Genomic DNA, 55,829 nt, shown 5'->3' on the forward strand with positions numbered 1-55,829 from the left:
GGCGAGCCCTATCACATCGCCGGTTCCGATGCGTCCGGTATCGTCTGGGCGGTAGGTGACCGGGTGAAGAACTGGAAGGTCGGGGATGAGGTCGTCATCCACTGTAACCAGGACGATGGCGACGACGAGGAATGCAATGGCGGCGATCCGATGTTCTCGCCCAGCCAGCGTATCTGGGGCTATGAGACTCCCGACGGATCTTTCGCGCAGTTCACCCGTGTGCAGGCCCAGCAGCTGATGCCGCGCCCCAAGCACCTGAGCTGGGAAGAAGCCGCCTGCTACACGCTGACGCTGGCCACCGCTTACCGGATGCTGTTCGGCCATCACCCGCACGACCTGAAGCCGGGCCAGAACGTTCTGGTCTGGGGGGCTTCGGGCGGCCTGGGGTCGTATGCGATCCAATTGATCAACACCGCCGGCGCAAACGCGATCGGTGTGATCTCGGACGAGGACAAGCGCGATTTCGTGATGGGTCTGGGCGCCAAGGGCGTGCTGAACCGCAAAGATTTCAACTGCTGGGGCCAGCTGCCGAAAGTGGGCAGCCCCGAATACGGGACATGGTTCAAAGAGGCGCGCAAATTCGGCAAGGCGATCTGGGAGATCACCGGCAAGGGCAACAATGTCGACATGGTGTTCGAACACCCCGGCGAGGCCACCTTCCCGGTGTCGAGCTTTGTGTGCAAAAAGGGCGGCATGGTCGTGATCTGCGCGGGGACCACCGGGTTCAATCTGACCTTTGACGTACGTTACGTCTGGATGCACCAGAAACGCCTGCAGGGCTCGCATTTTGCCCATCTCAAGCAGGCGGCAGCCGCCAACAAGCTGATGCTCGAGCGTCGCCTTGATCCCTGCATGTCCGAGGTCTTTACCTGGGCCGATCTGCCCGAGGCGCATATGAAGATGATGCGCAACGAGCACAAACCGGGCAACATGTCGGTTCTGGTTCAGGCCCCCAAGACCGGGCTGCGCACGTTGGAAGAGGTCCTCGAAGCCGGTCGTTAACCGGATACGAGGGCAATCGCCGCTACAAAAGTCAGCGAATCACTTGGGTGATTCGCTGACTTTTTCTGTTCCAAAGGTGCTCGGATGTACTTCAACAGCTTAGAAAAATTACCCTCGCTATTTCTGGGGAGTGGAAAGCAGCGAATTTCCTAACAAAATAGGTACATGCTATAGTTGAAATTAACACTTCGTTAACGGTTGAGGGGAGAGTGTTATGGCAAGAAACGATTGGATCCTTGATGTGTTGGCGGATCTCAAGACGTTCGCATCGGCAAACGGGTTGGAAACCCTTGCCGAGCAGCTGGGGGATACCCAACTGATCGCGGCCGTCGAGATCGCCAAGCTCGAGGACGAGCCTAAGATACGGGTAGATGTACAGGAAAGCCGATTTGAGCCCCATTTTGGAGGAGTTGGACGCCACTGACGGGCTCGATGGGCTGCAGGCCGTATCGGCCGGTCTGCGCGACGCGCTGAGCATAGATCACATCGTCTATCACTGGGTGGACAGCGCGGGGGACCAATATGGCTGCGGAACCTATCCAGAGGATTGGATTCAGCGCTATATCGACAAACAATATCTGCGCGTGGACCCGGTCATTGTCGGCTGTTTCCAGCGGTTTCATCCGGTTGACTGGAAAGCGGTGGACTGGTCGGGAAAGGCCGCGCGGGAATTTTTGACCGATGCGCTCGATAACGGCGTCGGCAATCAAGGCTACTCGATCCCCGTGCGTGGGCCGAGCGGGCAATTTGCGCTGTTTACAGCCAATCACAACTGCAGTGACGAGGAATGGTCGGAGTTCAAGGAAATCTACGGCCACGATCTGATCCTGATCGCGCATTATTTCAATCGCAAAGCACTGGATTTCGAAGAAAATCGCGCCCCGCAACCGGTGCGCGCCCTGTCGCCGCGTGAAGTGGACGCGCTGACATTTCTGGCGCTGGGCTACAGCCGTGCGCAGGTTGCGCACTCGTTGTCGATCTCCGAGCACACGCTACGGGTCTATATCGAGAGCGCGCGCTTCAAGCTTGGCGCGCTCAACACAACCCATGCGATAGCAAAGGCACTGAGCCAGGGCTTGATCGTCATGTGATGCACCCTCGGTCGCGGGTTTTCGCGCCGCACGCCTCGGTGACCAGATATTAACCATTCTTACGTACTCCCTTTGTTCCAGATTTCGGACGGCAAGGGGAAGTCAAATGCTACGTTATCTTTACGCAGATCAATTGCACCAGCATCGCGACCTGGCGCGATCGATGTTTCAGGATCGGGCAGATCAGTTCAAAACAAGGCTCGGCTGGGACGTGACGGTTGATGAGAATGGGGAAGAGCGCGACCAGTATGATGTGCTTAATCCGCTGTATGTGATCTGGGAAAACGCGGATGGCGGCCATGGGGGGTCGATGCGTTTTCTGCCTACGACAGGCCCGGTCATGGTAAACGACATTTTTGGCCACCTGACCGGTGGTGCACCGATCTGCAGCCCATTGATCTGGGAATGCACGCGTTTCTGCCTGTCGCGTGACGCCGACAGCCGGGTGGCGGCCGCCCTGATGCTGGGGGGCGGAGAGATCATGACCGGCTTCGGTATCAGGCATTTCGCAGGTGTCTTTGATGCCCGCATGGTGCGCATTTACAAAGCCATCGGATCCTCGCCTGAAATCCTTGGATCTGAGGGCGAGGGGCGTGACCGGATTTCGGTGGGATTGTGGGAATTCACCGAAGAGGCGCGCAACAAGGTGGCAACGCGCGCCGACATCCCGCTGGATCTGTCCCGGCTTTGGTTCACCCGCGCGTTTGGATCGGCGGGACAACACCGGTTCGCACAAACCGCCTGACATCGCGGCAAAGCCGCACGCCGCGTCTGGTGATCCGCCAGGCGCGGCGATAGGGTCGCGGCATGAGCAGTCCCGCAGTTACATTCTCCGATGATCAGGCCGCTGCTTTCGACAGCGTGACAGATATGCTGCGCCATGCGGGCATTGACCTTGACGACGAAACGCTCCGTCTGTCTTCGGGCACTGAAAGCTCGGGCGTCATGGCTGTGGTCGGCAAGGCAGGATCGGGAAAAACCCTGCTGCTTGCCGAGCTTTACAAGGCGCTGGAAGGGGCCGGCGTGCACGTCGTGTCCGGCGATTTCGAAAGCCGCAAAGCACGTGAGCGCCGCACATTGGCGATCCTTGCACCAACCAACAAGGCGGCCAGCGTGCTGCGTTTGCGTGGTGTGCCCGCGACAACCATCCACCGCATTCTCTATACTCCGGTCTATGACCCGGAATATGAGCGCATCGCCGAATGGCTGGCAGGCAGCGGCGAGCGGCCTGAAGTCGAAGGCCTGAGCGACGAGGCGCTGAACCGCGCCGCTGCCTTTTACGAGCGCAACAAATCCATTCCTGGTGCTCTGGCTGCCGCTGGGCTGCGCGGTTCGGATTTCATCACAGGTTGGAAGCGACGGGATGAACCGCTGGATATCGGTTTTGTCGATGAATCCTCGATGCTGGATGATCGACAGTTCGAGGATCTCAAAGAGATCTTCCCGACCCTGCTGCTGTTTGGCGATCCGGCGCAGCTGGCACCGGTGAACCAATCCGGCTCAATGGTCTTTGACGGATTGTCGGAGCCGCGCAAACTGAACCTCGAACGAGTACATCGGCAAAAGGCCGACAATCCGATCCTCGATTTGGCCCATGCGCTGGCTGATCCGGCCCTGGGCTTCCAGGACTTCGAGGACATGATCCAGGACACGGCGCAGAGCGATGATCGGGTTGTCTGGGGCGCACGGGTCGAGGTGGACCTGATGGCGCGTAGCCCGGTTCTGGTCTGGCGCAACGCCACACGCATCCGCCTGATCAACGCGTTCCGCGCGGTCCACGGCGCACCGGAAGAGGCGCTGCTGGAAGGTGAGCCACTGATCTGCGACGGGATCGAATTGCCGCTCAAGCATCGCAAGAAACGGCTGGACCTCGAAGCCCGCGGGCTGATCAAGGGCGCGCAGGTCATTTATCTGGGACCGGGGCGGAAACCGGGGTTCTCAAAACTGCATGTGATCGGGGCCGAAGAGCCGCAGGTCAGCGCCGCTTCGATCGTGAAGATCGAAAAACCCGACGAGGAAGAACCGTTCATCCCTTTCGCTGCGCGCATGGGCGCGACCTTTCTGCATGGCGCGGCGGTCACGATCCACAAGGCGCAGGGCTCGCAATGGAACACCGTGCAGGTCTTTGGGCCTGACCTTTACGCGGCGGCTCGGATGGGTCGTGTCGAGGCGGGCCAACCCTTGTGGAAACGTCTGGCCTACGTGGCGATTACCCGGGCACAGGACCGGCTGATCTGGGTAGTGCGAAACCGGTTGTCAAAACCCACCTATCCGCTGCGCGTGGATGATCTGCGGCAGGCACCGGCAGCGGCGCTGAAACTGGAAGGTCAGGACAGCTGAGTCCGCCGGTCAGCGGTTGCGCAACACGGTAAAAGCGGCAGAGGCGCCCCAACCGGCGAAGATCGCAATCGCCAGCGACATCAGACCATAGATTGCCGGTTGCTGCCGCGACAGGTTGTACAGGAACCGCTCCAGCCCGACCTTTCGAACATCGATATCGGTCACGATCTGAGACACGACCCGGCCACCTCGGGTCAAGTAGATACGTGTCTTGTAATCGCCTTCGATCAGATTGGCGGGCATCTCGATTGAGGTGCGAAACAGCGTCTGCTGATCCACGGCGACCGTATCCTCGCGCAGCGAATACAGGCCTTCGGCCTTGCGGATGCGAATGACGGCCTGGGCAAACTCCTGGGCATCCTGAACCTTCATATCCGCCCCGACCGAGCGGATCGCTTGCGGGATCGACACCTTGTAGCGCAGGTCCTCGGTATTGGTCAGCACTTCGTTGAACGGGGCGCTGGTGGCAACCGCGTAAAAGCTAGGCGCGGAATCCACCAGAACGCTATCCACATTGACCCAGATGCCGAACTTCTTTTCCTTCCGGCGCACAATGACCGGCTTTGACGGGCCTGAGACGGTGATCACAACCTCCAGCGGTTCCGCGTCCGGAATCGGCGTTTCGCGTTTGACCGCACCAAAAACCAGAATGTCGTCCCCGTCGAAGGTCGAGGTAATGGCCACCCGGTCCTGACTCAGGCCCAGCACGATTTCTTCTTCGATGGCCTGCGCGGGCAGCGCGGCAAACAACATCAGGACAAGCAGAGCGCGCATCATGATCAATGCCCCCCGTCCGTACCCAGCGAGAACAGCTCAGCCGGTTGCAGCAGAAGATCCAGCGCCAGCTTGCCACAGACCACCAGAACCATCATCGCCAGCAAAATCCGCAATTGTTCGGCCTTGAGCTTGGTGCCGATCTGGGTGCCGATCTGCGCCCCGATCACACCGCCAACCAGCAGCAGAACCGCCAGTACCACATCAACGGTGAAATTGGTGGTCGCGTGCAGCATGGTGGTAAATGCGGTGACGAAGATGATCTGGAACAGCGAGGTGCCGACAACCACCTTGGTGGGCATGCCCAGGATATAGATCATCGCGGGCACCATGATGAAGCCGCCGCCGACACCCATGATGGCCGACAGGATGCCGACGAAAACGCCGACAATCAGGGGTGGGATGGCCGAGATATACAGGCCCGAGGTGCGAAACCGCATTTTCAGGGGCAACGCGTGGACCCATCCTCGCTGACGGCGCTTTGCTGGCGCCGTACCACCTGCCTGGCGGGCTTTGCGGATCGCGTTCAGGCTTTCGATGAACATCAGCCCGCCGACCACGCCCAGAAAGACCACGTAGCAAAGCTTGACCAGCAGATCGACCTGCCCAAGGCTTTTGAGGTAGTTGAACACCACCACACCCAGCGCCGCGCCGGTCAGACCGCCGGCCAATAACACCCCGCCCATCTTGAAATCGACGGTTCGCCGCCTGAAATGGGCCAGCACACCGGAAAAGGACGAGGCGACGATCTGGTTGGCCTCGGTCGCAACCGCGACGGCGGGGGGGATGCCGATGAAAAACAGCAGCGGTGTCATCAGAAAGCCGCCGCCGACCCCGAACATGCCGGACAGAACCCCGACGAGGCCCCCCAGACCCAGCAGCAGGAACGCGTTGACCGAAACTTCAGCGATGGGAAGGTAAATCTGCATGTTTACTGTTATTTCACGCGGCGTCACAAAATCAACCGCTTATGCTGCCTTGCAGCACAAGTTGCGGATCACAATTTGAGTCAGTTTTGAAGCGGCGGGGCAGAAAAAGCGCCCTTAACAAGGTAAATTACGGCCCCGATCGGTGCTGCGCAAAAACCTGATAATGATTGTGGGCTTATAGATCGGTCGAAACTGGCCTTGTATCGGACCAAATGCCAGGACCCATCTGGCAAACAGGCCGAGGCCTGTTTGCCAGCAATGTTCAACGGTTCAGAAGTTCAGAACCGGGCAGCTGTCGTCGCTGGTATAATCGTGAACGTCGATTTCACCTGCGATGATCTTGGCCTTTGCGTCCTCGACCGAGGATTGCATGTCACCGCTGACCAATTCGGCGTTGTTGTCATCCATGGCATAGCCCACACCGTCGGCGGAGAGGTCCAGAACCAGAACGCCCGGCTCCATCTCTTCACCCGCGGTCATGACGTTATAAACCGCCACGTCGACGCGCTTCAGCATCGAGGTCAGAACCTTGCCCGGGTGCAGGTGGTTCTGGTTGCTGTCCACGCCGATCGACAGGATGCCCTCGTCAGCGGCGGTCTGCAGAACGCCCACGCCGGTGCCACCGGCTGCGGCATAAACCACGTCTGCGCCCTGGCTGATCTGCGCTTTGGTCAGTTCCGAACCCTTCACCGGGTCGTTCCAGGCCGATGGTGTGGTGCCGGTCATATTCGCGATCACGGTGGCATCGGGGTTGGCCGCCTTGACGCCCTGCGCATAACCGCAAGCGAATTTGCGGATCAGAGGCACATCCATGCCGCCGATGAACCCGACAGTGCCCGATTGCGACGCCTGTGCCGCCATCATGCCGACCAGATATGACCCTTCATGCTCGGTGAAGCCGATGATCAGCACGTTCGGATGTTTCTCCGGATCTACCCATCCGTCAATTGTGACGAAGTTCGTGTCAGGATAATCGCCCGCGACTTCCTCCAGCACCGAGGCGATGGCGAATCCGGTGGTAACGACAGGGTTGAAACCCGCCTCGGCGAAACGCCGAACCGCTTGTTCACGCTGTGCTTCGGTCTGGATCTCGATGTCTTTATACGAGCCGCCGGTATCCTTCGCCCAGCGTTCTGCGCCGTTGTGAGCCGCCTCGTTGAACGATTTGTCGAATTTGCCACCCAGATCATAGATCAGCGCCGGTTCGGCAGTGGCGAGGCCTGCAGTCAGGGCAACCGCAGCAGCGGCACCCATCAGGGATTTCATGAGGGTCATTGGATACTCCCGTTGTTTTTTGGTTGAGGGCACGGGTTGTTCCCGATGCCCCGGTGATTGATCAACTGTATATGACGCTGGCAATTAAGGCCGTGCCCGGTGCCGGGGGTCAACCGCTTTTTGCAACTGCGGGCAGCCGCGCGCGCGCTTTCCTTCACGGCAAGGCACGTTCCATCGCGATCGCATCGAGTTTCAGCCCGCCGTCGCGCAGGTAATAGGCACGCCGCACGCCGCACCGGGCATAGCCGCAGCGCTGATAGAGGGACAGCGCCGGTGTGTTGTCCTCAGCCACGTCCAGAAAGGCGCGCCGGGCGCCATTTGCAGCCGCCTCTTTCTGCCAAAGCTCCATGCAGCGCTGGGCAAGGCCTTGCCGCTGGAAGGCCGGATCGGTGGCGATAGCCAGCAATTCGGCCTGATCCGCGATCAGTGTGTAGACCGCGAAACACCGCGCATCGCCTGCCGTGTGGGTGAAGCGGTTCGTCAGCAGTGCTTCGAACTCTGCCGCCGACCATGGTCGCGATGCGGTAAAGGCGGCGGCATGGGTTTGGGCCATCTGCGCTGGTGTCATGCGTCCAGAATGACCGGCGGGGGGTCGCTGGCCGGGGCGGCATCTGCTGGGCGGGCATAGACCGGGGCAGGGGGCTGTGTCGCGCCAAGCCGGCGTTCGGCGGTGATCCGGGCAATGGCCTGAACGAGGTCCAGCGGGTCAATATCGGCATGAACGAGCCCGTCGACCTCGGATCGGGCGACCATGGTGATGCCCACCTCTGTTCGCAGGTAAAGCTGATCGCGCGGGGCAGGGACCGCGACCCGTTGACCGGGCGGTGCAGATAACGCGCGGGCATCAAAACCGTCCACGCCCACTGCCGGAATGCCAAGGCCCAGCGCCAGACCGCGCGCGGCTGACACTGTGATGCGGATGCCGGTGAAATTGCCCGGCCCGGTGCCAACGCCGATGGCATCCAGATCGCGCCAGGTGACCCCGGTCTGGCTCAGAGCCTCTTCGAGCAACGGCATCACCCGTTCGGCCTGCCCTTTGCTCATTGCCTCATGGCGCAGGGTCAACACCTGCCCATCACGCAGCAAGGCGGCGGCGCACCAAGGGCCGGACGTGTCGAAGCCAAGGATCAGGGTCATCGGTCACGCGCGCTGTTCAGGGTATTCCGGCCAGAGCCTGTGGCGCGGTCCAACCCATCGGCAAGGTGCAGCCAACGCAGCCCTTTGTCGGCATGACAATGCAGGCGTGGAGGGAAATCATCTGCCTGATCCAGCAGGCCGATGGGCACATAGATCTGATCGGGCAGATAATCGAATGTCGCCGCCAGAGGCGACCCGCAGCGGGTACAGTTCCAGCGCCGCACGCCCGGATGATGCGAGGCTCCGTCACCCAGCGCGGGCTCGCTCGTCAGATCGTTGCGACCGAAGGCGGCAAAGGCCCCCACCGGCGCGCCGGTCCAGCGGCGGCAATCGGCGCAATGGCAATAGGCCACCGTCAGGGGGGCGGCGGCGGCGGACAGACGTATCGCGCCGCAATAGCACCGCCCGGTCACGAAAACGGCCGGGTCAGACGGCAACCGGGCGCACCTCGGTCACTTCGGGGATATAGTGGCGCAGCAGGTTCTCGATGCCCATCTTCAGCGTCAGGGTCGAGGACGGGCATCCGGCGCAGGCGCCCTGCATATGCAGATAGACAACCCCACGGTCAAAGCCGTGAAAGGTAATGTCGCCGCCATCCTGCGCCACCGCAGGACGCACCCGGCTGTCGAGCAGTTCCTTGATCTGGTCGACCACTTCGGCATCTTCGCCGGTATGTTCGGCATGGCCGGACCCGGCCGTGTCGCCATCGTTGATGACCGGCTGCCCCGACTGGAAATGCTCCATCACCGCGCCCAGAATGGCGGGTTTGATATGGTCCCATTCGACGCCATCACCCTTGGTGACGGTGACGAAATCATTGCCCAGAAACACACCGGTCACACCGTCCACAGCAAAGATCCGGCCAGCCAGCGGAGATTTCCCAGCCGTGTCGGCAGAGGGGAAATCAGCGGTACCCATGTCCAGCACAGTCTGTCCCGGCAGGAATTTCAGCGTTGCGGGGTTCGGGGTCGATTCGGTCTGGATGAACATTCTGGGGTCTCCATGATCAGAGCAGCAGATATGCGACCCGTCCGGGCGCAAGTCAAGGTTTAGAACAATTCTAAATCGGGTGGGGGCGAGGTCAAGTCCTGCCACACCCGAAATTTACCGGGCGCATCCGTGGATCAGGTGATCGCCTCCAGCTTTTCCTTGCTCAGATCGCCGGGCACGATGGTGAACGGGATCGGCAGTGACCCCGATGAGCGGCTCATCTGCGTGACCAGCGGTCCGGGGCCTTTCTTGTCGGTCCCTGCACCCAGCACCAGCACCCCGATCTCGGGGTCTTCGTTCACCTGGGCGATGATCTCGGGCACGGCTTCGCCTTCGCGGATGATCAGTTCGGGTTCAACGGACTGCTTGTCGCGCATCCATTTGGCGAACACTTCGTAATGGGCGTGGATGCGCTCGCGCGCTTCTTCGCGCATCACTTCGCCCACGCCGATCCAGTGGTTGAATTCATCCGGCGGGATCACCGACAGGATGGCGACGCCGCCGCCCGTATGGGCCGCACGCATGGCCGCGAAACGCATGGCGTTCAGGCATTCGCGGCTGTCATCAAGGACGACCAGAAACTTCCGCATGAGGATGGCTCCTTTCCCTCTGGATCATGCCCCAGCAACAGGGGGCTGGCAACCGGTGGTTTTGCAGGTGTCTCAAAGGGTTAGCGGTCTGACGCCGCCCAGTCCCAATACAGCTCGCGCACCCGCCGCGCAATCGGGCCGACCTGATAGCCGGTATCTTCCAGTGCGGTGACCGGGGTCACCTTGTTCATGTTGCCCGACATAAAGACCTCGTCCGCGTCGTGAAAATCATCGAAGGACAGCACTGTTTCATGCACCGTCACCCCGTCCGCGCGCAGATTGGCGATATGCCGCGCCCGGGTGATCCCGGCCAGGAATGTGCCATTGGGAATGGGGGTAAAGACCTCGCCATCGCGGACCATGAAGATATTGGCGGTGTCCGTTTCCGCCACATTGCCCATCGCATCGGCCGCCAGTGCATTTGAGAACCCCTTCTGGTGGGCCTCGCGCAGCATCCGCGCGTTGTTGGGATAAAGCGCGCCGGCCTTGGCGTTCACTACCGCCGCCTCAAGCACCGGACGTCTGAACCGTGTCGTGGTCAGTGTTGCGGTGGCATGCGCCGGGGCCATGGGAATCTCTTCGAGGCAGATCGCAAAGCCGGTTTTGTCCTGCGACGGCACGATGGTCGTGCTGCCACCGTCGATACCCCAATACATCGGGCGGATGTAAACCGCAGCACCCGGCGTGTATTTTTTCAGCCCGTCATCGACGATCGCGACCATCTCTTCAGCGGTGACGGTGGGCGTCAGCATCATTGCCTCGGCAGAGCGGTTCACCCGAGCGCAATGAGCGTCCAGATCGGGGCTCAGCCCGTCTACGTGGCGCGCGCCGTCGAATACATTTGTGCCCAGCCACGCACCGTGATCCGCCGCCCGCATGATCGGGACATCACCCTCATGCCACTGGCCGTCGAAATAGGTGCGGATGTTTTTGCCCGTCGCCATCTGGTCCTCCCTGAACGGACGAAACCTAGGCAGGAATGTCGCAGGCGTCCAGAGCAGTTTCACCCGAGGGGTCACGCGGGCGTCGGCAACTCGGTACGCTTCATGATGGTCCTGAGTGCGAAGTTCGATCGCAGATTGCGGATACCGGGGATCTGCATCAGCCGGTTTTCCAGAAACCGGTCGAATGCCGCAAGATCGGCAGCCACCACACGCAGCAATATGTCACGCGATCCGGTCATCAGGTAACATTCCATGACTTCATCGCAGGTCAGGATCGCTTTCTCGAAGGCATCAATTGCCGCTTTGTCCTGACGCGCCAGTTCCACCGAGACAAAGATCGACACGCCCAGCCCCAGCTTGCCCGGATCGACCCGCGCGCCATATCCGGTGATGACGCCCCGTGTCTGCAACCGCTCCACCCGCCGCGCGCAGGGCGTTGCGGACAGGCCCACCATCTCGGCCAGTTCAGTCACTGTCATCCGCCCGTCTTTCTGGAGGTGGTGCACGATTCGATAATCAATGGCGTCCATGGGGAAATCTCCGAAAAAATCGACCGTTGTTGGAGGATACCTTCAATATTGGTTAGCGGGCTAGTCGAAATTGGAGGGTATTGCTGTGCGCTTCGTGAGAAAATTCGAACATGGACGGAGGAAAGAGATGAACCTGACGCAAATCGAGGTGCCCGGGCATGAAGGTGTATATCGTATCGAGGACCGCGAAAGCGGCCTGTTGGGCCTGATCGCGATCCATTCGACACAGCTTGGCCCGGCGGCGGGTGGTGTGCGGATGCGGCCCTATTACAGTTTCGACGCGGCGCTTAAGGATGCGCTGCGTCTGTCACAGGGCATGACGCTGAAGAACGCTGCCGCCGGTCTGCCCCTGGGCGGAGGCAAGGCGGTGATCATCGGCGATCCTGCGGGCGACAAGACACCCGGCCTGTTGCAGGCCTTTGGCCGCGTGGTTGCGCAGCTCGACGGGCGCTATTGGACAGCCGAGGATATGGGCATGACCCCGGCCGACATGGCCGAGATTGCGCGCGAGACGGAATGCGTGGCCGGGCTTGAGCAGGGCAGCCACGCGAGCGGCGATCCGTCCCCAATCACGGCGCAAGGCATCTTTAACGCGATCCGGGCGGTGGCGCGGCACCGGTTCGGGTCCGATGATCTGTCGGGCCGGACCGTGAGCGTGCAGGGGCTTGGCAATGTCGGCTGGCATCTCTGCGGTTTCCTGAGGGATCAGGGCGTGCGGCTGGTGGTGACCGATATCAACGCGGCACGCGTTGCGCGAGCCGAAGCCGAATTTGGTGCGCGGGCAGTGGCGTGTGATGCGATTTTCGATGCCGATGCCGATATCTTTGCGCCCTGCGCCATAGGGGGAATTCTTGATGCGAACAGGATCGAGCGATTGCGGGTCAAGGCGGTCGCGGGCGGGGCAAACAACCAACTTGCAACGCCGGAAGACGGGCACCGGCTGCACCGGAGGGGAATTCTCTATGCGCCGGACTTCGTGGCCAATGGCGGCGGTATCATCAATGTCGCGACCGAGATTTTGCGCATCGACGCGCGCGAGGCGTGGGTCGCCGACAAGCTAACAGCTCTCGACAGCACCATGGACCGCATTCTGCACGCGGCCAAGGCGCGCGATGTCAGCCCGCATCACGTGGCCGAGGCGATCGTGGCGGACGTGCTGCAGCAGGACGCGGCTTAAAAAACCAAGCCCGTTCAAGCGGGCTTGGTCGTCACCGGCGTGTCAGAAGGACACTGGCGGCACCATCCCGATGATGTCGTAGGTCTGGCGCAGGATTGGTGCGGTGATCGCCCGTGCCCGCTCGGACCCGCGGGTCAGAATGCGGTCGATTTCGGTCTGGTCGTTCATCAGCCGCGCCATCTCGGTCGCGATCGGGGCCAGTTTTTCCACCGCCAGTTCTGCCAGCATCGGCTTGAATGCGCCAAACTGCTTGCCGCCCACCTCGGCCAGTACCTGATCGACGTTCTGATCGCTCAGCGCCGCATAGATATCGACCAGATTGCGCGCCTCGGGACGGTCTTCCAGACCTTTCGCCTCGGATGGCAGGGCATCGGGATCGGTCTTGGCCTTGCGGATTTTCTTCGCAATGGTCTCCGCGTCATCGGTCATGTTGATGCGGCTGGCATCCGAAGGGTCGGATTTCGACATTTTCTTCGACCCGTCGCGCAGGCTCATCACCCGTGTGGCAGCGCCTTCGATCACCGGTTCGGTGACCGGGAAGAAATCAACGCCATAGTCGTGGTTGAACTTGATCGCGATATCGCGGGTCAGTTCCAGATGCTGCTTCTGGTCCTCACCCACCGGCACATGGGTGGCGTGATAGACCAGAATATCTGCAGCCATCAGCGCCGGATAGGCAAACAACCCCAGCGAGGCGTTCTGCGCGTTCTTGCCCGCCTTGTCCTTGAACTGCGTCATCCGCTGCATCCAGCCCATCCGGGCGATACAGTTGAAGACCCAGGCCAGTTGCGCATGTTCGGGCACCTGGCTCTGGTTGATCAGGATCGATTTCTCGGGATCGAGGCCCGACGCGATATAGCCCGCGCACAGCTCGCGCGTGGCATGGCGCAGCTCGGCCGGGTCCTGCCAGACGGTGATCGCGTGCAGGTCGACCATGCAATAGATCGTCTCGAACTCCGATCCCTGCATCCGCACCCAGTTCCGCAGCGCCCCAAGATAATTGCCCAGGTGCAGGTTGCCCGAAGGCTGCGCACCGGAAAATACCCGTGGTGTGAACGTGGTCTCGGTCATGTAAAGCGACTCCCGTCTGGAAAATTCGGCCTTCGTCGCTTACCCATGGGGTCCAATGACGTCAACAGGCGCAACAAGGACAAAGACATGAGCAGCCCCAGCCACACTCCACCCGTGAATCCGTTGCCGCCCGTTGTGGTGGCGCTTGTTCTGGTTCTGATGGGGATCGAGATCGTCTTCATGGCGGGCACCAAAGGGCTGATCGGCGGTCCCGAGGCCGTGGGTTGGCGCGTGGCGGCGATCCAGAAATATGCGTTTTCCGGAGATATCTTCGACTGGATGGTCGAGACCGGGCGCATGCCCTTCGAACATCTGATGCGCTTTGTGACCTATCCGTTTGTCAGCGTGACCTTCACCCAGACGATCTTTGTCTGCGTCTTTGTGCTGGCGATGGGCAAGCTGGTGGCCGAGACCTTTGGCGCATTGGCGATGCTGCTCATTTTCGTTCTGAGCGGGATCGGCGGTGCGCTGCTATATGCACTGCTGCTGAACGAGCCCTATCCGCTGGTGGGTGGCTTCCCCCCGGTCTACGGGCTGATCGGGGCCTTCACCTATCTGCTCTGGCGCAAGCTGTCGCTGGTGGGTGAGAATCAGGCGCGGGCCTTTACACTCATCGCGTTTCTGATGGGCGCGCAGCTGCTGTTCGGGCTGCTGTTCGGAGGCGGCCTGGACTGGGTGGCCGATCTGGCGGGGTTTGCCACCGGCTTTGGCCTGTCCTTCTTTTTGGCCCCTGGCGGCTGGGCGCGGATACGCAACCGCATCCGCCACGACTGAGCGCTCAGCCGCGCCGCATCATCTGCCGCAATTCGCCAAGGCGGAAGGCACCCAGAATGTGCCCGGCCGCGTAGTAGGCAAGGCTACCGAACAGCACCAGTGCGAGCAGCGCGAGATAGCGCCATCCAGGCACCTGAAACGCCCAGCCAAAGAACTGGTTCGCGGCATAAAGCGCCACACCCATCAGGGCCGAGGCCAGCGCGATTCGCCAGGCGCGCGCGCGAAACCGGTCGTCTGGCTGCGCCACCGCGCCCATGCGCAGCGATCCCAGCGCCAGAAGCGCAACCATCGCCCAACCCGCGACCGACGCAGCGATGGCCGGGGCAATCCATCCGACAACCGGATAGAGGCCAAAGGCAAGCACCGCGTTCACCACCATGGCCACCGCCGCATAACGGAATGGTGTCTTCGTATCCTCACGCGCGAAATAGAGCGGTTGCAGTAGCTTCTGCAGCACGAAAGCAGGCAGGCCCAGACCATAAATTGCCACCGCCAGCGCCATCGCAGCGCTGTCTTCGGCACCGGTCGCACCACGTTCGAACAGGACTGAGATCAGCGGCAGCGGCACGGTGACAAGCGCAACCGCAGCAGGCAACGACAGCATCAGCGTGAATTCTCCGGCGCGGGAATAGGCGTTGCGCGCGCCCGTTTCATCGCCCGCACGCAGCTTGCGCGACAGGTCCGGCAGCAGCACCACTCCAACGGCGATGCCCACCACTCCCAGCGGCAATTGATAAAGCCTGTCCGCCGCAAACAGCCAGCTGACCGCGCTTTCGGTTTGTGAGGCGACCAGTTGCCCCACCACCAGATTGATCTGCGTAACGCCCATCGCCAGCGCGGCGGGAACCGCCACTGCCACCATATGGCGCATCTCGGGTGTCAGCCGGGGCAGGCCGGGCCGGATGCGGATATCCGCCCGCTCTGTTGCGACCCAGACCAGCGCCAGTTGCGCCACGCCCGCGACCGGGATCACCCAGATCAGCCAGGTGATCACATCACCCCCCCTCAGCGCGCCAATCAGCATCGCACTGCAGGCCAGAATGTTGAGAAGGACCGGCGCGGCAGCGGCGGCGGCAAAGCGCCCGGTGGCGTTCAACACGCCGGAAAACAGCGCCGCCAGCGCCATGAACAGGATGTAGGGAAAGACCACATGACCATAGCCCACCGCCAGATCGAACCGTGCATCCCCGGCAAAACCGCCCGCCGTGGCCCAGACCAGCGCGGGCATGAAGACCATGCCAAGCCCGACCAGCGCCAGCACCGCCAGTCCCAGCAGGTTGAAGGCCTGATTGGCAAAGCCCTGCGCGTCCTCGCCCGCCTCGAGCCGTTTCGAGAACATCGGCACGAAGGCTGCGTTGAACGCGCCCTCGGCAAAGAAGCGGCGGAACATGTTGGGCAAGCGGAAGGCGGCGACAAAGGCGTCCATCACCGGGCCGGGGCCGATATAGGCGGTGATCAGGATCTCGCGGACAAACCCCAGTATGCGGCTGGCCAGCGTCCAGAACCCGACGGTGAAGAACCCCGAGAGCAGTCTGATCTGCTTCATGAATCGGCGCGCTCCGCGCCTTCGGTGATGGCTGTGCGCAGGCGTTTTTCCAGCGTGCGCTGCTTGCCTTCGGAGTAATATTTCAACCCGAACATGTCCTTCACATAGAAGGTGTCGACAACCTGTTCGCCATAGGTCGCGATCACCGCATTGGCGACATAGACATTCGAAGCTGACAGGGCGCGGGCCAGATCATAAAGCAACCCCGGCCGGTCGCGGGTGTCGACCTCGATGATCGTGTAGATTTCCGAACCGTCATTGTCGAAGGTGATATGGGTCGGGACATTAAAGGCCTTTTCCCGTTTCTTGATCTTGTCACGCGATTTGAACGCATCGCTGGCGACCACTTCACCCTTCAGGGTCTTGTGGATCATCTGGGTCAGGCGCGGCAAGCGCGCGGCCTCATAGGGGTGGCCTTCGACGTCCTGAATCCAGAACGCATCGGTCACATAGCCGTCCTTGGTGGTATAGCTGCGAGCATCGACCACATTTGCGCCCACCAGTGCCAGAGCGCCCGCGACGCGGGCGAATATACCCGGATGGTCGCCCATGGCAAAACAGGCGCGGGTGGCGTCGCGGTCTTCGTCCGGGTGCAGGCGTATCTCCACCGCGCCGGCATCGCCGCTGTCTTCGAGGGTGCGCAGCATCTCGGCGAATTCGACATGGGCAGACAGGTTCAGCCCCTGCCAATAGGGGTCATAATGTCGCCCGGTTTCCAGCTTGAGGTCCGCTTTCGACCAGTTGTCCAGCGCCGCGCGCAGCGCCTTTTTGGCGCCGGCCCCGCGATTGGCACGGTTCAGGTCCTCCATCCCGGTTTCCAGCGCCCGCTTGGTTTCGGCATGCAGCGCGCGCAGCAGGGTGGCCTTCCAGTTGTTCCAGGTGTTGGGGCCAACGCCGCGAATGTCGCAGACCGTCAGTACCGTCAGCAGGTCCAGCCGCTTGACGGTTCCGACCGCCTTGGCGAAATCGCGCACGGTGCGCGGGTCCGAGATGTCGCGTTTCTGCGCCATATCCGACATCAACAGGTGATAGCGCACCAGCCATTCTACCGTCTCGCAATCGGATTTGCCGAGCCCCAGACGCGGCGCGACCTTGCGCGCGATCTGGGCACCGAGGATCGAATGATCCTGCTCGCGCCCCTTACCGATATCGTGCAGCAGCAGCGCCACATAAAGGACCTTGCGGTTGATCCCGTCCTCCAGGATGCCCGAGGCCAGCGGCAGCGCCTCGACCAGTTCTCCGCGTTCGATCTGGGCGAGGTTGACGATGCACTGGATGGTATGCTCGTCCACCGTATAGCTGTGGTACATGTTGAACTGCATCATCGCGACGATAGGTTCGAACTCGGGGATGAAGGCGGACAGCACCCCCAACTCGTTCATCCGGCGCAGGGCGCGCTCGGGATTGCCGTGTTTCAGCAGCAGATCAAGGAAGATGCGCCGCGCCTCGCGGTTGGTGCGCATATCCTCGTCGATCAGGTCCAGATTTGCGGTGACCAGCCGCATCGCGTCCGGGTGGATCAGCATGCCGGTCCGCAGCCCTTCCTCGAACAGCCGCAGCAGGTTCAGCTTGTCGGTCAGGAATGCCTCGGGATCGGTGATGTCGAGCCGGTTATGGACCACCTTGTAGCCCGATTTCACCCGCGGCTTGCGGCGAAAGATGCGTTCCAGCAGCGGATCGCTTTTCTTATGCGCCGCTTCCAGTTTGGTCAGAAAAATCCGGGTCAGTTCGCCCACCGAGGTCGCCTCGCGGAAATAGCGCTGCATGAACACTTCGACCGCCCGTCGCCCGGCACGGTCAGAATAGCCCATGCGGTCGGCCACTTCGACTTGCAGGTCGAATGTCAGCTGTTCGGTGGCGCGCCTTGTCACCAGATGCAGATGCGCGCGCACGGCCCAGAGGAATTCTTCGGCCTGAACGAAGCGTTCAAACTCCTCCGCCTCGAACAGGCCCAGCCCGACCAGTTCGGCCACATCGCGAACGCCATAGATATACTTGGCGATCCAATAGAGCGATTGCAGGTCGCGCAGCCCGCCTTTGCCCTCTTTGACATTGGGCTCGACCATATAGCGCTCGCCCTGCTTGTGATGGCGTTTCTCGCGCTCATCCAGCTTGGCTTCGATGAATTCGCGCCCGGTGCGGTCGAACAGCTCGGCCTTCAGGGTTTTTGCCATTTCGCTGGCCAGCGGCGCGTGGCCCGCCAGAAAGCGCTGCTCCAGCATGGCGGTGCGGATCGTGTGATCGTCTTGCCCCATGCGCACGCAATCGCGGATGGTGCGCGAGGAATGCCCGACCTTCAGCCGCAGATCCCACAGGATATAGAGCATGGATTCGATCACACTCTCGGCCCAGGCGGTGATCTTGTAAGGGGTCAGGAACAGCAGATCGACATCGGAAAACGGCGCCATTTCGCCACGCCCGTAACCGCCCACGGCCATCACCGCGATGCGCTCGGACCGGGTCGGGTTTGACAGCGGGTGCAGCACTTCGCTGGCCACATAGAGCGCGGTGCGCACCATGCCATCGGTCAGATAGGTGTAGGAGCGGGTCAGGGGCCGGGCCGCAAAGGGCTTTTCGGCATAGGCCGCGGCGATCGCATCGCGACCCGCCTTTTGCGTGTCGCGCAGGATCGCCACAACCCCGCCGCGCCGCGCGGCATTTTCGGCCTCGTCTTCGACAAGCGCCTCGACCCGGGCCATGACCTGAGCGGGATCGAAAATCTGATCCGGCGGGCAGATCAGATCGCCAGCCAGATCAGGCGTTATACGCTGGATCTTTTCCGGATCAGAACCCGGCACCGGAGAATGTTTGTGGAGCAGGGTCAATCACAACCACCTGTTTGTTCTGGATCGTGGCCACTGCCAATCCCCGTTGGTTCGTGCCATCCGGCAACAGGCGGAATATACCGCCCACGCCCTGGAAACCAGCCCCTTGTGTCAGCGCCGCCCCGGTCAGTGCATTGGATTTGCCCGATCCGACCAGGGCTCCGATGGCGGCGATGCCGTCATAGGCGAGCCCGCTGATCGGATGCGGCGCACTGCCATAGGTGGATTGATAGCGCGCGCGGTAATTCTGGCTCTTGCTCGGATCGGGGAGGGCGAACCAGCCGCCCTGAACACCGGGCAGTGCCAGCGTCTGTGCGGGAATGTCCCAACGGGTCAGGCCGATGAACTGCGTGGTGGCGTTGGACACACCCGCTTCAGGCAGAAGCTGCGTGAAGAGCGGTAGTGCGCCCGCCGTGGTCGACGTCATGAACACCGAGGCGTCACCGGCGCTGTCTACCGCCGCTTTCACCTGCGGGACCGCGTTGATCACGCCTTGCTGCGACCGCTCGTAGGGGACCGAACCGGCCAGCGTCGCGCCGCTGTTGCGGATGCCGTTCTCGATGGCGGCCTTGCCCAGTTGCCCACCCTCGTCATTGCTGTAGACCACGACCATCCGGCCCTTGCCCTGACGGGCGGCATAGCTGGTCAGACGGTTGGCCGAGTTCTCGAATGTCGAGCCAAGCACAAAGACGTTGCCGCCCGCGATATTGGTGTTGTTGGAAAAGGACAGCAGATTGATGTTCTTGTTCAGAACCGAAAGCCCGGCGGCGTTCACCGCTTGCGAATAGACCGGCCCGATGATGATCTTCGCCCCTTCATCGACCGCTTGCTGCGCCACCGCCGAGGCCGTTGCCGAACTGCCCGCTGTGTCATAGACCCGCAGGTCGATCTGCACGTTCTGCAAATCCCCCATCGCCAGCCGCGCGGCGTTCTCAAGGCTTTGCGCCATGGACGCATCGCCGGAGCGGCCCGATCCTTTGGGCACCAGCAGCGCCACTGGCACCGGTTTCGAGGTGTTGATGCTGGGGCCACCGCTGATCGCGGGCATGTCGCAGGCTGCCAGAAATCCGGCAACGGTCAGCGCAAGCGCCGTTTTGGCAAATGTGCGGGTGGGCTTGAAAAACGCAAACATCTAAATGAAAACTCCCTGATCGTGCATCCGGGCGGCCGCCTGGGGACAGGCCGCGATAATAAACGTCATGAAAGGCGGGTCCAGCTTTGAATTACCAGAAAACCCATTTGTCACCCGGCCTTTACTTTGTTGCCACACCAATCGGGACGGCCCGCGACATCACCCTGCGCGCGCTGGATGTGCTGGCCTCTGCCGATGTGATCGCCGCCGAGGATACACGCAGTCTGCGCCATCTGATGGATATTCACGGCGTGCCGCTCGAAGGGCGGCGGATTGTGGCCTATCACGACCATAGCGGCGCAGGCGCGCGGGCGCGGCTGCTTGAGGCGTTATCGGCGGGAAAATCCGTGGCTTATGCGTCCGAGGCGGGCATGCCCCTGATTGCCGATCCCGGCTATGACCTGAGCCGCGCGGCGGCGGAGGCCGGGCATCAGGTGACGGTGGCGCCGGGGGCCTCTGCGGTGCTGGCGGCGCTGACGCTGGCAGGATTGCCGACGGATGCGTTTTTCTTTGCGGGCTTTCTGCCCAATGCGACCAAGGCACGGCGGACGCGTCTGGAAGAGCTGCGCGAGGTGCCGGGCACGCTGGCGTTTTACGAATCGCCCAAGCGGGTGGCCGACAGCCTTGCGGATATGGCGGCGGTGCTGGGCGACCGGCAGGCGGCGCTCTGCCGCGAGCTGACCAAGAAGTTCGAAGAAGTCCGGCGCGGGTCCTTATCCGAACTCGCCACCGCGCTGAAGGCGCAGGGCGTCAAGGGCGAGATCGTGGTGCTGGTCGACCGTGCACGTCAGGCCGCCGCCAGCGAGGCGGATGTCGAGAACGCTTTGTTAACAGCCCTTGAGACACATTCGGTCAAGGATGCGGCGGAACTGGTGGCAGGGATGTATTCCCTGCCGCGCCGCCCGCTTTACCAAAGGGCGCTGAAACTTGGCAAAACATGAGATCACGGATCATGCCCGGCGCGGCTACCGCAACCATCGCGCCGGGGATGCCGCCGAGGATCGCATTGCCTCGGCCTATAACGATCTTGGGTTTGCAGTCGTAGAACGTCGCTGGCGCGGGGCTGGCGGAGAAATCGACCTGATCCTGCGCGGGCCGGGCGGGCTGATCTTTGCCGAGGTCAAGCAAAGCCGCGATTTCGCACAGGCGGCGGCTGCGCTGAGTGCGCGCCAGATGCGCCGTATCTTCGCTGCGGCGCAGGAATTTCTGGCCGAGGAAGCGATGGGGCAGGACACCGAAGCGCGGTTCGATGTGGCGCTTGTGGACCAGATGGGCCGGTTTCAAATCATCGAGAACGCCTTTGGTCAGATGTGATCCCCATTGAACCTGCCGCGCGGCTGCGCCATGTAGCTGGCAGATCATGAGGAGCGCGCCATGAAGATCGCCTTTCAGATGGACCCGATCGGGGCCGTAGACATCAATGCCGACAGTTCCTTCCGCCTCGCCGAAGAGGCGCAGGCGCGCGGTCATTCGCTGTTTTTCTACAGCCCCGACAAGCTGGCCTATGAAGAAGGGCGCGTCACTGCCCGCGGTCAGGATATGACCGTGCAGCGCGTGGCAGGTGACCCGGCCATTCTGGGCCCAGAGCGCGAAGTGGATCTGGCCGCGTTCGATGTGGTCTGGCTGCGCCAGGATCCGCCCTTCGACATGCACTACATCACCTCGACCCATCTTCTGGACCGGCTCAAGGGGCAGGCTCTGGTGGTCAATGATCCGTTCTGGGTGCGCAACTATCCCGAAAAGCTGCTGGTGCTGGATTTCCCCGACCTGACGCCGCCGACGACGATTGCCCGCGATCTGGACACGATCAAGGCGTTCAAGGCCCGCCATGGCGATATCATCCTCAAGCCGCTTTATGGCAATGGTGGTGCGGGCGTGTTCCGGCTGGACGCCAATGACCGCAACCTGACATCGCTGCACGAGCTGTTCACCGGGTTCAGCCGCGAACCGCTGATCGTGCAGAAATTCCTGCCCGATGTCAGCAATGGCGACAAGCGGGTGATCCTTGTGGATGGCGAACCGGTCGGCGCGATCAACCGGGTGCCGGCCAAGGGCGAGACCCGCTCGAACATGCATGTGGGCGGGCGACCCGAAAAGATCGGGCTCAGCGAGCGCGATCTTGAGATCTGCGCAGCCATTGGTCCGCTGCTCAAGGAAAAGGGCCAGATTTTTGTCGGCATCGACGTGATCGGCGACTATCTGACCGAGATCAACGTGACCTCGCCCACCGGCATTCAGGAGTTGGAGCGGTTTGACGGTGTGAATATCGCCGAGAAAATCTGGCAAGCGATCGAGGCACGGGTTTAGGCCATCACCCGCGCCGTGATCCGAAAGCCGAGCGCTTCGGCCACATGTGGGCGGCGGACCTGCTCTGATCCGTCCAGATCGGCGATGGTGCGGGCCACGCGCAAGACCCGGTGATAGGCGCGCGCCGACAGGCTGAACCGGTCGGCGGCGTTCAGCAACATCTGCTTGCCTTCGGTGTCCGGCGTGGCGACCTCCTCCAGCACGCCGCCTTCGGCATCGGCGTTCTGACGCAACCCGTCATGGTTTGCGAAACGGGTGGTCTGGACCTCGCGCGCGGTGGCGATGCGCGCGGCGACTGTGGCCGAGCTGTCGCCACTTGCAGGTAGATCGAGATCGGCGAATCCGACCGGCGGCACCTCCAGCCGCAGATCGAACCGGTCCATCAGCGGGCCGGATATGCGCCCCAGATAATCCTCACCGCAGATCGGCGCGCGCGAACAGGCGCGCGAGGCATCGGCCAGATGTCCGCATTTGCAGGGGTTGGCCGCGGCGACCAGCATGAAGCGGCAAGGGTATTTTACATGCGCATTGGCGCGGGCCACCATGACCTCGCCGGTCTCAATGGGCTGGCGCAGGGTTTCCAGCACGGTGCGCGGGAATTCGGGAAATTCGTCCATGAAGAGCACCCCGTTATGCGCCAGCGAGATCTCGCCCGGCTTGGCCCCTTTGCCGCCACCCACGATGGCGGCCATCGAGGCGGTGTGATGGGGTTCGCGAAAGGGTCGGGTGCGGCTGATCCCGCCCTCGTCTAGCAGACCACAAAGCGACTGGATCATCGAGGTCTCCAGCGCCTCGACTGCCGTTAGCGGCGGCAGCAGGCCGGGCAGACGGGCGGCCAGCATGGATTTGCCCGAGCCCGGAGAGCCAATCATGATCAGGTGGTGCCGCCCTGCGGCGGCGATTTCGAGCGCGCGCTTGGCGCGTTCCTGACCTTTGACATCGCGCAGGTCGCGCTGGGCGTCGGGTTGCGTTACCTCACCCGGTATGGCGGGGGTCAGCGGCGCCTGGCCGGTATAGTGACGCACCACGGCGGCCAGCGTGTCGGCACCGATCACCTGCGTTGCGCCGACCCAGGCGGCCTCGGCGCTGGAGGCTTTGGGGCAGAGCAGAGTGCGCCCTTCCTCGGCGGCGGTCATCGCCGAGGGCAAGGCGCCCACCACCGGGACCAACGAGCCATCGAGCGACAATTCCCCCAGCGCCAAGGTCGTTTCGGCCGCATCCGCCGGAACGATGTCGAGCGCGGCCAGCAGCGCCAGCGCGATGGGCAGGTCGAAATGGCTGCCTTCCTTGGGCAGGTCGGCGGGCGAGAGGTTGATGGTGATCCGTTTCGAGGGCAGCGCGATGGCCATGGCGCTGAGCGCGCTGCGCACCCGGTCGCGCGCCTCGGACACCGCCTTGTCGGGCAGGCCCACCACCGAAAAGGCGGGCAGGCCCGGCGTGACGGCGCATTGCACCTCGACGGGCCGGGCCTCGACCCCCTGAAAGGCGACGGTATAGGTGCGCGCGACCATACTTCCCCACTTGGTTAACAAGGGATTGCTAGCGCGGGCATGGTTTAAGATCGGTTAACGCGGGTAAAATCAGCTTAGCGGCCAGGGACCAGTTTCGGCTTCGATCGGATAGGGAAACTGGTCGTATTTCGCGTCGTCACTCAACGCCTGCGCGCGCCAGCGTTGAACGGCCGGGTCCGTCAGCAATTCCTCGCAATAGCGCCGGTTCTGATTCGAGACCGGCAGCCCGTAGCCGACAATGCGCGCCGCCACCGGGGTATAGAATATATCGGCCAGTGAGTAGTCACCAAACAACGCACCGGTTTGCGCGCCCGAAATCTTGCGGGCATGAGCCCAGAGCGTTTCGATCCGTTTGATATCCTTCTGGGTCGCGGCGGAGGCAGGAAAGCCTTTGTAGGAATGCAACAACTGCATGGGGCATTCCCCCCGCAGGCTGGCATATCCGCTGGCCATCTCGGCGCACATCCAGCGCGCGGTTGCCCGCGCCGCTGCCTCTGCGGGCCACAGTCCGGCCTCGGGGTGGCGTTCGGCCAGCGTCTCGGCCAAGGCAAGGCTTTCACCTATCACGGTGCCATCCGGTGTGCGGATGCAGGGCACAAGGCGGGCAGGTGCCAAATCCTGCAGTCCGGTCGCCAGATTGCCCGAGAACAGTTCGGTCATATGGGTGCGGCAGGGGATGTTGAATTTCTCGAACATCAGCCAGCCCCGCAGGGACCAGCTGGAGAACAGGCGGTCGCCGATATAAAGGTCATAAGTCATGACCAGCAGTCTAGGCGCGGGCAACAGCACCGGTAAAACGCTGAATTGTGAGCGGGGTCATCACGGGCGGTGATTGATGCGGCCAACCGTCCAGCCAGCGGCGGAATGCGCGATCTCGGTCACCGACAGGTTGTCGATCCGGTGCGCGAAAGCCGCCTCTGCGTCCAGTCGCAAGGCGCGCTGTACCTGCGTCAGGATCACCCCGAAATGCGCCACCACGATCAGGTCCCGGCCCGTATGGGCGGCGATCAGACGGTCGATGGAGGCATCGACGCGGGCACAGACCTCGTTCCAGCTTTCACCATTTGGTGGGCGCACATCGCCGGGCTGGTCCCAATAAGCGCGGATGCGGTCGGGGTCTTCGGCCTCGATCTCGTCAAAGGCGCGCAGTTCCCAGTCTCCGAAATGGATTTCCCGCAGGGCTTCGTCATGCGGCAGTCGGGCGCGCCCGGTTTCAACGGCTGTTGCGGTGTCGACCGCGCGAATCAGGTCCGAGGAGATCACCAGCGCCTCACCCGGCAGATGCGCTGACAGCCGCGCGACCGCCGCAGTATCGCTCAGGTCGGCGGGCAGGTCGGACCAACCCACCATGACTTTGGCGTGGGTCGGGCCATGACGGACAAGATGCAACCGGGTCATGGCAGCGTGCCTTTCAGCACCTGCGGCAGGCCCGCGACGACCTGCACCACAAGTTCGGCCTCAGAGGCCAGGGCTATATTCAGCCGTCCCTGCGCCTCGCGAAATTGCCGGGCCAGCGCATTATCGGGGACGATCCCGTGACCCACCTCGTTCGACACGATCACCACATCCGCCTGGCAGTTCCGCAAGGCGCTCAATAACTGCGCCTGAGCCTCTGCCAGATCGTTTTCTGCCAGCAGGTGGTTGCTCAGCCACATGGTCGCGCAATCGATCAGGCAGATCTCGTCGCCTGCGCGTCCGTCGAGGGCCGGGGCAAGATCAAACGGCGCCTCGATTGTGGTCCAACCCGCGCCGCGCTGGATGACATGGCGGTCGATCTTGGCGCGCATCTCATCATCAAACACTTGTGATGTGGCGATGTAATACCTGTTTTTATCATAATTAACAGAGAGTTGCTCGGCAAAAAATGATTTCCCCGAGGCCGCGCCCCCCAAAATCAGGCTGTATTTCGGAAACAAGTTCTTACCTCAGAAATGATCCATATGCCGCGACCCTGCGTATCTATTTCAAACGCGCAAAACAAGCGCCTGCGGCAGGGCCGACATTCTGGGAGGACTGAATGGCACTGGACACCTCGAACGATAGGGCGATGTCGCGTCAGGCGATGAAGGCCGAGCTTCTGGATGCCGAGACCGAGTTGCGGCTTGCCTATGCTTGGCGGGATCAGCGCGACGAGAAGGCATTGCACCGTCTGATCACGGCCTATATGCGGCTGGCGATTTCGATGGCGGCCAAGTTCAAGCGCTATGGCGCGCCGATGAATGACCTGATCCAGGAGGCCGGGCTTGGCCTGATGAAGGCAGCTGACAAGTTCGACCCCGATCGCGGCGTACGCTTTTCGACCTATGCGGTCTGGTGGATCAAGGCGTCGATCCAGGATTACGTGATGCGCAATTGGTCGATGGTGCGCACCGGCTCGACCTCGTCGCAGAAATCGCTGTTTTTCAACATGCGCCGGGTGCAGGCCCGGCTGGAGCGCGAGGCCGCCTCGGATGGTCTTGCGCTGGACCGGCACCAGTTGCATCAGCAAATCGCTTCGGAAATCGGCGTGCCGCTGCGCGATGTCGAAATGATGGATGGCAGGCTCGCGGGGTCGGACTTTTCGCTCAACGCGGTGCAGGCCGCCGACGAGGATGGGCGCGAATGGATCGACGCGCTGGAGGATGATGGTGAACAGGCGTCCGAGACTGTTGAACACCGTCACGACACCGCGCAATTGCGCGAATGGCTGCTGACCGCCATGCAGCGTCTGAACCAACGCGAACGCTTTATCGTACGCGAACGCAAGCTGCGCGACGTGCCGCGCACGCTGGAAAGCCTGGGGCAGGAGCTTGGCCTGTCCAAGGAGCGCATCCGTCAGCTTGAGGCGGCGGCGTTCCAGAAGATGCGCAAGAGCCTTGAAGCGCAGTCCAGAGAGGTGCAAGACTTGCTCGCATGAGATATGCGTTTGTTTGGCTTGCTGCCGTTGCCGTGATCCTGGCCGCCCCGTTTCGGGCGGCTTTTGCGTCTGACCTGATCCCGCAGGACATACTGGATCGGATGAAACAGTCCGATGTGGTGATTCTGGGCGAGTTTCACGACAACGCCCGCCACCACCAGATACAGGCCGAGGCGGTGCGCGCGTTGCAGCCCAAGGCGGTGGTCTGGGAGATGCTGACCGCCGAAGGGGCGGCGCGGGTGAACCGGAACCTCATTTCCGACGAACAGAAGCTGGCAATCGAGTTGAAATGGGAAGAGTTGGGCTGGCCGCCGCTCGAGATGTATCTGGACATATTCCGCGCCGCCCCCGATGCGCCGCTACACGGGGCGCTGGTGCCGCGGGCCGCGGCGCATAGCGCGATGGAGCGCGGCGCAGCGGTGGCGCTGGGTGCGGATGCCGCGCGCTATGGTCTGACGGTGCCCTTGCCGCCCGAGGAACAGGCCGCCCGGATCGCCGACCAGTACGCCGCCCATTGCGAGGCCCTGCCCGAAGAGATGTTGCCACAGATGGTCGAAGTTCAGCGCCTGCGCGACGCGGTTCTGGCCCGCGCCACGATTGAGGCGCTGGCGGACGATGGCGCGCCGGTCGTGGTGATCACCGGTAACGGGCATGCCCGCAAGGATCGCGGCATTCCGGTTTATCTTGCCCGCAGGCAGCCCGGGGTGAGGGTCTTTGTTCTGGGTCAGTCCGAGGATGGCCGCATTGATGGCGAATTTGATGCGGTGATCGACAGCCCCCCCGCCGAGCGCGAGGATCCCTGCAAGGCTTTTGAGTGATCCCCCAAGTGGATTCGGCACTGGCGGATTTCGCGCCGCTTGCCTAGTGTTGGCGCAATTTTGAACCGCGAGGGTCCGTGATGCTGGCATCCAAGAAAATCCTGCTGATCGTCGGGGGTGGTATCGCCGCCTACAAGGTGTTGGAACTGGTCCGGCGTCTGCGCGAACGCGGCGCTTCGGTAACCCCGGTGTTGACCCGCGCGGGTGAGGAATTTGTCACGCCACTGTCGCTGTCGGCGCTGGCGGGTCAGAAGGTCTATCGCGATCTCTTTGATCTGACCGACGAGGCCGAAATGGGCCATATCCAGCTGTCGCGCTCGGCCGATCTGGTGGTGGTAGCCCCTGCCACGGCTGATCTGATGGCCAAGATGGCGGGCGGTCTGGCCAATGATCTGGCCTCGACCCTGCTTCTGGCCACCGATACGCCGGTGCTGATCGTGCCTGCGATGAATGTGCGGATGTGGACCCACCCGGCGACCGGGCGGAACCGGGCGCAGCTTGCCGCCGACGGGGTGCGTTTCGTCGGGCCGAACGAGGGCGACATGGCCTGTGGCGAATACGGTCCGGGGCGGATGGCGGAGCCTGCGGAAATACTCGCGGCCATCGACAGCCAACTGGGCGACAAGCCTCTGGCGGGCAAGCGTATCCTTGTCACCTCGGGCCCCACCCATGAACCCATCGACCCTGTGCGCTATATCGCCAACCGGTCGTCGGGCGCGCAGGGCACGGCGGTGGCGCGCGCGCTGGCCGCGCTGGGGGCTGATGTGGTGTTTGTAACCGGGCCCGCTGATGTTCCCCCGCCCGAAGGGGTCGAGGTGATCCGGGTCGAGACGGCGCGCAATATGGCCTCGGTGGTCCAGACGGCGCTGCCGGTCGATGCGGGCGTCTTTGCTGCAGCGGTCGCCGACTGGCGGGTGACCAGCGCCTCGGACCGCAAACTGAAGAAAACCCGCGATGGGGTGCCTGCGCTGGAATTCGCGGAAAACCCCGACATTCTCAAGACCGTGTCGCATCTGGAAGAAGATCGCCCGCCGCTGGTTGTGGGCTTTGCCGCCGAAACCGAGGATGTGGTGGCCAATGCAACGTCCAAGCGGACGCGCAAGGGCTGCGACTGGATCGTGGCCAATGATGTCAGCCCGGCGACCGGTATCATGGGTGGTCAGGAAAATGCCGTGATCCTGATCACCGATGACGGGGCCGAAGAATGGCCGCGCATGCCGAAAGAACTGGTGGCCCAGAAACTCGCACGCCGCATCGCGGATGCGCTGGCTGACTGAACGGGAGAGATGTCCATGGTATCCATTCAGGTGATCCGCCAAGAGGGGTCCGACCCTTCGGTTCCGTTGCCCAGCTACGAAACCACCGGCTCGGCGGGGGCGGATCTGCGCGCCTGCCTGCCTGATCGCGGATCGATTGTGCTGGAACCGGGTTCCCGGGCGCTGGTGCCCACCGGGCTGCGGGTCGAGATCCCCGCTGGCTATGAGATTCAGATCCGGCCGCGCTCGGGGCTGGCCCTGAAATACGGCATCACCTTGCCCAACGCGCCCGGAACCATCGACAGCGACTATCGCGGCCCGTTGGGGGTGATCATGATGAACGCCGGGACCGAGGCGTTCGAAATCACCCATGGCGACCGGATCGCACAGCTTGTCGTGGCCCCTGTGGTGCAGGCGCGGTTCGATCTGGTCGATGGCCTGTCCGACACCGCGCGCGGCGCGGGCGGGTTCGGATCGACAGGAACCGCCTGATGCTGCTGGTCTTTGCCGTCGCGGCGGCGCTTTGGGGGCTGGGATGGGTGCTGGATGTGCCCCGGCGGAGCCGGATCGGGGTGGTGGCTGGGCTGTTTCTGGTTGTGATTTGCCTGCAGCTTCTGCTGCCGGACGGGCACCCGGTACGCGAGATGACCGGAACATCGCCCGCGCTCTGGCTGCTGCTTGCGGGGTTTGGTGCGGTGGCGGTGTTTTATGGCCGTTTCGTTTCGGGTATGCGGGCCAAGGTCCTGAATGCCGAACGCGAGGGGCCTGCAAAGCCGGGCGGTGCGTTTTCGGACACCGAACTGGAGCGCTATGCCCGCCATATCGTGCTGCGCGAACTTGGCGGGCCGGGGCAGAAGCGGCTGAAACAGGCACGGGTGCTGGTCATCGGTGCGGGCGGGCTGGGGGCACCCGCGCTGCAATACCTGGCAGCGGCAGGTGCCGCGACCATTGGTGTGATCGACGACGATGTGGTGGAAAACGCCAACCTGCAGCGGCAGGTGATCCACCGCGATGCCGATATCGGGATGCCGAAAGTGTTCTCGGCAAAACAGGCGATGGAGGCACAAAACCCCAATGTGGTCGTGCGCCCCTATCACCGCCGCCTGACCGAAGAGATCGCGGCAGAGCTGTTCGCCGATTATGATCTGATCCTCGACGGCAGCGACAATTTCGATACCCGCTATCTGGCCAACCGGGTGGCCGTGGCGCAGGGCAAACCGCTGATCTCAGGGGCGTTGTCGCAATGGGAAGGGCAGATCAGTGTGTTCGACCCGCAATTCGCCGGCCCCTGTTATCAATGTATCTTCCCCGAGGCCCCCGCGGCTGGTCTCGCTCCGTCCTGCGCCGAGGCCGGAGTGATCGGACCCTTGCCCGGTGTTATCGGCTCGATGATGGCGCTGGAGGCGATCAAGGTGATCACCGGGGCAGGTGCGCCTTTGCGTGGTGAAATGCTGATCTATGACGGGCTTTATGGCGAGACGCGCAAGATTGCGTTGAAAAGGCGCGACGATTGCCCGGTCTGCGGGGCGGCCTGACCCGCCGCGCCAACCCCGTTCGAAACGCCTTTTTGCGTCCTGCTCTGGACCATCCCGCCCTGCACACATAGCTTGGCCCGCAAAGGAGAACTGCATGACCAACCCGATCCTTGCCGACTGGGCCACCCCTTTTGCCATCGCGCCATTCGATGCCATTTCTGACGATGATTTCACCTCTGCGCTGGATCAGGCACTTGTGGCTCATAATGCCGAGATCGACCGCATTGCCGGAAATCCCGAGGCCCCCGATTTCGCCAATACCGTCGAAGCTATGGAGGCGGCAGGGGCGGATCTGGACAAGGTCCTGTCTGTTTTCTTCACGGTTGCGGGCGCTGACAGCAATCCAGCGCGCGAGGCACTGCAACGTGACTTTTCACCCCGGTTGGCGGCGCATTTTGCGGACATCTCGGGCAACAAACCCCTGTTCCAGCGCATCGCCGCCGTCTGGCAGGCCCGCGACAGCCTGGACCTGAACGACGAGCAGCAGCGGGTCCTGATGTTGACCCATCGCGGCTTTGTCCGCGCCGGTGCGGCGCTGGAAGGGGATGCCGAGGCGCGGATGAAAGAGATCAAGGGGCGGCTTGCCACGCTGGGCACCGACTTCACCCAGAACCTGCTCGCCGATGAGCGTGCGTGGTTCATGGACCTCTCCGAAGACGATCTCGAAGGCCTGCCAGACTTCGTGGTCGAGGCCGCTCGTAGCGCTGGGGTTGAGAAAGAGGCGACAGGCCCTGTGGTCACGCTATCGCGCTCGCTGATCGTGCCGTTCCTGCAATTTTCACCGCGCCGAGATTTGCGCGAGAAAGCCTATCGCGCCTGGACCGCACGTGGGGCCAATGGTGGGGACACCGACAATCGCGGCATTGCGGCTGAGATTCTCACCTTGCGCGAGGACCGTGCGCGATTGCTGGGCTATGACAGTTTCGCTGCCTACAAGCTGGAAACCGAAATGGCCCGCACCCCGGAACGGGTGCGCGACTTGCTGATGCAGGTCTGGACGCCAGCCAAGGCGCAGGCGGATGCGGATGCAGAAAAGCTGACCGCAATGATGCAGGCCGACGGCGTCAATGGACCGCTCGCAGCATGGGATTGGCGTTACTATGCCGAGAAACGCCGCAAGGATGAACATGATCTCGATGAGGCCGAACTCAAACCCTACTTGCAGCTCGACCGCATGATCGAGGCGGCCTTTACCTGCGCCAATCGCCTCTTCGGTCTGGAATTCGCACCGCTGGATGTGCCGCTCTATCACGCCGACTGCCGAGCGTGGGAGGTGACGCGCGATGGCGCGCATGTGGCGGTGTTCATCGGTGATTACTTCGCGCGTGGTTCGAAACGCTCGGGCGCGTGGTGCAGTGCGATGCGCTCGCAGGCGAAATTTCCGCAAACGCAGACGCCGGTGGTGATCAATGTGTGCAATTTCGCCAAGGGTGATCCGGCGCTGCTCAGCTACGACGACGCGCGTACGCTGTTTCACGAATTCGGCCATGCGCTGCACCAGATGCTGTCGGACGTGACCTATGAGAGCATTTCGGGCACCTCGGTGGCGCGCGATTTCGTGGAACTGCCCAGCCAGCTTTATGAACACTGGCTGGAAGTGCCAGAGGTCCTGGAGGAGTTCGCAACCCATGCCGAAACCGGTGCCCCGATGCCGCGCGACATGCTGGACAAGGTGCTGGCGGCGGCGAATTTCGACATGGGGTTCCAGACGGTGGAATATGTCGCCTCGGCGCTGGTCGATCTGGCCTTTCACGAGGGGGCCGCACCGGCTGACCCGATGGTGCGGCAGGGTGAGGTTCTGGCCGGGATCGGCATGCCTGCCGCGATCGGCATGCGCCATGCCACGCCGCATTTTGCCCATGTCTTTGCGGGCGACGGCTATAGCTCGGGCTATTACAGCTATATGTGGTCAGAGGTGATGGATGCCGATGCCTTCGCCGCCTTCGAAGAGGCGGGCGGAGCGTTCGATCCCGAACGGGCCCATGCGCTTGAGGCGCATATCCTGTCCACCGGCGGCTCGAAGGAACCCGAAGAGCTTTATACCGCGTTCCGGGGCCGCCTGCCGGGGGTCGAGGCGTTGCTGAAGGGGCGCGGGTTGGCGGCTTAGACCCGGGCGGTTCGAATCCACCGAGGCGCGTTCAGTACCCGAGGGTGCGATCCACCAGATGCAGGAACGGCTCGCCCGCCTCGCCACGGCGGATGTTCTCGGCGATCGCCAGAACCGCTGTTTCGGGGCGGGTTTCGGATGCGATATGAGGGGTGACGGTGACCCGTTTGTGCGACCAGTAGGGGTGATCGGGGGGCAGCGGCTCGGTCCGGAAAACGTCCAGCGTGGCATGCCCAACATGACCGCTGCCCAGCGCGGCCAGCAGCGCATCATCGTCGATCAGCGGACCACGCCCGGGGTTGATGATCACCGCCCCACGCGGCAGTTTGGCCAGCGTCTTGGCATCGAGAATGTTGGTGGTCGCTGGCGTGTCGGGCAGAAGCAGGACGAGGATTTCAGCACCTTCCAGCGCCGTCTGCAAACCTGACGCCCCGTCGAAACAGGTCACTTCGGGGATCGACTTGGGTGTGCGGCTCCAGCCGGTGACATTGAAGCCGAGGCTTGCCAGGGCTTTGCCTGCGGCCTGACCCAGTTCGCCCAGTCCCAGTATGCAGACAGTGCGGCTCGGGGCCAGCGGCGGCACGTCTGTACGCCAGATGCCATCCTGCCCGGTGATGTGGCGGTCCATGCCCAGATGATGTCTCAACACATGGCCCGTCACCCATTCTGTCATGCCCTGTTGCAAGCCGTGATCCACCATCCGCGCCAGCGGGACGGTCAGGGTCGGGTTGCCGACAATGCTCTCGACACCCGCCCAAAGGCTCAGCACTGCCTTGAGGCGAGCAAACGGAGCGAAGTCCCTGAGGCCGCTATTGGGGGCGTAGACGACGTAATCCACCTCGGCGGGGTCGAAGTCGGTGGCGAGGTTGAAATCGACGCCGGTGGTGATGATGGCACTGGTCAGAAGGTCGCGATACTGGGGCCAGCGGTCAGCATGGGCGGAAAACAACACGTTGACACTCATCAGGGGCGGTCTTTCCTATCTGGCCCGGTGAATATGGGCGCTTTGCACCAGTCCGAAGGCGGCCAGCAGCACCAGCATGGCCGAGCCACCATAGCTGACCATCGGCAGCGGCACGCCGACCACCGGGGCCAGCCCCATCACCATCGACATGTTGACCGCAAAGAACAGGAAGAAGTTGACCGCGATCCCCAGCGTGACCAGGGACGAGAACCGGTCGCGAGTGGCCAATGCGGTGGCGACGCAGAAGATGATGATCAGTGTATAAAGTGCCAGCAGTGAGAATCCGCCGACAAAGCCGAATTCTTCGGCCAGGGTGGTGAAGATAAAATCGGTGTGCTTTTCCGGCAGGAAGTTCAGCCGTGATTGCGTGCCTTGCATGAAGCCACGCCCCGACCAGCCGCCCGATCCCAGCGCGATCTTGGACTGGGTGATGTGATAGCCCGCGCCAAGCGGGTCGGTTGAGGGGTCAAGGAAGGTGTCGATCCGGCGATACTGGTAGTCCTTGAGCAATTGCCAATCGGTCCCGCGACTGTTGAACACAGCGGCGACCAGCCCCACACCCGCCGCGATCACGGCACCGAAATAGGCCCAGTGGACCCCGGCAAAGAACATCATCGCGCCGCCCGCGGCCAGCAGCAGGATCGCGGTGCCAAGATCAGGCTGGCGCAGCACCATGAAGGTGGGAAACAGGATCAGCAGCACCGGCAGAATGACCCAGATGGGCCGCGACGTGCGCTTGGCCGGAAGCCAGTCGTAGTAGGCAGCCAGCAGCATCACCAACGTGACCTTCATCAGCTCGGACGGCTGCAGTCGCATGAAACCCAGATCGATCCAGCGTTGCGCGCCCATGCCGACTGTGCCGACCAGTTCCACCGCAAAGAGCAACGCGATGGAGGTCAGATAGGCCACCACCGACATGTTGCGCCAGAACCAGATCGGCACCATCGCCACCACCATCATCACCGCCAGCCCCAGCGCAAAGCGTTTCATCTGCGGTTCGGCCCATGGCGTGAAGGACCCGCCCGCCACCGAATAAAGCATCAGGAACCCGACCGAGGCGACGCTGATCAGCAAGAGCGTCAGAGGCCAGTTCATGAACAGGAATTTGCGCAGCCCGCTGGGCGTCGATTTGAGGTTATGTTCAAGATAGCTCATGCGCGGTCGTTACCATCCGAGGGTGTGACCCTGTCGCGCAGCTGGTCCAGCCGTTCCTGCTGCTCCTTGATGCGTTCGCGATCCTTGGATGGGTAAGCCTCAAGCGGTGGATTGCCCTTGTAGAGCGCCTGCAGCATCACGTCGCGGGCCACCGGGGCCGCCGCCTTGGAGCCGCCGCCGCCATGTTCGACCACAACCGCTACGGCGTATTTGGGCTTGTCGAAGGGGGCGTAGCAGACAAACAGCGCATGGTCGCGGCGCTCCCACGGCAGGTCCTTGTTGCGGATCACACCCGCAGCGCGCTCTGCCTTGGTGATGTTGCGGACCTGGCTGGTGCCGGTCTTGCCGGCCATCCGATAGGCGTCTTCGATGATACGTGAGCGATAGGCCGTCCCGCGCCGGTCGTTCGAAACCGCATACATCGCGTTTCGGATATAGCGCAGGTTGCGCTCGTTGATGTCCAGCGGCTCACCCGCGCCCGAGGGCTGCTCGACGCCGTCAATGGATTTCACCAGCCGGGGCGTGACCGCGCGGCCGGTGGCGATCCGGGCCGACATGACCGCAAGCTGCAGCGGTGAGGCCAGCATGAAACCCTGACCGATCGAGGAGTTGGCCGTATCCCCGACCAGCCAGCCTTCGCCATGCACCCGTTCTTTCCAGGCCTGCGTGGGCGTCAGACCGCGGCGCACGGCGGACATCGGCAGGTCGTGTCTCACGCCCAGACCCAGCTTGTTCGCCATGGCCGAGATATTGTCGATACCGGTCTTCACCGCCACGTCGTAGTAATAGACATCGCAGCTGCGCTTCAGCGACAACAGCAGGTCGACCGTGCCGTGGCCGCCGCGTTTCCAGCAGTGAAAGCGGCGGTTGCCGACCTTGTGGAAACCGGGACAGTAGGAGGTATCGCCGGGGCCAACGACGCCCGCCTCCAGCGCGGCCAGCGCGGTGACCATCTTGAAGGTCGAGCCGGGCGGGTAGGTGCCCTGCACGGACTTGTTCGCCAGCGGGCGGTAGGGATCGTCGGTCAGGCGTTTATAGTCGGCAACCGAGATGCCGCGCACGAACAGGTTCGGATCGAAACTGGGGGCCGAGACGATGGCCCGCAGGTCACCGGTTTCGCAGTCGATCACCACCGCGCTGGCGCTTTCGCCTTCCAGCCTTGCCTGGGTATATTGCTGCAGATCGGCATCCACCGAAAGCTGCAGGTCAGCACCGGCGTCGCCCTCGCGGCGGCTGAGTTCGCGCATCACGCGGCCGCCGGCATTCACCTCGACCCGTTTGGCGCCCGCGCGCCCGCGCAGCAGACCTTCGCGCTTGGCTTCAAGCCCCACTTTGCCGATCTGGAAGCGCGGGATGCGCAGGACCGGTTCGGGGTCTTCCATCTGGCTCAGGTCATAATCGCTGACCGGGCCGACATAGCCGATCACATGGGCGAAATCGCCCATTTGCGGATAATGCCGCGCCAGCCCCACCTCGGGCGTGATGCCGGGCAGGGAGGGGGCGTTGACCGCCACTTTCGATATCTCCTCCCAGGTGACCTGATCGGCCAGCGTGATCGGCAGAAAGGCCGGTGCGCGGCGCATTTCGGCACGGGCGCGTTCCAGGTCTTCTGGATCGAGATAGATCAGTTTGGACAGATCGCTGATCACCTTCTCGACGTCGCCTGCATCCTCGCGCACGATGATGATCCGATAAGATGGTGTGTTCTGGCCCAGTATCTTGCCATTGCGGTCGAACAGCTCACCCCTTGCCGGAGCGATCAGGCGGATGTTGATCCTGTTTTCCTCGGCCAGAAGCCGGAATTCATCGGCCTGATCCACCTGCATATAGCGCATCCGCATCGCCAACCCGCCGACAAAGGCGGCTTGCAACCCGCCCACAAACAGAGCGCGGCGCGACACTTGCCGATGGGTGTATTCCAATTCCTTGGGATTGCGTTTCATGATCTGGCTCCCAGAGCATCCGCGTCCGAACGTTTCATCTTGCGCACCCCGAATACCGCCTGGCTGATCACGACCGCAATCGGGTAGAACAGGATCGTCAGAACCAATTGCGACACCGAAAGCAGCAGGGGTGGTGCACCGATCTCGGTCAGACCCAGGATCGCCCGGTCGACGGCGAAGATCGCAAACAGCACACCGGCGACGGTAAGCCATTCGGTGGCGAAATTGGTCTCGCTTGCGGGCGTTGCTGCCCGGCCGCGCAGAAAGGCACAGCCTGCCACAACCATCGCGGCCAGCAGTCCGGGTGGCTTTTGCAGCAACAGGTCGACTGTCAGCATTGCGCTCGCGACGAGCAGGGTCGGCACATAATCTGGCCGTCGCGTGACCCAGGCAAAGGTGAAGGCCACAAACAGATCGGGCGGCGCGAGGTGCCGTGGAACCGTGTCCAGCGGTAGCAGGTGAAAGAACAGGATCACGATCATCAGCCCACAATAGACAAGCCGCATGAACCAGACGCGCGAGGAGAGGCTAGCCATCAACACCGCCTCCTTGGGATTCGGGCACCAGCGCCGTATCTGACGGTCGCATCGGCCCGACAACACCGCCGGGATCGGTGACCGGAGCAGTTCCCTGATGGCGCAGGACGCGCAGGAACTCCAGCCGTTCGTAATCAGCCGAAAGCCGCACCCGCAACCGGCCCGTCGGGTCTGCGGCGACCTGGCCGATCAGCAGCCCCGCCGGAAAGACGCCGCCATCGCCCGAGGTGATGACCCGGTCACCGGGGCGCACCAGCTCGCGGTTCTCTAGAAAATCCAGCACCGGCGCGGCAGAGTTGTCACCTGCGATCAGCGCATTCTGCCCTGAAGGCTGTATGGTCGCCGGGATTGCGCTGGCCGCATCGGTCAGCAGGATCACGCGTGCGGTGTTCCGACCCACGCCCGAGATCCGTCCCACCAGCCCGATCCCGTCCATTGCAGCCCAGCCATCGACGATCCCGTCGCGCGCGCCCACATTCAACAGCACCGATTGCCGGAAGGGAGAGCCGCTATCGGCCATCACCACGCCGGTGATAAAGGTCAGGCGTGGGTCGAGCCGCACATTGTTCAGATCGAGTAACCGGGCGTTTTCCTGTTCCAGCTGCAATGCGGCCTCTTTCCAGGCCCGCATCCGCCGCAGCTCGCTGCGCAGCTCCTGGTTCTGTTCGCTCAGACGCTGGTAGCTCTGGAAATCGCGCAACAGGTTGATGGTGGCGGTGACCGGCACCATCGCCCAATCCATCGAGGGCACAACCTTGTCGGTGACCTGCGCGCGAAAGCGTTCAACGCGCGGGCTGTCGATGCGCCAGACCAGAAAGGTCCCGATCAGGCACAACAGGACAACCCCCAACAGCAGACGCTTCAGGGGTCCCGAATAGTCTTCTTGCTGTGATCGGTCCTTGGCCAAAGGGCTCCTCTCAGTGGGCGCCTACCGTCGCGGGCGGGCCCGAACGCAGTGAACTGCCCCCAAAAGAAGGGTGCGCGCCTTAGCTGTCGTAGTCAATCGCGTGGCGCAGTTGCTTTTCGTATTCCAGCGCTTTGCCGGTCCCAAGTGCAACACAGTTGAGGCTTTCATCAGCGATCGACACCGCAAGACCGGTCTGCTCGCGCAGCGCCAGATCCAGATCGCCCAGCAGCGCACCGCCACCGGTCAGCATCACGCCCCGGTCAACGATATCAGCCGCCAGATCGGGCGGGGTGGTTTCAAGCGCGGTCATCACCGCCTCGCAGATCTGTTGAACAGGTTCGGCCAGCGCCTCGGCCACCTGGGCCTGGCTGATCTCGATTTCCTTGGGCACGCCGTTCAGCAGGTCGCGACCACGGATCTGCATCGACTGGCCACGCCCGTCATCGGGCATGCGGGCGGTGCCGATGGTGGTCTTGATACGCTCGGCAGTGGTTTCGCCCACCAGCAGGTTCTGCTGGCGGCGCAGGTAGTTCACGATACCCTCATCCATCCGGTCGCCACCGACGCGGACCGAGCGGGCATAGACGATGTCGCCCAGCGACAGAACCGCCACTTCGGTGGTGCCGCCGCCGATATCCACGACCATGTTGCCGGTCGGATCGGTGATCGGCATGCCCGCGCCAATGGCGGCTGCGATGGGTTCGGCGATCAACCCGGCGCGGCGGGCGCCAGCCGACATCACCGACTGACGGATCGCGCGCTTTTCAACCGGCGTTGCGCCATGCGGCACGCAGACGATGATCTTGGGCTTGGAGAAGGTCGAGCGTTTGTGCACCTTGCGGATGAAATGCTTGATCATCTCTTCGGCAGTGTCGAAATCGGCGATCACGCCTTCGCGCATCGGGCGGATCGCCTCGATGCTGCCCGGTGTCCGGCCCAGCATCAGCTTGGCGTCTTCGCCCACCGCGAGCACCTTCTTGACGCCATCTTTCACGTGATAGGCGACGACGGATGGTTCCGACAGGATCACCCCGCGGCCCTTGACGTAAACCAGCGTATTCGCGGTCCCCAGATCGATGGCCATGTCCGACGAGAACAAGCCGCCAAGATTTCCAAACACCGACATATATGCGTGATCCTGTAGAGTGCTGCCCAGAGGTCCCGCGACTCTGACGATCGCGGGAATTTTTAACCTTATAGGCCTCTACAGATGGTGGGGGAAGGGCCGAATCCGCCTAAATCAGCGCTATTCCGCCCTTCCTGACGTCAAAGTCCGATGCGGAAGCGGGCAAATCCGTCCGGTCCGTCGCCTGCAGGCTCGATGATGACCCCTTGCACATCCTCGACATAATCGGCGGCTTTGGGTCCGGTGTCGAACAACACGCTGGTGCCGGGCAGGGGCGCGAAGGACCAGTTGGCATCCGCCTTCGGGCTGATCGTGCCTTTCTCGACGATATAGCGAACGATGACATCCCGGTTGGTGTCGGGGCCCTCGAAGACCACCGTATCGCCCATCGCGCCGGGAAATTTGCCACCGCCCCCCGCGCGGTAGTTGTTGGTGGCAATGATGAACTGCGCTTGCGGGTCAATGGGTGCGCCGTTGAAGTGCAGGTTCACGATGCGGTTTGCGTCAGGGTTGATCACCTCACCCTTGGAATCGAATTTCGAGGGCTGGCTGAGATCGATCTGATAGGTCACTCCGTCGATCACGTCAAAATTGTAGCTGGGGAAATCCGGGTTCAGCAGTACCTGATCGGCTTGACCTGCCTCGACCTGGTTAAACATGCCTGCCGAGCGTTCGAGCCAGTCCTTGACCTGCGCGCCGGTGACCAGCACCGCGCGCGCGGTATTTGGGTAGAGGTAAAGGTCCGAGACATTCTTGATCGCCACATCCCCCTTGGGCACATCGGTGAAATACTCCGGCCCACCCCGGCCCCCGGCCTTGAAGGGGGCGGCAGCTGACAGGATCGGCAGCCCCTCATGTTCGGTGCCCTTGAGCATCTGTTCGATGTACCAAAGCTGCGCGATCGAGACGATTTGCACCGACGGGTCATCGGCCACCAGCGCGAAGTAGGAATGCAGCGGTGCGTCGGTCTTGCCCACCGCCCGGCGCACATAGGCCAGCGTCGCGTCATGATCCGCCTGCACGCTGTCCAGCACATCCTGCTGGCTGTCGACCAGCGCGGTGATCGAGCGGTCCTCGTTGCGTTTCGAGATCGGGCGCGCCTCACTCGCGTGGCTGACGATCTTCCACTCATTGCCCGAACGTTCCAGCATCAGGTCGATCAGCCCCAGATGCGAGCCCCAGAAACCGCCCATCGCCGCAGGCTTGCCATGGATCGTGCCCTTGGACACATCGACCGCTGCCATACCGTCATAATCCGACGAGGGGAAAACCCGGTGATGGTGCCCGGTCAGCACCGCGTCGATGCCCTCAACAGCGGCCAGTGGGACCGAAGCGTTTTCCATACCGTCGCTGTGATCCGCCCCGCCAATGCCAGAATGGCTGAGCGCGATGATGAGATCGGCACCCTCTTCCTTCATCTGGGGCACATAGGCCTGGGCGGTGGCCACGATATCGCGGGCCTGCACGTTGCCCTCCAGATGGCGGCGGTCCCAGTTCATGACTTGCGGTGGGACAAAGCCGATCAGGCCCACTTTGATCGGATGGGTCTCACCGCTGCCATCGGTCAGCTGCTTTTCGAGGATCACGTATGGCTTGATCAGCGTCTTGTCCTTGGTCGGATCGCTGCCCAGCTCCAGTGCAACGTTCGAACTGACCACCGGGAATGCGGCGCCGGCCAACGATTTCATCAGGAAGTCGAGCCCATAGTTGAACTCGTGATTGCCCAGCGTCGAGGCATCAAAGCCCACCGTGTTCATGGCGGTGATGATCGGATGGTCGTCGCCTTCCTTCATGCCGCGCTCATAAGCGATGTAGTCGCCCATCGGGTTGCCTTGCAGGAAATCACCGTTGTCGATCAGCATCGAGTTGGTGGCCTCGTTTCGGATGTCCTTGATGATCGAGGCGGTGCGGGCCAGCCCTACCGTGTCGCGCGGCTTGTCGGCGTAATAGTCATAGGGGAAGACATGCACATGCAGGTCGGTGGTCTCCATCAGGCGCAAATGCGCTTGGTCGGCGGAGGCACGGGCCGAGAACGGATGGAGCGCGATGAAACCGGTGGTTCCGGCAAGGAAACCCCGGCGGGTGAGCGAAAGTGACATGGTATCTTCCCTGAGATTGCAGCACGACTTGGAGCAGATTGTTTGTGTCGGAATGATAGCAACCAAGATGCCCCGGCGATAGCGCCAACAGTCTGGGTGTGGGTGAAGATTTCATGACCGGTCGAAACATCCATTTGTCATCGATCGCTGAATGACAGCTTTGCAACCGGAGTCATGTGCAGTTCATCGCGCGCTGACCTTGTCCGACAGTCCTTGAAGGTTCGCATCGATAATCTTGCTCATCATCATCTTCATCATGGTCTGTCCCATCAGCCACCCAAGCGGCCCGTATTTCACGCGATAGTCGAAGGTCCAAGTGACCTTGGATTTGCCGCCCTCCGGGGTGACACGAATTTCGGAACTCGCCTCGTGCAGCAGCATCGCCGCCATGTCTGAGAGCTGCACCGTGTAACCTGCACGCGGTTTCCATTCGGTCACTTCTTCGACCAGAGATGTCCCATTGGCAAAGTGGTTTCGTCGTTTTGATCCGACCCCGACCTCTCCGTCCGTCAAAGCATCGACAGATGTGATTTCGGGTGCGAAATCGTCGATCTGCATGAAACGGCTCAAGACCTCCCACACTGCGTCGGGGGTTGCATCAATGGTAAGACTGCGTTCGTGATGGATCATGTTTGTGGCTCCATTGGCTTGCGCGCGTGATGCGCGTTTTCGATTTCCGAGCCTGTCCTAGAACTCCCCTACTCTCACCGTTATGACAGTAGTGTGAGAGGAGGGTGCAAAAATGCGTCGCACTGAACGCCTGTTTCAGATTATCCAGATCTTGCGGTCTACCCGGTCGCCGATCACAGGACGGGAACTAGCCGATGAATTGGAGATCTCACTCAGCACTCTCTATCGCGACATGGCAGAGCTTCATGCACAGCGCATTCCGATCATCGGTGAGGCCGGTGTCGGCTATGTGCTCGAAGACGGGTACGACATGCCTCCGCTGATGCTGACGGCCGACGAACTGGAGGCCGCAGCCCTGGGCGCGGCCTGGGTGGCGTCTGAGGCGGACCCTTCACTCGCCCGTGCTGTACGCGACTTGGTATCAAAGCTCTCTTCCGCCATTCCCAAAGAGCTGCGCCCGGTGGTACTGGACGGGAGTTCAAAGCCTATCCAGACGCGCGCGCGGGTGTCCGAACGCTTCGACAGCGCCCTGCTGCGCCACGCCATTCGAGAACGCTACAGGCTTCAACTCCTCTACACGGACCGCGACGGGAACATGACAGACCGGATTGTCTGGCCGCTGCTGATCGCGTTTCTGGGTCGCACGAGATATTTGGTCAGCTGGTGTGAGACCAAGGAAGACTACCGCCACTTCAAGACGGAACGGGTCGAGAAACTGAGGGTGCTCGGCAAGAAATACCCAGGACGTCGGGCCGCTTTGCTAAAGGGATGGGAAGAAGCCACCGCGAGGCGCATGCAAAACTAACATTGATCCATCGCGCAGCATTCCGAACCTAGGGGCTCAAAGCTGGCGTTAGGGCTTATGTTGTCTGCTCGCAGAAATGGGAAGCAAGGCGGATCATGTGTCCGCCTTGCTGCTTCGCTCACGTCAAGTCTTTGTAGCTGATCTCGCGCGCATCCGCGCCGGGGCCGGTCTTTTCACGCCGTACCATCAGGCGGTTCAGGGCGTGGATATAGGCCTTGGCTGAGGCCACAACCGTGTCGGTATTGGCTGACTCGCCTGTGGCGATCATGCCGTCTTCGCTCAAGCGAACGGACACCGTGGCCTGCGCGTCGGTGCCTTCGGTCACTGCGCTCACCTGATAGAGTTGCAGGCGCGCCTTGTTGGGGTGGATCAGCCGGATCGCCTTGAAGGTGGCGTCGACCGGGCCGTCGCCATGCGAGGTTTCCGAGACATCCGCGCCGTCCACCTGCATCTCGACCGTCGCCTCGGCGGGGCCGTTGGTGCCGCAGGTGACCCGCATCGAGACGAGGTGCAGATGGTCGTTCTCGTCATCCTCCTCGATCCGCACCAAGGCGATCAGATCGTCGTCGAACACCTCTTTCTTGCGGTCGGCCAGTTCCTTGAACCGCACGAAGAGATCCTTGAGCTGGTTGTCGCCCACCTCATAGCCCAGCGTCTTGAGCTTGTCGCGCAAAGCGGCGCGGCCTGAATGCTTGCCCAGCGGCAGGGCGGTGCCGGCGATGCCCACATCCTCGGGGCGCATGATCTCGAAGGTTTCCTTGTTCTTCAGCATCCCGTCCTGATGGATGCCGCTTTCGTGGGCAAAGGCGTTTTTGCCGACGATGGCCTTGTTGAACTGGACCGGAAAGCCCGAGACCGTGGCGACGCGGTGCGAGATATGCTTGATTTTGGTGGTGTCGATGCCGGTGCGCCACGGCATGATGTCATTGCGCACTTTCAGCGCCATCACCACCTCTTCCAGCGCGGTGTTGCCCGCCCGCTCGCCCAGCCCGTTGATCGTGCATTCGATCTGGCGCGCACCGCCTGCAACGGCGGCCAGCGAGTTGGCGGTCGCCATGCCCAGATCATTGTGGCAATGGGTGGCAAAGATCACCTCATCGGCACCCGGCACCGTTTCGATCAGCTTGCGGATCATCTCGGCCTTTTCCATCGGCGCGGTGTAGCCCACGGTGTCGGGGATGTTGATCGTGGTGGCCCCGGCCTTGATCGCGATCTCGATCACGCGGCAGAGGTAATCCCACTCGGTTCGGGTCGCATCCATCGGTGACCATTGCACATTGTCCACCAGATTGCGGGCATGGGTGACCGTGTCATGGATGCGGTCGGCCATCTCGTCCTGGGTCAGGTTCGGGATGGCGCGGTGCAGCGGCGAGGTGCCGATGAAGGTGTGGATGCGCGGGCGCGCGGATTTTCGCACCGCCTCGAAGCAGCGGTCGATATCCTTGAAGTTGGCGCGTGCGAGCCCGCAGATCACCGCGGTTTTCGACCGTTCGGCAATCTCGGAAACGGCGCGGAAATCACCTTCGGAGGCAATGGGAAAGCCTGCTTCGATGATGTCGACGCCCATCTCGTCGAGCAGCTCGGCAATCTCGAGCTTTTCGGCATGGGTCATGGTCGCGCCCGGGCTCTGCTCGCCATCGCGCAACGTGGTGTCAAAGATCAAGACGCGGTCTTGGTCGGTTGCTTTTGTCATGGGTATGTCTTTCTGTCTTCTGTCCTAAACCTCTGGGCGCGCAGGCATCCTCCTCTGAGCGGGCGCGCCGGACGGCACGCTCAGAGGCGGTTTAGGATCAGTAGGCCACGCAGGGACGCGCCGCAGGCGGCGTGGGTCTCTGGGATATCTGCGCGGTTGATCATGGGCCGAGTTTATACAGCGGAGCGGGGGAATGGGAAGAGCGAATTCGATCAGGGCGCGGCATTGACGTTGCTCGTCATCCTTCTATCTGCGCGGCATGGAGCGGGCATTGGTGATCGGAGCATCCGGTGGAATGGGGCGGGCGGTTACGGTCGCGCTGCGCGCGCGTGGCGTGTCGGTCAAGGCGCTGTCGCGGTCGCAAGACGGTCTGGACCTGACGGATGAAACCTCGGTCGCGCGCGTGCTGGGCGCTCTTGGCGGGCCCTTCGATCTGATCTTCGTGGCCTCGGGCGCCTTGGAGATTGCGGGGGCTGCCCCGGAAAAGACCATCCGTGCGATCCAGGCGCGGGCGATGATGGATCAATTCGCCTTGAATGCGATGGGTCCGGCGCTGGTATTGCGCGACGCTGCGCGTCTTTTGCCGCGCGCCCGGCGCTGCGTCTTTGCGGCGCTTTCGGCGCGGGTCGGTTCGATCGGGGACAACCGGCTGGGAGGGTGGGTCAGCTACCGCGCGGCCAAGGCGGCGCTCAACCAGATCATTCGCACCGCTTCGATCGAACTCAGCCGCAGCCATCGCGACAGCATCTGCGTGGCTCTGCATCCGGGGACAGTCAGAACCGGATTGACCGAGAAATATGCCGGTGGGCATCCCGTCGTCACTGCGCAAGAGGCTTCAGAGAACCTGCTTTCGGTGATCGAGGGGCTGTTACCCGACCAGACCGGGTGGTTTTTTGATTGGGCGGGCAAACCCGTTGACTGGTGACGATCAGCCGCCGTCCTTGAGCGCGCCGTTTTCCCAGGTGCCGGATTCCTCCTGACCGCCCGCATAGCGCATCGTGCCTTCGCCCTGGCGTTTGCCATTGCGGAAATTGCCCTCATAGACATCGCCGTTGGCATAGGTGGCGACGCCGTTGCCGCTGATCTTGCCACCCTGCCACTGGCCGGAATATTTGAACCCGTCTGCCATGGTGATCTCGCCCCGACCCTCACGCTGACCCTTGTTATAGTCGCCTTTGTAGACAGAGCCATCGGGGTAGGTGGCCGTACCGGTGCCATGGCGTAACCCGTCTTTCCATCCGCCGTCGTAGCGGTAGCCATCCAGATAGGTCATTACCCCGGTGCCGTGGTTCTTGGCATTCTTGAACTGACCGTTATAGACGATCCCGTTGGCATAGATCGCCTTGCCGTCACCCTCGATGACGCCGGCAATCCAGTCGCCCTCATAGCTGGATCCGTCGGGATAGACGATCTTGCCGACCCCGTCGGCCAGATCAGCCCTAAACGCCCCCTCATAGACAGAGCCATCTGGGTAGGTGACGCGGCCCGCGCCCTCGATCTGGCCTGCGTTCCAGTCGCCGGTATAGGTATAGCCATCGGTCCCGGTGAACGTACCCTGACCGTGGCGCTGATCGTCAGCGAAATCGCCGCTATAGGTGTCGCCATTGGCATAGGTCACCTTGCCGGTGCCTTCGCGGCGGCCCTCGGTCAGTGTACCTTCGTAGACATCGCCGTTGGGCTGCGTCAGGCGGCCTTCTCCGCTGATCTGCCCATCCGCCCAGAGACCGACATAGACCAGCCCGTCTGGCAGTTTGAGCGTGCCCTCGCCATGCCGCAGCCCGGCCTTGATCTCGCCCTCGTAGCTTGCGCCATCGGGGTAGGTGATGATGCCGGAGCCTTCCTTGCGGCCTGCAACCCAGTCGCCGTCATAGATATAGCCTCCGGGGCTTTGCATGACGCCTTTGCCGTGGTGTTTGGCGTTCTGGAACCCACCCTCGTAGCGCACGCCATTGGCGTAGGCGGCGATGCCCTGGCCATTGATGACACCGTTCAGCCAGCCGCCCTCGAAGGTGCCGCCATCGGAAAAGGTGATCTTGCCCTTGCCCTCGGGCTTGCCCTTGACGAAATCGCCCTCGTAGATCGAGCCGTCCGGGAAGCGCGCAACACCCTTGCCGCGAATCTCACCATCAATCCAGTCACCGGTATATTCATAGCCGTTGGGCAGGCGATAACTGCCGGTGCCATGCTGCAACCCGCCGCGGAACGTGCCCTCATAAACGCCGCCGATATCGTCCTGCTTGGTCAGAACCTGGCCATCCTGCGCAAACGCGGAGCCTGCTGCCCCGAGTGCAATACCGGCGATGATGGTCCTGCGGATCGTGTTCATCTGTGCCTCTGTCTGCTCATTTCCGCACATCGCTGCACGTGTTTCCGCAAAATTAGGACAGGCGGCCTTCGGGGGCAATGTCTTTTGCCGCATTTGGCTTTCCCTCTCGGCGTGATCTGGTAAATGGCAGACGGATCTTTACTGCATGAGGGCGGCATGGCTGACAGTTTCCGCATCACACTGGCGCAGCTCAACCCGGTGGTTGGCGACCTTGAGGGCAACGCCGCCAAGGCGCGTGCGGCATGGCAGGCTGGCAAAGAGGCAGGCGCCGATCTGGTCGCGCTGACCGAGATGTTCATCACCGGCTACAACGCGCAGGATCTGGTGATGAAGCCGTCCTTTCATCTGGCAGCGATGGATCAGGTGCGGGCGCTGGCAGCGGACTGTGCCGGGGGACCGGCGTTGGCCGTCGGAGCGCCTTGGGCCGAGGATGGCAAGCTCTACAACGCCTATTGCATTCTAAAGGACGGCAAGATCACCAGCCGGATGCTGAAGCATCACCTGCCCAATGACACGGTGTTCGACGAGGTCCGCATCTTTGATGCCGGACCTCTGGGCGGGCCATATTCGGTCGGCAACACCCGCGTAGGGTCGCCCATTTGCGAGGATGGCTGGTTCGAGGATGTGGCCGAGACGCAGGCCGAGACCGGGGCCGAATTCCTGCTGATCCCCAACGGCTCGCCCTATTACCGCAACAAAATGGATGTGCGGCTGAACCATATGGTGGCGCGTTCGGTCGAGACCGGCTTGCCGGTGATCTACCTGAACATGGTGGGCGGGCAGGATGATCAGGTCTTTGACGGCGGCACATTTGCGATCAATCCCGGCGGCGCGTTGGCACTGCGGATGCCGGTCTTTGACGAGGCGATCACCCAGATCGACCTCGAACGCGGCCCCGACGGCTGGCGCATCCAACAAGGCGAGATCGCACCGCTGCCTGACGAGTGGGAGCAGGACTACCGCTGCATGGTGCAGTCCTTACGCGACTATTGCGGCAAGACCGGGTTCGGCAAGGTGCTTCTGGGCCTTTCGGGCGGGGTGGATTCCGCGTTGGTCGCGGCCATTGCGGTGGATGCGCTGGGCGCGCAGAATGTCCGCTGCGTGATGTTGCCCTCGGAATATACCAGTCAGGCGTCGCTGGACGATGCCGAGGCCGTCGCCAAGGCGCTGGGCGTGCGATACGACTACGTGCCGATTTCCGAGGGGCGCGCGGCGATCACCAATACGCTGGCCCCGCTTTTCGAGGGCACTGAGCCGGGCTTAACCGAAGAGAACATTCAGTCGCGCCTGCGCGGTCTGCTGCTGATGGCGCTTTCCAACAAGTTTGGCGAGATGCTGCTGACCACCGGCAACAAGTCCGAGGTGGCGGTGGGCTATGCCACGATCTATGGCGACATGGCGGGCGGCTATAATCCGATCAAGGACCTCTACAAGACCCGCGTGTTCGAGACCTGTCGCTGGCGCAACACCAATCACCGCAACTGGATGATGGGCCCGGCGGGCGAGGTGATACGACCCTCGGTGATCGACAAGCCACCAAGCGCGGAACTGCGCGATGACCAGAAGGACAGCGACAGCCTGCCGGATTATCCCGAACTGGACGCGATTCTGGATATTCTGGTCGACCGGGACGGATCGATCGCCGATTGCGTGGCGGCCGGGTTTGACGCCGAGACCGCAGGCCGGGTCGAGCATCTGGTCTATATCAGCGAATATAAGCGTTTCCAGTCCGCCCCCGGTGCCCGGCTCACGCCGCGCGCCTTCTGGTTGGATCGCCGCTACCCGATCTTAAACCGGTGGCGCGGCAGAACGTGATCAGGGAATCACAACCCTAGGTATGTGTTAGCGCTTGAAGCGCAACCACATTTGTGCCACATTTGCGTCCAACAAACTCCACATTTGTGGAAGAACCGTCGCATTTCAATTGCGATTACAAAGGCTTGTCCGAGCAGCAAGGCCCGCGCATCCGACGGCGGATGCGGTCGACGTACTGAACTGCTTGGGGATATGCCATGACAGATAAATCCGTTTACGTGCCGTTTAAACGAACGGATTGGACGCCCGCGAAACCAAAGCGGAAGCCCTCCAGGGACGTGTTTTCCGAGGAAGCCATTCGCGCCTTTATGGACAAACATATCAGCGAGACCGCCGGGCCGTCCCCGCAAATGCGCGGCTTGAAAGAGCGCCGCGCGCGCGCAACGGCCCAGACCGAGCCGACACCGTTCGAGCATATGCAGACGCCCGAAGATCGCTGGCAAGGTCGGCTTGGCGCGCTGCTGAGCCGCCTTCGCAACCGGTGAGAGACCTGCCACCCATCCGAGGCCAATCAAAGCGTCCCGGCCCCAGAAAAAACCACGAAACCCTCAAGCAATCCTCAGCCCATCCGCAAGCGTGACCTCTGCGGGTCAGTTATCTGTTTTTCACCGCAGCAAAATCGGCACCCTGCCGACCCAGATACGGAGAAAAGCGATGAAACTGCTGAAGAAAGGTGCCAAGGGCGCCCCCGTCAAGAAAGTTCAGGAAAAGCTCAACAAATCCGGGGCCAAACCGAAAGTGAGTGTGAACGGGGTGTTTGATGAGGCGATGCTGACTGCGGTCAAGGCGTTCCAGAAAAAGCACAAGCTGAAGATCGACGGCATTGTCGGCGACAACACGATGACGGCGCTGGATGCGCGCGGCAAGGCGCCGAAATGGGGCGTCAAGGACATCTCGCGCGGGCTGAAGCAGTTGAAGGCGAAGCAGAAGGACCTCAACGATTCCCGGATCGAGATCGCGGTGCTGGCCGGAGAGCACCACAAGAACAAGGACCTCAAGGCGTTCTACCGGATCTTCAACATCTCGGCCGAGACCTATGCGAAATACCTGCACCAGTTCACCAAGGACATGGAGCGGATCGACGAGTTGCGGGTGGACTTCCAGCGCTACCTGAAGGGCAAACCGCATGAACAGAAATTGGCCGAGAGCGAAGCGCAGGATATCTTCAAGGAGGCCCAGAAGAAGAACAAGATCGCGCTGAAACTGGAACGCATCTTTGAACGCGACCACGATATGTTCCTGCAGAAGCTGGACGATACGGCGGTGGCAGCGTGACGAGGGCGAAGCACATGACCGTTGAATTCAGCTGTCACGTGCTTGTTTCTTCTCAATGTAGGCTTCATATCCCAGTACAAGTGCTTTCCTCTGTGGACAGTCTTGTAGGTTAACCAATTGAAGAGCGTAATAGAGAGACCAGCATTCGTCGTCCATGCGGCTGCTGGAGAAGCTGCCCTCCTTGAATACTTCACTACGAAGCTTGAAGAGTCGAAAGACTTCATGGTTTGCTTTTTCCGACCCAAGTTCATTAATAAAGTAGTTCTGACGCTTCGTTCCGTTGCCGGACGCTCCGTGAAGGTTGTGGACGCAGGCTTCGAATGCAAGCCACATCAGAATAAATCGCTCCTGGGGGAACTTCTGAGCGACTGCCTTATCTAAGAGGAATGAAGCCTCTTGCGGGACATCGCGAATCAAGGCGTCCGAGATAGGAGGAGTGTCCCATCGGTTGATGTCTTGAGTGTCAAATGGGCTCGCAAAGCTAACTTCTGAATAAGGCCCTCGATCTTGATCCAATGCCGAAAACTCAGAATGCAATATGAGCTCTCTGGCCACTGCAATTCCAAAAATCAGCCGAAGTGCACTGACGACCTGTATCGCCTTTTCGGGTGATTTCGAAAGGTCGCTTTCTGATCTAAATCCAAGAACCAGCCGTAAGTGGTTGCTCTCAGCGGGTATGGAAAGTTGCTGGTCACGAACCAGACACTGCCCATCTTCCCTATAGTACCTAAGCCATACAACACGCGCACTTTTTTCGTCAGATGGTCTCACTATGGAAACACTAACATTTTTGTAGCCATTGCGGTCTAGAAAGCGCCGGAGCAAAGGTAAGTCACTCGTTTGGAGCGCTGAGCTCCAAATAGCCTCTTCAAAGAACTGGAAGCCTTCGGCCTCCAATTCTGAAACCAACTTGGACCTACTGTAAATCACCTCACAAACTTTTTGTGCTTCAACCGCTTGGGCTCCAGCGCGTCCGGGCCAAGGCGGCGTTTCTTGTCCTCTTCGTAGTCTTCGAAGTTGCCCTCGAACCATTCCACATGGGCGTCGCCTTCGAAGGCGAGGATGTGTGTGCAGATGCGGTCGAGGAAGAAGCGGTCGTGCGAGATGACCACGGCGCAGCCGGCGAAATCGACCAGGGCGTCTTCCAGCGCGCGCAGGGTTTCGACGTCGAGGTCGTTGGTGGGTTCGTCGAGCAGCAGCACGTTGCCGCCCTCTTTCAGCAGACGCGCCATGTGGACGCGGTTGCGTTCACCACCCGACAGCAGCGAGACCTTTTTCTGCTGGTCGCCACCCTTGAAGTTGAAGGACGAGCAATAGGCGCGGGAATTGACCTGCGCGTCGCCCAGTTGGATGATCTCGGCGCCGCCGGTGATCGCCTCCCACACGGTGTCATTGTCGGCCAGATCGTCGCGCGACTGGTCCACGTAGGACAGATGCACCGTATCACCCAGCGAGATGGCGCCCGCGTCGGGCTGTTCCTGACCGGTGAGCATCTTGAAGAGCGTCGATTTGCCGGCACCGTTGGGGCCGATCACGCCGACGATGCCGCCGGGGGGCAGGGCGAAATCCAGCCCTTCGATCAGTTGCTTATCGCCCATGTGTTTGGACAGGCCCTCGACCTCGATCACCTTGCCGCCAAGGCGTTGGCCGTTGGGAATGACGATCTGGGCGCGGGTGAGTTTTTCGCGTTCCGACTGACTTGCCAGATCGTTATAGGCGTTGATCCGCGCCTTGGATTTGGCTTGGCGGGCTTTCTGGCCCTGACGCATCCAGTCCAATTCGCGTTGCAGGGTTTTCTGCTTGGACTTGTCCTCGCGGGCTTCCTGCTCCAGCCGCTTGGCCTTCTGTTCCAGCCAGGCGGAGTAGTTGCCTTCGTAGGGGATGCCGCGACCGCGGTCGAGTTCGAGGATCCAGCCGGTGATGCTGTCCAGGAAATAGCGGTCGTGGGTGACGATCAGGATGGTGCCCTTGTAGTCGATCAGGTGCTGTTGCAGCCAGGCGATGGTTTCGGCGTCCAGGTGGTTGGTCGGTTCATCGAGCAGCAGCATGTCGGGGGCTTGCAGCAGCAGTTTGCACAGCGCGACCCGGCGTTTCTCACCGCCCGAAAGGTTGGCGATATTGGCATCGTCGGGGGGGCAGCGCAGGGCCTCCATCGAGACGTCGATTTGGCTGTCGAGGTCCCAGAGGTTCTCGGCGTCGATCTTGTCCTGCAGTGCGGCCATCTCCTCGGCGGTCTCATCCGAGTAGTTCATCGCCAGCTCATTATAGCGGTCGAGGATGTCTTTCTTGGCTTTCACGCCCAGCATCACATTTTCGCGTACGGAAAGGCTTTCGTCCAGCTGCGGCTCCTGCGGGAGGTAGCCAACCTTGGCGCCTTCGGCGGCCCAGGCCTCGCCGGTGAAATCCTTGTCGAGGCCCGCCATGATCTTCATAAGGGTCGATTTACCCGCGCCGTTGACGCCGACGACACCGATCTTCACGCCGGGCAGGAAGGACAGGTGGATGTTTTCAAAGCATTTCTTGCCACCGGGGTAGGTCTTGGAAACACCCTGCATGTGGTAGACATATTGATAGGCGGCCATTTGATGTCCTTTGAGGCGGAGAAGTCAGGTTGGGCGGTGTGATAGCGAAGCCGCGCGGGCGGGGCAAGCTGGCGAATGGTGATTGGCAGGCGGGGCTGCCGATTGACATGGGCGGGAAACTCTGGGCAGAGCAAAAACCATGAAACACGCGTTTCCACAGGTCGGGGCCGGGCAGATCGTCGGGCTGTTCGGAGGGTCGTTCGACCCGCCGCACCGCGGCCATGTCCATGTCACGCTTGAGGCGATGAAGGCTTTTGGTCTGGACCGGGTGTGGTGGCTGGTCTCGCCGGGCAATCCTTTGAAGGAGCGCGGGCCGGCCCCGATGGCACAGCGCATGGCGGCGGCGCAGGCGATGATGCGGCATCCCCGGGTCGAGGTCACGGATATCGAGGCGCGGCTGGGCACGCGGGCCACGGCGGACACCATCCGGCGGCTGCGAGCGCTGTATCCACAGGTGCGGTTTGTGTGGCTGATGGGCGCGGACAATCTGGCGCAATTCCATCAATGGCAGGACTGGCGCTACATCATGGATGTCGTGCCCATAGGGGTGGTCGCGCGCCCCGGTGAACGCATCTCGGCCCGGATGTCGCCTGCGGCGCGGACCTATCGCAAATGGCGGCTGGACGGGCAGGCGCGGCACCTGTTGGGTCAGGCGCAGGCTCCCGCCTGGTGTTTCGTCAATGCGCCGATGATCGACCTCAGTTCCACCGGGCTGCGGGCTCAGGGCGAGTGGATCGCGCAAGAGGCGAGCTTATCTGGCCGATAGCGGCGTCAAGTTGCAACATTAAATTGTAAAACTGCAATTGTCCGGTTGCCCCGGGATTCAGGCATCGGTTTTATACCGGCATGAGATATCACGTTTCCAGACGCGCCTTTTTGGGCGGTGCGGCCTCCCTGGCTTTGGGTGGACCTGCGCTGGCTGCTGCACCGCAGACCTCTCTAAGGCCCCAGGCGCGGGTCAAGCGCAGTGCGGCAGAGCGTGTTATCGCTGCTTCGGGGCTGTCGGGCGAAGTGGCCTATGCGGTGGGTGATGCCTCGACCGGGGAAATACTTGAGACGGTCGGGGGCGAGGTGGGGTTGCCGCCTGCCAGTGTGGCCAAGGCGCTGACCGCACTTTACGCGATGGCGGCGCTGGGGCCGGACCACCGCTATGAGACGCGGCTGATTGCGGATGGCCGGATCGAGGACGGGGTGCTGCATGGCAACCTGATCCTTGCGGGAGGGAGCGATCCGACTCTGGATACCGAAGCACTTGCCCAGATGGCCAAACAGTTGCGGGAATCCGGCCTGCGCGAGGTGCGCGGCGTCTTCAAGGTCTATAACGGCGCGTTGCCGCACACGCGCAGTATCGATCCCGACCAGCCGGACCATCTGGGCTATAGCCCGGCGGTTTCGGGGATCGCGCTGAATTACAATCGGGTGCATTTCGAGTGGAAACGCGGTCTGAAAGGATACGCGGTGACCATGGATGCCCGGACCAAGAATTACAGACCGCAGGTCAGCATGGCCCGGATGCAGGTCGTGAACCGGCGGATGCCGGTCTATACCTACGAAGAAGCCGCGCGGCTCGACAAATGGACAGTCGCCAGCCAGGCACTTGGCAATGGTGGGGCGCGGTGGCTGCCGGTACGCAAACCGGCGCATTACGCGGGCGATGTGTTTCAGACCCTGGCGCGGGTAAACGGCATTGTGCTGGGCAAGGTCAATGTCACGCAAGCCCGGACCGGTGGCGCCATTCTGGTGCGCCATGAAAGTAAACCGCTAGTGGATATCCTGCGCGGCATGCTGAAATACTCAAACAACCTGACCGCCGAGATGGTCGGGATGAGCGCAACCAGCGCCCTTTACGGGCGTCCCGCCTCCCTGCCTGCCTCGGCAAAATCCATGAGTGAATGGGCGGCAGAGACCTACGGGATGCAAAACACGCTAATGGTCGATCACTCCGGGCTTGGCGATGGCTCGCGTATGGCCCCAGAGGATCTGGTGCGCGCGCTTGTTGCTGCACAGAAGGTCGATGAGTTGCAGCCTCTGCTGAAACGGTTTGCGATGCGCGATTCCGAGGGCCGTGAGAATCGCGCGCATCCGATCCGGGTGGCGGCGAAGACCGGTACGCTCAATTTCGTATCCGCGCTGGGCGGCTATGCCACCGGGGCGGACGGGCGCGATCTGGCCTTCGCCATCTTTACCGCTGATATGGAAAAACGCGGCAAGATCGCCCGCGCCGACCGGGAAGTGCCGCCGGGCGCGCGGGCATGGAACCGTCGGTCGCGCCGGTTGCAGCAGAAGCTGATCGAACGTTGGAGTGCGCTCTATGGGAGTTGAAGCTCAGACCGTGTGGCGTGCGCGGGCACCGCGTTCGATCGCGGCGGCATGCAGGCGCTCGACGTTTAGCTCGTAGCGGATTTCTTCCAGCAGGCGCAGTTCGGTATCAGCCAGCGACCCGTCAGCGGCGGCCACGTCGCAGGCCAGCGCATAGGCGGTTTCGTTCAGCCGCTCGGGCAGGTTGTCGCGGATCAGGCCAAAGAGCGCATCCAGCCCGTCCTCTTGTTCGAACAGGTCGAACACGGTCTGTGACATGAATTTGATGCGGTCGATGTCATAATCGGCAAAGACCGGCAGCATGTTCACGGCAGCCTGAATCTTGACCAGTTCCGCCGTGCGGATGTTTTCGTCCGACGCGGACACGGCCACCATGATCGCCACGAGGCAATCCTGTGGCGTCATCGGGTGGGGGGCTTGTTGGGTCATATTTGGTGTGTCCTGCCGGGTTGTTATGTATTGCGCAAGATACGGAGCGTTCGAGGCGGGTTCAACAGGCGTGCGTCAATTTCCCCTTGGGCGCAGGGGTGTCAGGGTTTCGGGTTTTAGCGGAGCGTTTCCGAAGTTTGTAGCCGCAGGGGCGATTGACTCATGCTGCATCCGCACAATAGGAGAGGCCGGGTCGGCTGCATGGGGCAGTCCGGCGTTGCGGGCCTCTATGGCCCACCCCGATGGAGACCGATATGTCTGAACTGCGTGAAACCGCTCTTGCGTCCAAGGCCTGGCCTTTTGAAGAGGCGCGCCGGGTGCTTAAACGCTATCAGAAGGCACCTCCGGAGAAGGGCTATGTCTTGTTCGAGACTGGCTATGGTCCCTCGGGTCTGCCGCATATCGGAACCTTTGGCGAGGTGGCACGCACCACGATGGTGCGTCGGGCCTTTGAGGTGATCAGTGACATCCCGACCAAGCTGATCTGCTTTTCGGATGATCTGGACGGGCTGCGCAAGGTGCCCAGCAACGTGCCCAATCAGGAGTTGATGACAGAGTCGCTGCAAAAACCACTGACTTCGGTGCCCGACCCGTTTGGCACCCATGACAGCTTTGGTGCCCATAACAACGCGATGCTGCGCCGATTCCTGGACACGTTCGGGTTCGAG

Annotated in this window: 55 protein-coding genes (2 of these 55 only partly in view); 24 read left to right on the plus strand and 31 right to left on the minus strand. The window is 62.0% G+C overall.

Features of this window, described 5'->3' with window-relative positions:
- From ccrA to M3P21_RS05135, 5 genes are all read left to right on the plus strand, one after another.
- A protein-coding gene (ccrA, locus tag M3P21_RS05115; protein WP_249707407.1) for a crotonyl-CoA carboxylase/reductase crosses the window boundary here: on the plus strand, positions 1–1,002 show its 3' portion. It extends 285 nt beyond the left edge of the window; only the last 1,002 of its 1,287 coding nucleotides appear in the window; its start codon lies beyond the left edge, outside the window; its stop codon occupies positions 1,000–1,002.
- A gap of 214 nt (positions 1,003–1,216) precedes the next feature.
- On the plus strand, positions 1,217–1,426 hold the full coding sequence (locus tag M3P21_RS05120; RefSeq protein WP_249707408.1) for a hypothetical protein: 210 nt from the start codon (positions 1,217–1,219) through the stop codon (positions 1,424–1,426).
- Positions 1,374–2,093: a helix-turn-helix transcriptional regulator gene (locus M3P21_RS05125; protein WP_249707409.1), complete on the plus strand. Its 720-nt coding sequence runs from the start codon at positions 1,374–1,376 to the stop codon at positions 2,091–2,093. Before M3P21_RS05120 ends, M3P21_RS05125 begins: the two co-directional genes overlap by 53 nt.
- Before the next feature lie 106 nt (positions 2,094–2,199).
- The gene (locus M3P21_RS05130; protein WP_249707410.1) at positions 2,200–2,838 is read left to right on the plus strand and encodes an acyl-homoserine-lactone synthase; all 639 of its coding nucleotides are present in this window, start codon (positions 2,200–2,202) and stop codon (positions 2,836–2,838) included.
- A gap of 62 nt (positions 2,839–2,900) precedes the next feature.
- Positions 2,901–4,433 (plus strand): ATP-dependent DNA helicase, encoded by a 1,533-nt coding sequence (locus M3P21_RS05135; protein WP_249707411.1) that lies wholly within the window; start codon positions 2,901–2,903, stop codon positions 4,431–4,433.
- A gap of 9 nt (positions 4,434–4,442) precedes the next feature.
- Here M3P21_RS05135 and M3P21_RS05140 read toward each other — a convergent pair whose 3' ends face one another.
- The 10 genes from M3P21_RS05140 to M3P21_RS05185 form a co-directional block, all read right to left on the minus strand.
- The gene (locus M3P21_RS05140; RefSeq protein WP_249707513.1) at positions 4,443–5,207 is read right to left on the minus strand and encodes a TIGR02186 family protein; all 765 of its coding nucleotides are present in this window, start codon (positions 5,205–5,207) and stop codon (positions 4,443–4,445) included.
- Positions 5,208–5,212: 5 nt separating this feature from the next.
- Entirely contained in the window at positions 5,213–6,136 is a 924-nt protein-coding gene (locus M3P21_RS05145) for a sulfite exporter TauE/SafE family protein (protein WP_249707412.1), read from the minus strand.
- Between the two features lie 270 nt (positions 6,137–6,406).
- Positions 6,407–7,411, minus strand: a complete 1,005-nt coding sequence (locus M3P21_RS05150) for a BMP family lipoprotein (protein WP_249707413.1) — start codon at positions 7,409–7,411, stop codon at positions 6,407–6,409.
- A gap of 154 nt (positions 7,412–7,565) precedes the next feature.
- Positions 7,566–7,979 (minus strand): GNAT family N-acetyltransferase, encoded by a 414-nt coding sequence (locus M3P21_RS05155; RefSeq protein ID WP_249707415.1) that lies wholly within the window; start codon positions 7,977–7,979, stop codon positions 7,566–7,568.
- Complete coding sequence (gene tsaB, locus M3P21_RS05160; protein ID WP_249707416.1) at positions 7,976–8,548, minus strand: tRNA (adenosine(37)-N6)-threonylcarbamoyltransferase complex dimerization subunit type 1 TsaB; 573 nt, start codon at positions 8,546–8,548, stop codon at positions 7,976–7,978. The genes M3P21_RS05155 and tsaB overlap by 4 nt, the downstream gene beginning before the upstream one ends.
- On the minus strand, positions 8,545–8,985 hold the full coding sequence (locus tag M3P21_RS05165) for a GFA family protein (RefSeq protein WP_249707417.1): 441 nt from the start codon (positions 8,983–8,985) through the stop codon (positions 8,545–8,547). The genes tsaB and M3P21_RS05165 overlap by 4 nt, the downstream gene beginning before the upstream one ends.
- Entirely contained in the window at positions 8,975–9,538 is a 564-nt protein-coding gene (locus M3P21_RS05170; protein ID WP_249707418.1) for a NifU family protein, read from the minus strand. Before M3P21_RS05170 ends, M3P21_RS05165 begins: the two co-directional genes overlap by 11 nt.
- Positions 9,539–9,672: 134 nt before the next feature.
- The gene (locus M3P21_RS05175) at positions 9,673–10,128 is read right to left on the minus strand and encodes a universal stress protein (RefSeq protein ID WP_249707419.1); all 456 of its coding nucleotides are present in this window, start codon (positions 10,126–10,128) and stop codon (positions 9,673–9,675) included.
- 80 nt (positions 10,129–10,208) lie between these two features.
- Positions 10,209–11,072: a branched-chain amino acid aminotransferase gene (locus M3P21_RS05180; protein WP_249707420.1), complete on the minus strand. Its 864-nt coding sequence runs from the start codon at positions 11,070–11,072 to the stop codon at positions 10,209–10,211.
- 71 nt (positions 11,073–11,143) lie between these two features.
- Positions 11,144–11,602, minus strand: a complete 459-nt coding sequence (locus M3P21_RS05185) for an Lrp/AsnC family transcriptional regulator (RefSeq protein ID WP_249707421.1) — start codon at positions 11,600–11,602, stop codon at positions 11,144–11,146.
- Between the two features lie 127 nt (positions 11,603–11,729).
- Between M3P21_RS05185 and M3P21_RS05190 the strand changes: the two genes are divergently transcribed.
- The gene (locus M3P21_RS05190) at positions 11,730–12,779 is read left to right on the plus strand and encodes a Glu/Leu/Phe/Val family dehydrogenase (protein WP_249707422.1); all 1,050 of its coding nucleotides are present in this window, start codon (positions 11,730–11,732) and stop codon (positions 12,777–12,779) included.
- A 42-nt stretch (positions 12,780–12,821) separates the two neighbouring features.
- On the opposite strand, the gene trpS is transcribed toward M3P21_RS05190, so the two are convergent.
- Complete coding sequence (gene trpS, locus M3P21_RS05195; RefSeq protein ID WP_249707423.1) at positions 12,822–13,850, minus strand: tryptophan--tRNA ligase; 1,029 nt, start codon at positions 13,848–13,850, stop codon at positions 12,822–12,824.
- Between the two features lie 87 nt (positions 13,851–13,937).
- Between trpS and M3P21_RS05200 the strand changes: the two genes are divergently transcribed.
- Complete coding sequence (locus tag M3P21_RS05200) at positions 13,938–14,624, plus strand: rhomboid family intramembrane serine protease (RefSeq protein WP_249707425.1); 687 nt, start codon at positions 13,938–13,940, stop codon at positions 14,622–14,624.
- Between the two features lie 4 nt (positions 14,625–14,628).
- On the opposite strand, the gene murJ is transcribed toward M3P21_RS05200, so the two are convergent.
- Genes murJ through M3P21_RS05215 form a run of 3 tightly spaced genes read right to left on the minus strand, consistent with a single transcriptional unit; the run spans position 14,629 to position 20,127 of the window.
- Positions 14,629–16,170: a murein biosynthesis integral membrane protein MurJ gene (gene murJ / locus M3P21_RS05205; RefSeq protein WP_249707427.1), complete on the minus strand. Its 1,542-nt coding sequence runs from the start codon at positions 16,168–16,170 to the stop codon at positions 14,629–14,631.
- Entirely contained in the window at positions 16,167–18,995 is a 2,829-nt protein-coding gene (locus M3P21_RS05210) for a [protein-PII] uridylyltransferase (protein ID WP_373319952.1), read from the minus strand. The genes murJ and M3P21_RS05210 overlap by 4 nt, the downstream gene beginning before the upstream one ends.
- The gene (locus M3P21_RS05215; RefSeq protein WP_249707429.1) at positions 18,955–20,127 is read right to left on the minus strand and encodes a penicillin-binding protein activator; all 1,173 of its coding nucleotides are present in this window, start codon (positions 20,125–20,127) and stop codon (positions 18,955–18,957) included. The genes M3P21_RS05210 and M3P21_RS05215 overlap by 41 nt, the downstream gene beginning before the upstream one ends.
- An 86-nt stretch (positions 20,128–20,213) precedes the next feature.
- On the opposite strand from M3P21_RS05215, the gene rsmI reads away from it, so the two are divergent.
- The 3 genes from rsmI to gshB are packed head-to-tail and all read left to right on the plus strand — an operon-like array spanning position 20,214 to position 22,434.
- Complete coding sequence (gene rsmI, locus M3P21_RS05220) at positions 20,214–21,068, plus strand: 16S rRNA (cytidine(1402)-2'-O)-methyltransferase (protein ID WP_249707431.1); 855 nt, start codon at positions 20,214–20,216, stop codon at positions 21,066–21,068.
- Positions 21,055–21,441, plus strand: coding sequence for a YraN family protein (locus tag M3P21_RS05225; protein ID WP_249707434.1), 387 nt, complete (start codon positions 21,055–21,057; stop codon positions 21,439–21,441). The genes rsmI and M3P21_RS05225 overlap by 14 nt, the downstream gene beginning before the upstream one ends.
- A gap of 60 nt (positions 21,442–21,501) precedes the next feature.
- Complete coding sequence (gene gshB, locus M3P21_RS05230; protein ID WP_249707436.1) at positions 21,502–22,434, plus strand: glutathione synthase; 933 nt, start codon at positions 21,502–21,504, stop codon at positions 22,432–22,434.
- Here the strand turns inward: gshB and M3P21_RS05235 are convergent.
- From M3P21_RS05235 to cobU, 4 genes are all read right to left on the minus strand, one after another.
- Entirely contained in the window at positions 22,431–23,945 is a 1,515-nt protein-coding gene (locus M3P21_RS05235; protein ID WP_249707437.1) for a YifB family Mg chelatase-like AAA ATPase, read from the minus strand. The two genes, gshB and M3P21_RS05235, sit on opposite strands and share 4 nt — an antisense overlap.
- A 69-nt stretch (positions 23,946–24,014) precedes the next feature.
- Entirely contained in the window at positions 24,015–24,704 is a 690-nt protein-coding gene (locus tag M3P21_RS05240) for a glutathione S-transferase (RefSeq protein ID WP_249707439.1), read from the minus strand.
- A 60-nt stretch (positions 24,705–24,764) separates the two neighbouring features.
- A complete protein-coding gene (locus M3P21_RS05245) occupies positions 24,765–25,343 on the minus strand; it encodes a histidine phosphatase family protein (protein ID WP_249707441.1) in 579 nt (192 codons plus the stop codon).
- Positions 25,340–25,861: a bifunctional adenosylcobinamide kinase/adenosylcobinamide-phosphate guanylyltransferase gene (gene cobU, locus M3P21_RS05250; RefSeq protein WP_249707442.1), complete on the minus strand. Its 522-nt coding sequence runs from the start codon at positions 25,859–25,861 to the stop codon at positions 25,340–25,342. The genes M3P21_RS05245 and cobU overlap by 4 nt, the downstream gene beginning before the upstream one ends.
- A gap of 101 nt (positions 25,862–25,962) precedes the next feature.
- On the opposite strand from cobU, the gene M3P21_RS05255 reads away from it, so the two are divergent.
- From M3P21_RS05255 to M3P21_RS05280, 6 genes are all read left to right on the plus strand, one after another.
- Positions 25,963–26,841, plus strand: a complete 879-nt coding sequence (locus M3P21_RS05255) for an RNA polymerase factor sigma-32 (protein WP_249707444.1) — start codon at positions 25,963–25,965, stop codon at positions 26,839–26,841.
- Positions 26,838–27,659 (plus strand): ChaN family lipoprotein, encoded by an 822-nt coding sequence (locus M3P21_RS05260; RefSeq protein ID WP_249707445.1) that lies wholly within the window; start codon positions 26,838–26,840, stop codon positions 27,657–27,659. Before M3P21_RS05255 ends, M3P21_RS05260 begins: the two co-directional genes overlap by 4 nt.
- Positions 27,660–27,739: 80 nt before the next feature.
- A complete protein-coding gene (gene coaBC / locus M3P21_RS05265; protein WP_249707447.1) occupies positions 27,740–28,936 on the plus strand; it encodes a bifunctional phosphopantothenoylcysteine decarboxylase/phosphopantothenate--cysteine ligase CoaBC in 1,197 nt (398 codons plus the stop codon).
- 15 nt (positions 28,937–28,951) lie between these two features.
- Complete coding sequence (dut, locus tag M3P21_RS05270) at positions 28,952–29,407, plus strand: dUTP diphosphatase (protein WP_249707449.1); 456 nt, start codon at positions 28,952–28,954, stop codon at positions 29,405–29,407.
- Positions 29,407–30,450: a HesA/MoeB/ThiF family protein gene (locus M3P21_RS05275; RefSeq protein WP_249707451.1), complete on the plus strand. Its 1,044-nt coding sequence runs from the start codon at positions 29,407–29,409 to the stop codon at positions 30,448–30,450. Before dut ends, M3P21_RS05275 begins: the two co-directional genes overlap by 1 nt.
- A gap of 94 nt (positions 30,451–30,544) precedes the next feature.
- On the plus strand, positions 30,545–32,557 hold the full coding sequence (locus M3P21_RS05280; protein ID WP_249707453.1) for a M3 family metallopeptidase: 2,013 nt from the start codon (positions 30,545–30,547) through the stop codon (positions 32,555–32,557).
- 31 nt (positions 32,558–32,588) lie between these two features.
- Here M3P21_RS05280 and M3P21_RS05285 read toward each other — a convergent pair whose 3' ends face one another.
- From M3P21_RS05285 to M3P21_RS05320, 8 genes are all read right to left on the minus strand, one after another.
- Positions 32,589–33,521 (minus strand): 2-hydroxyacid dehydrogenase, encoded by a 933-nt coding sequence (locus M3P21_RS05285; protein WP_249707455.1) that lies wholly within the window; start codon positions 33,519–33,521, stop codon positions 32,589–32,591.
- A 15-nt stretch (positions 33,522–33,536) separates the two neighbouring features.
- On the minus strand, positions 33,537–34,676 hold the full coding sequence (gene rodA / locus M3P21_RS05290) for a rod shape-determining protein RodA (protein WP_249707456.1): 1,140 nt from the start codon (positions 34,674–34,676) through the stop codon (positions 33,537–33,539).
- Entirely contained in the window at positions 34,673–36,619 is a 1,947-nt protein-coding gene (gene mrdA / locus M3P21_RS05295) for a penicillin-binding protein 2 (RefSeq protein ID WP_249707458.1), read from the minus strand. The genes rodA and mrdA overlap by 4 nt, the downstream gene beginning before the upstream one ends.
- Entirely contained in the window at positions 36,616–37,155 is a 540-nt protein-coding gene (locus tag M3P21_RS05300) for a rod shape-determining protein MreD (RefSeq protein WP_249707460.1), read from the minus strand. Before M3P21_RS05300 ends, mrdA begins: the two co-directional genes overlap by 4 nt.
- On the minus strand, positions 37,148–38,062 hold the full coding sequence (gene mreC / locus M3P21_RS05305) for a rod shape-determining protein MreC (protein WP_249707462.1): 915 nt from the start codon (positions 38,060–38,062) through the stop codon (positions 37,148–37,150). The genes M3P21_RS05300 and mreC overlap by 8 nt, the downstream gene beginning before the upstream one ends.
- Positions 38,063–38,141: 79 nt before the next feature.
- Positions 38,142–39,188: a rod shape-determining protein gene (locus tag M3P21_RS05310; RefSeq protein WP_249707463.1), complete on the minus strand. Its 1,047-nt coding sequence runs from the start codon at positions 39,186–39,188 to the stop codon at positions 38,142–38,144.
- 140 nt (positions 39,189–39,328) lie between these two features.
- Entirely contained in the window at positions 39,329–41,287 is a 1,959-nt protein-coding gene (locus tag M3P21_RS05315) for a bifunctional 2',3'-cyclic-nucleotide 2'-phosphodiesterase/3'-nucleotidase (RefSeq protein ID WP_249707464.1), read from the minus strand.
- A gap of 183 nt (positions 41,288–41,470) precedes the next feature.
- The gene (locus M3P21_RS05320; protein ID WP_249707465.1) at positions 41,471–41,917 is read right to left on the minus strand and encodes an SRPBCC family protein; all 447 of its coding nucleotides are present in this window, start codon (positions 41,915–41,917) and stop codon (positions 41,471–41,473) included.
- Between the two features lie 112 nt (positions 41,918–42,029).
- Here M3P21_RS05320 and M3P21_RS05325 point away from each other — a divergent pair, with 112 nt between their 5' ends.
- Positions 42,030–42,722: a helix-turn-helix transcriptional regulator gene (locus M3P21_RS05325; protein WP_249707466.1), complete on the plus strand. Its 693-nt coding sequence runs from the start codon at positions 42,030–42,032 to the stop codon at positions 42,720–42,722.
- Between the two features lie 118 nt (positions 42,723–42,840).
- Here the strand turns inward: M3P21_RS05325 and M3P21_RS05330 are convergent, their stop codons facing one another.
- On the minus strand, positions 42,841–44,415 hold the full coding sequence (locus M3P21_RS05330; protein ID WP_249707467.1) for a 2-isopropylmalate synthase: 1,575 nt from the start codon (positions 44,413–44,415) through the stop codon (positions 42,841–42,843).
- 259 nt (positions 44,416–44,674) lie between these two features.
- Here M3P21_RS05330 and M3P21_RS05335 point away from each other — a divergent pair, with 259 nt between their 5' ends.
- On the plus strand, positions 44,675–45,340 hold the full coding sequence (locus M3P21_RS05335; RefSeq protein ID WP_249707468.1) for an SDR family NAD(P)-dependent oxidoreductase: 666 nt from the start codon (positions 44,675–44,677) through the stop codon (positions 45,338–45,340).
- 3 nt (positions 45,341–45,343) lie between these two features.
- Here M3P21_RS05335 and M3P21_RS05340 read toward each other — a convergent pair whose 3' ends face one another.
- The gene (locus tag M3P21_RS05340) at positions 45,344–46,741 is read right to left on the minus strand and encodes a 2-isopropylmalate synthase (protein WP_249707469.1); all 1,398 of its coding nucleotides are present in this window, start codon (positions 46,739–46,741) and stop codon (positions 45,344–45,346) included.
- A gap of 156 nt (positions 46,742–46,897) precedes the next feature.
- Between M3P21_RS05340 and M3P21_RS05345 the strand changes: the two genes are divergently transcribed.
- From M3P21_RS05345 to M3P21_RS05355, 3 genes are all read left to right on the plus strand, one after another.
- On the plus strand, positions 46,898–48,556 hold the full coding sequence (locus M3P21_RS05345; RefSeq protein ID WP_249707470.1) for an NAD+ synthase: 1,659 nt from the start codon (positions 46,898–46,900) through the stop codon (positions 48,554–48,556).
- Positions 48,557–48,753: 197 nt separating this feature from the next.
- Positions 48,754–49,041 carry a hypothetical protein gene (locus M3P21_RS05350; RefSeq protein ID WP_249707472.1) on the plus strand — a complete coding sequence of 96 codons (288 nt, stop codon included), beginning with the start codon at positions 48,754–48,756 and terminating at the stop codon, positions 49,039–49,041.
- Positions 49,042–49,210: 169 nt separating this feature from the next.
- On the plus strand, positions 49,211–49,831 hold the full coding sequence (locus M3P21_RS05355; protein ID WP_249707473.1) for a peptidoglycan-binding domain-containing protein: 621 nt from the start codon (positions 49,211–49,213) through the stop codon (positions 49,829–49,831).
- A 27-nt stretch (positions 49,832–49,858) separates the two neighbouring features.
- On the opposite strand, the gene M3P21_RS05360 is transcribed toward M3P21_RS05355, so the two are convergent.
- Together M3P21_RS05360 and ettA are read right to left on the minus strand one after the other, a co-directional pair.
- On the minus strand, positions 49,859–50,740 hold the full coding sequence (locus M3P21_RS05360; protein ID WP_249707474.1) for a hypothetical protein: 882 nt from the start codon (positions 50,738–50,740) through the stop codon (positions 49,859–49,861).
- A 17-nt stretch (positions 50,741–50,757) separates the two neighbouring features.
- Complete coding sequence (gene ettA / locus M3P21_RS05365; protein WP_249707475.1) at positions 50,758–52,413, minus strand: energy-dependent translational throttle protein EttA; 1,656 nt, start codon at positions 52,411–52,413, stop codon at positions 50,758–50,760.
- Positions 52,414–52,552: 139 nt separating this feature from the next.
- Between ettA and M3P21_RS05370 the strand changes: the two genes are divergently transcribed.
- Both M3P21_RS05370 and dacB read left to right on the plus strand, forming a co-directional pair.
- Positions 52,553–53,179 (plus strand): nicotinate-nucleotide adenylyltransferase, encoded by a 627-nt coding sequence (locus M3P21_RS05370; protein ID WP_249707476.1) that lies wholly within the window; start codon positions 52,553–52,555, stop codon positions 53,177–53,179.
- Between the two features lie 80 nt (positions 53,180–53,259).
- Positions 53,260–54,735, plus strand: coding sequence for a D-alanyl-D-alanine carboxypeptidase/D-alanyl-D-alanine endopeptidase (gene dacB / locus M3P21_RS05375; protein ID WP_249707477.1), 1,476 nt, complete (start codon positions 53,260–53,262; stop codon positions 54,733–54,735).
- 3 nt (positions 54,736–54,738) lie between these two features.
- On the opposite strand, the gene M3P21_RS05380 is transcribed toward dacB, so the two are convergent.
- A complete protein-coding gene (locus tag M3P21_RS05380) occupies positions 54,739–55,161 on the minus strand; it encodes a tellurite resistance TerB family protein (RefSeq protein ID WP_249707478.1) in 423 nt (140 codons plus the stop codon).
- Positions 55,162–55,415: 254 nt separating this feature from the next.
- Here M3P21_RS05380 and M3P21_RS05385 point away from each other — a divergent pair, with 254 nt between their 5' ends.
- Positions 55,416–55,829, plus strand: the beginning of a protein-coding gene (locus M3P21_RS05385) for a lysine--tRNA ligase (protein WP_249707479.1). It continues 1,161 nt past the right edge of the window; only the first 414 of its 1,575 coding nucleotides appear in the window; the start codon lies at positions 55,416–55,418; its stop codon lies off the right edge, out of view.

It is taken from the genome of Ruegeria spongiae (genome assembly GCF_023502395.1).
GTDB lineage: Bacteria > Pseudomonadota > Alphaproteobacteria > Rhodobacterales > Rhodobacteraceae > Ruegeria_C > Ruegeria_C spongiae.

Excerpts from the sequence above, each read along its gene's own strand:
- tsaB (WP_249707416.1), bottom strand. The coding sequence starts at position 8,548 with ATGACCCTGATCCTTGGCTTCGACACGTCCGGCCCTTGGTGCGCCGCC.
- M3P21_RS05370 (WP_249707476.1), top strand. The coding sequence starts at position 52,553 with ATGAAACACGCGTTTCCACAGGTCGGGGCCGGGCAGATCGTCGGGCTG.
- M3P21_RS05155 (WP_249707415.1), bottom strand. The coding sequence starts at position 7,979 with ATGACACCAGCGCAGATGGCCCAAACCCATGCCGCCGCCTTTACCGCA.
- gshB (WP_249707436.1), top strand. The coding sequence starts at position 21,502 with ATGAAGATCGCCTTTCAGATGGACCCGATCGGGGCCGTAGACATCAAT.
- ettA (WP_249707475.1), bottom strand. The coding sequence starts at position 52,413 with ATGGCCGCCTATCAATATGTCTACCACATGCAGGGTGTTTCCAAGACC.
- M3P21_RS05130 (WP_249707410.1), top strand. The coding sequence starts at position 2,200 with ATGCTACGTTATCTTTACGCAGATCAATTGCACCAGCATCGCGACCTG.
- M3P21_RS05345 (WP_249707470.1), top strand. The coding sequence starts at position 46,898 with ATGGCTGACAGTTTCCGCATCACACTGGCGCAGCTCAACCCGGTGGTT.
- M3P21_RS05150 (WP_249707413.1), bottom strand. The coding sequence starts at position 7,411 with ATGACCCTCATGAAATCCCTGATGGGTGCCGCTGCTGCGGTTGCCCTG.
- dut (WP_249707449.1), top strand. The coding sequence starts at position 28,952 with ATGGTATCCATTCAGGTGATCCGCCAAGAGGGGTCCGACCCTTCGGTT.
- M3P21_RS05310 (WP_249707463.1), bottom strand. The coding sequence starts at position 39,188 with ATGTCGGTGTTTGGAAATCTTGGCGGCTTGTTCTCGTCGGACATGGCC.
- M3P21_RS05140 (WP_249707513.1), bottom strand. The coding sequence starts at position 5,207 with ATGCGCGCTCTGCTTGTCCTGATGTTGTTTGCCGCGCTGCCCGCGCAG.
- M3P21_RS05135 (WP_249707411.1), top strand. The coding sequence starts at position 2,901 with ATGAGCAGTCCCGCAGTTACATTCTCCGATGATCAGGCCGCTGCTTTC.
- M3P21_RS05300 (WP_249707460.1), bottom strand. The coding sequence starts at position 37,155 with ATGGCTAGCCTCTCCTCGCGCGTCTGGTTCATGCGGCTTGTCTATTGT.
- M3P21_RS05170 (WP_249707418.1), bottom strand. The coding sequence starts at position 9,538 with ATGTTCATCCAGACCGAATCGACCCCGAACCCCGCAACGCTGAAATTC.
- M3P21_RS05285 (WP_249707455.1), bottom strand. The coding sequence starts at position 33,521 with ATGAGTGTCAACGTGTTGTTTTCCGCCCATGCTGACCGCTGGCCCCAG.
- M3P21_RS05175 (WP_249707419.1), bottom strand. The coding sequence starts at position 10,128 with ATGCGGAAGTTTCTGGTCGTCCTTGATGACAGCCGCGAATGCCTGAAC.
- murJ (WP_249707427.1), bottom strand. The coding sequence starts at position 16,170 with ATGAAGCAGATCAGACTGCTCTCGGGGTTCTTCACCGTCGGGTTCTGG.
- M3P21_RS05325 (WP_249707466.1), top strand. The coding sequence starts at position 42,030 with ATGCGTCGCACTGAACGCCTGTTTCAGATTATCCAGATCTTGCGGTCT.
- M3P21_RS05330 (WP_249707467.1), bottom strand. The coding sequence starts at position 44,415 with ATGACAAAAGCAACCGACCAAGACCGCGTCTTGATCTTTGACACCACG.
- M3P21_RS05200 (WP_249707425.1), top strand. The coding sequence starts at position 13,938 with ATGAGCAGCCCCAGCCACACTCCACCCGTGAATCCGTTGCCGCCCGTT.
- M3P21_RS05245 (WP_249707441.1), bottom strand. The coding sequence starts at position 25,343 with ATGACCCGGTTGCATCTTGTCCGTCATGGCCCGACCCACGCCAAAGTC.
- trpS (WP_249707423.1), bottom strand. The coding sequence starts at position 13,850 with ATGACCGAGACCACGTTCACACCACGGGTATTTTCCGGTGCGCAGCCT.
- M3P21_RS05355 (WP_249707473.1), top strand. The coding sequence starts at position 49,211 with ATGAAACTGCTGAAGAAAGGTGCCAAGGGCGCCCCCGTCAAGAAAGTT.
- M3P21_RS05260 (WP_249707445.1), top strand. The coding sequence starts at position 26,838 with ATGAGATATGCGTTTGTTTGGCTTGCTGCCGTTGCCGTGATCCTGGCC.
- M3P21_RS05340 (WP_249707469.1), bottom strand. The coding sequence starts at position 46,741 with ATGAACACGATCCGCAGGACCATCATCGCCGGTATTGCACTCGGGGCA.
- M3P21_RS05235 (WP_249707437.1), bottom strand. The coding sequence starts at position 23,945 with ATGGTCGCGCGCACCTATACCGTCGCCTTTCAGGGGGTCGAGGCCCGG.
- M3P21_RS05315 (WP_249707464.1), bottom strand. The coding sequence starts at position 41,287 with ATGTCACTTTCGCTCACCCGCCGGGGTTTCCTTGCCGGAACCACCGGT.
- M3P21_RS05180 (WP_249707420.1), bottom strand. The coding sequence starts at position 11,072 with ATGGCGACGGGCAAAAACATCCGCACCTATTTCGACGGCCAGTGGCAT.
- rodA (WP_249707456.1), bottom strand. The coding sequence starts at position 34,676 with ATGAGCTATCTTGAACATAACCTCAAATCGACGCCCAGCGGGCTGCGC.
- M3P21_RS05185 (WP_249707421.1), bottom strand. The coding sequence starts at position 11,602 with ATGGACGCCATTGATTATCGAATCGTGCACCACCTCCAGAAAGACGGG.
- M3P21_RS05255 (WP_249707444.1), top strand. The coding sequence starts at position 25,963 with ATGGCACTGGACACCTCGAACGATAGGGCGATGTCGCGTCAGGCGATG.
- M3P21_RS05240 (WP_249707439.1), bottom strand. The coding sequence starts at position 24,704 with ATGACTTATGACCTTTATATCGGCGACCGCCTGTTCTCCAGCTGGTCC.
- M3P21_RS05215 (WP_249707429.1), bottom strand. The coding sequence starts at position 20,127 with ATGTTTGCGTTTTTCAAGCCCACCCGCACATTTGCCAAAACGGCGCTT.
- M3P21_RS05320 (WP_249707465.1), bottom strand. The coding sequence starts at position 41,917 with ATGATCCATCACGAACGCAGTCTTACCATTGATGCAACCCCCGACGCA.
- M3P21_RS05120 (WP_249707408.1), top strand. The coding sequence starts at position 1,217 with ATGGCAAGAAACGATTGGATCCTTGATGTGTTGGCGGATCTCAAGACG.
- M3P21_RS05280 (WP_249707453.1), top strand. The coding sequence starts at position 30,545 with ATGACCAACCCGATCCTTGCCGACTGGGCCACCCCTTTTGCCATCGCG.
- M3P21_RS05275 (WP_249707451.1), top strand. The coding sequence starts at position 29,407 with ATGCTGCTGGTCTTTGCCGTCGCGGCGGCGCTTTGGGGGCTGGGATGG.
- M3P21_RS05335 (WP_249707468.1), top strand. The coding sequence starts at position 44,675 with ATGGAGCGGGCATTGGTGATCGGAGCATCCGGTGGAATGGGGCGGGCG.
- M3P21_RS05125 (WP_249707409.1), top strand. The coding sequence starts at position 1,374 with ATGTACAGGAAAGCCGATTTGAGCCCCATTTTGGAGGAGTTGGACGCC.
- M3P21_RS05350 (WP_249707472.1), top strand. The coding sequence starts at position 48,754 with ATGACAGATAAATCCGTTTACGTGCCGTTTAAACGAACGGATTGGACG.
- coaBC (WP_249707447.1), top strand. The coding sequence starts at position 27,740 with ATGCTGGCATCCAAGAAAATCCTGCTGATCGTCGGGGGTGGTATCGCC.
- dacB (WP_249707477.1), top strand. The coding sequence starts at position 53,260 with ATGAGATATCACGTTTCCAGACGCGCCTTTTTGGGCGGTGCGGCCTCC.
- M3P21_RS05380 (WP_249707478.1), bottom strand. The coding sequence starts at position 55,161 with ATGACCCAACAAGCCCCCCACCCGATGACGCCACAGGATTGCCTCGTG.
- M3P21_RS05190 (WP_249707422.1), top strand. The coding sequence starts at position 11,730 with ATGAACCTGACGCAAATCGAGGTGCCCGGGCATGAAGGTGTATATCGT.
- mrdA (WP_249707458.1), bottom strand. The coding sequence starts at position 36,619 with ATGAAACGCAATCCCAAGGAATTGGAATACACCCATCGGCAAGTGTCG.
- M3P21_RS05145 (WP_249707412.1), bottom strand. The coding sequence starts at position 6,136 with ATGCAGATTTACCTTCCCATCGCTGAAGTTTCGGTCAACGCGTTCCTG.